42 protein-coding genes, 1 tRNA gene and 1 pseudogene are annotated in these 53,570 nt (G+C 72.9%); 23 read left to right on the forward strand and 21 right to left on the reverse strand.

Annotated elements, in window-relative coordinates; all coding sequences use genetic code 11:
* Positions 1-154 precede the first annotated feature (154 nt).
* The 10 genes and pseudogenes from AC07BF_RS31165 to AC07BF_RS31210 form a co-directional block, all read left to right on the forward strand.
* Positions 155-1,468 (forward strand): annotated as a pseudogene (locus AC07BF_RS31165) (L-aspartate oxidase); the annotation flags it as partial.
* Between the two features lie 4 nt (positions 1,469-1,472).
* Complete coding sequence (nadC, locus tag AC07BF_RS31170; RefSeq protein ID WP_063348830.1) at positions 1,473-2,444, forward strand: carboxylating nicotinate-nucleotide diphosphorylase; 972 nt, start codon at positions 1,473-1,475, stop codon at positions 2,442-2,444.
* A 30-nt stretch (positions 2,445-2,474) separates the two neighbouring features.
* Positions 2,475-3,260, forward strand: coding sequence for a type III pantothenate kinase (locus AC07BF_RS31175; RefSeq protein WP_363589006.1), 786 nt, complete (start codon positions 2,475-2,477; stop codon positions 3,258-3,260).
* A gap of 156 nt (positions 3,261-3,416) precedes the next feature.
* Positions 3,417-4,157: a hypothetical protein gene (locus AC07BF_RS31180; RefSeq protein WP_363589008.1), complete on the forward strand. Its 741-nt coding sequence runs from the start codon at positions 3,417-3,419 to the stop codon at positions 4,155-4,157.
* Positions 4,158-4,251: 94 nt separating this feature from the next.
* Entirely contained in the window at positions 4,252-5,808 is a 1,557-nt protein-coding gene (gene lysX / locus AC07BF_RS31185) for a bifunctional lysylphosphatidylglycerol synthetase/lysine--tRNA ligase LysX (protein WP_478334227.1), read from the forward strand.
* A gap of 262 nt (positions 5,809-6,070) precedes the next feature.
* Entirely contained in the window at positions 6,071-6,508 is a 438-nt protein-coding gene (locus AC07BF_RS31190) for a BlaI/MecI/CopY family transcriptional regulator (RefSeq protein ID WP_363589010.1), read from the forward strand.
* A 10-nt stretch (positions 6,509-6,518) separates the two neighbouring features.
* The gene (locus AC07BF_RS31195; RefSeq protein WP_350878402.1) at positions 6,519-7,055 is read left to right on the forward strand and encodes an amino-acid N-acetyltransferase; all 537 of its coding nucleotides are present in this window, start codon (positions 6,519-6,521) and stop codon (positions 7,053-7,055) included.
* Positions 7,056-7,146: 91 nt separating this feature from the next.
* Positions 7,147-7,497 (forward strand): histone-like nucleoid-structuring protein Lsr2, encoded by a 351-nt coding sequence (locus tag AC07BF_RS31200; RefSeq protein ID WP_350878401.1) that lies wholly within the window; start codon positions 7,147-7,149, stop codon positions 7,495-7,497.
* Positions 7,498-8,147: 650 nt separating this feature from the next.
* Positions 8,148-10,667 carry an ATP-dependent Clp protease ATP-binding subunit gene (locus tag AC07BF_RS31205; RefSeq protein WP_350878400.1) on the forward strand — a complete coding sequence of 840 codons (2,520 nt, stop codon included), beginning with the start codon at positions 8,148-8,150 and terminating at the stop codon, positions 10,665-10,667.
* Between the two features lie 341 nt (positions 10,668-11,008).
* The gene (locus tag AC07BF_RS31210; protein ID WP_400809974.1) at positions 11,009-13,366 is read left to right on the forward strand and encodes an immune inhibitor A domain-containing protein; all 2,358 of its coding nucleotides are present in this window, start codon (positions 11,009-11,011) and stop codon (positions 13,364-13,366) included.
* A 99-nt stretch (positions 13,367-13,465) separates the two neighbouring features.
* Here the strand turns inward: AC07BF_RS31210 and AC07BF_RS31215 are convergent, their stop codons facing one another.
* Complete coding sequence (locus AC07BF_RS31215) at positions 13,466-14,659, reverse strand: threonine aldolase family protein (RefSeq protein ID WP_478334228.1); 1,194 nt, start codon at positions 14,657-14,659, stop codon at positions 13,466-13,468.
* 373 nt (positions 14,660-15,032) lie between these two features.
* On the opposite strand from AC07BF_RS31215, the gene AC07BF_RS31220 reads away from it, so the two are divergent.
* Positions 15,033-15,965 (forward strand): M23 family metallopeptidase, encoded by a 933-nt coding sequence (locus tag AC07BF_RS31220; RefSeq protein WP_478334229.1) that lies wholly within the window; start codon positions 15,033-15,035, stop codon positions 15,963-15,965.
* Between the two features lie 36 nt (positions 15,966-16,001).
* On the opposite strand, the gene AC07BF_RS31225 is transcribed toward AC07BF_RS31220, so the two are convergent.
* Entirely contained in the window at positions 16,002-16,637 is a 636-nt protein-coding gene (locus AC07BF_RS31225; RefSeq protein WP_363589019.1) for a TetR/AcrR family transcriptional regulator, read from the reverse strand.
* Between the two features lie 219 nt (positions 16,638-16,856).
* Here AC07BF_RS31225 and AC07BF_RS31230 point away from each other — a divergent pair, with 219 nt between their 5' ends.
* The gene (locus AC07BF_RS31230) at positions 16,857-18,458 is read left to right on the forward strand and encodes an MDR family MFS transporter (protein WP_363589021.1); all 1,602 of its coding nucleotides are present in this window, start codon (positions 16,857-16,859) and stop codon (positions 18,456-18,458) included.
* A gap of 71 nt (positions 18,459-18,529) precedes the next feature.
* On the opposite strand, the gene AC07BF_RS31235 is transcribed toward AC07BF_RS31230, so the two are convergent.
* Complete coding sequence (locus AC07BF_RS31235; RefSeq protein ID WP_400809970.1) at positions 18,530-19,477, reverse strand: HhH-GPD family protein; 948 nt, start codon at positions 19,475-19,477, stop codon at positions 18,530-18,532.
* 194 nt (positions 19,478-19,671) lie between these two features.
* On the opposite strand from AC07BF_RS31235, the gene AC07BF_RS31240 reads away from it, so the two are divergent.
* Positions 19,672-20,544 (forward strand): hypothetical protein, encoded by an 873-nt coding sequence (locus AC07BF_RS31240; protein WP_478334230.1) that lies wholly within the window; start codon positions 19,672-19,674, stop codon positions 20,542-20,544.
* A 219-nt stretch (positions 20,545-20,763) separates the two neighbouring features.
* Here AC07BF_RS31240 and disA read toward each other — a convergent pair whose 3' ends face one another.
* Complete coding sequence (gene disA / locus AC07BF_RS31245; RefSeq protein WP_063351299.1) at positions 20,764-21,822, reverse strand: DNA integrity scanning diadenylate cyclase DisA; 1,059 nt, start codon at positions 21,820-21,822, stop codon at positions 20,764-20,766.
* A 201-nt stretch (positions 21,823-22,023) separates the two neighbouring features.
* Positions 22,024-23,523: a DNA repair protein RadA gene (gene radA, locus AC07BF_RS31250; RefSeq protein ID WP_363617780.1), complete on the reverse strand. Its 1,500-nt coding sequence runs from the start codon at positions 23,521-23,523 to the stop codon at positions 22,024-22,026.
* 150 nt (positions 23,524-23,673) lie between these two features.
* Here radA and AC07BF_RS31255 point away from each other — a divergent pair, with 150 nt between their 5' ends.
* Positions 23,674-25,548 (forward strand): BACON domain-containing protein, encoded by a 1,875-nt coding sequence (locus tag AC07BF_RS31255; protein WP_478334231.1) that lies wholly within the window; start codon positions 23,674-23,676, stop codon positions 25,546-25,548.
* A 45-nt stretch (positions 25,549-25,593) separates the two neighbouring features.
* Here AC07BF_RS31255 and AC07BF_RS31260 read toward each other — a convergent pair whose 3' ends face one another.
* The 4 genes from AC07BF_RS31260 to AC07BF_RS31275 all read right to left on the reverse strand — a co-directional run bounded on the left by AC07BF_RS31260 (position 25,594) and on the right by AC07BF_RS31275 (position 31,374).
* Complete coding sequence (locus AC07BF_RS31260) at positions 25,594-26,928, reverse strand: DUF1254 domain-containing protein (protein WP_400842945.1); 1,335 nt, start codon at positions 26,926-26,928, stop codon at positions 25,594-25,596.
* Positions 26,929-26,996: 68 nt separating this feature from the next.
* Positions 26,997-28,343 (reverse strand): DUF1254 domain-containing protein, encoded by a 1,347-nt coding sequence (locus tag AC07BF_RS31265; RefSeq protein WP_400842948.1) that lies wholly within the window; start codon positions 28,341-28,343, stop codon positions 26,997-26,999.
* Between the two features lie 271 nt (positions 28,344-28,614).
* Positions 28,615-29,664, reverse strand: a complete 1,050-nt coding sequence (locus AC07BF_RS31270; protein ID WP_363631739.1) for a family 2 encapsulin nanocompartment cargo protein polyprenyl transferase — start codon at positions 29,662-29,664, stop codon at positions 28,615-28,617.
* 288 nt (positions 29,665-29,952) lie between these two features.
* A complete protein-coding gene (locus AC07BF_RS31275; RefSeq protein WP_363631741.1) occupies positions 29,953-31,374 on the reverse strand; it encodes a family 2B encapsulin nanocompartment shell protein in 1,422 nt (473 codons plus the stop codon).
* Positions 31,375-31,752: 378 nt separating this feature from the next.
* Here AC07BF_RS31275 and AC07BF_RS31280 point away from each other — a divergent pair, with 378 nt between their 5' ends.
* Entirely contained in the window at positions 31,753-32,841 is a 1,089-nt protein-coding gene (locus tag AC07BF_RS31280) for an ATP-grasp domain-containing protein (protein ID WP_400986251.1), read from the forward strand.
* Between the two features lie 83 nt (positions 32,842-32,924).
* Here the strand turns inward: AC07BF_RS31280 and AC07BF_RS31285 are convergent, their stop codons facing one another.
* The 3 genes from AC07BF_RS31285 to AC07BF_RS31295 form a co-directional block, all read right to left on the reverse strand.
* Positions 32,925-33,470, reverse strand: coding sequence for a methylated-DNA--[protein]-cysteine S-methyltransferase (locus AC07BF_RS31285; protein WP_363582181.1), 546 nt, complete (start codon positions 33,468-33,470; stop codon positions 32,925-32,927).
* Positions 33,471-33,632: 162 nt separating this feature from the next.
* On the reverse strand, positions 33,633-33,866 hold the full coding sequence (locus tag AC07BF_RS31290) for a hypothetical protein (RefSeq protein WP_363582182.1): 234 nt from the start codon (positions 33,864-33,866) through the stop codon (positions 33,633-33,635).
* Positions 33,867-34,077: 211 nt separating this feature from the next.
* Positions 34,078-35,406: an MFS transporter gene (locus tag AC07BF_RS31295; RefSeq protein WP_478334232.1), complete on the reverse strand. Its 1,329-nt coding sequence runs from the start codon at positions 35,404-35,406 to the stop codon at positions 34,078-34,080.
* Positions 35,407-35,608: 202 nt separating this feature from the next.
* On the opposite strand from AC07BF_RS31295, the gene AC07BF_RS31300 reads away from it, so the two are divergent.
* Genes AC07BF_RS31300 through AC07BF_RS31310 form a run of 3 tightly spaced genes read left to right on the forward strand, consistent with a single transcriptional unit; the run spans position 35,609 to position 40,303 of the window.
* A complete protein-coding gene (locus AC07BF_RS31300) occupies positions 35,609-36,481 on the forward strand; it encodes a hypothetical protein (RefSeq protein WP_363631745.1) in 873 nt (290 codons plus the stop codon).
* Positions 36,478-39,666 carry a trypsin-like peptidase domain-containing protein gene (locus AC07BF_RS31305; protein WP_478334233.1) on the forward strand — a complete coding sequence of 1,063 codons (3,189 nt, stop codon included), beginning with the start codon at positions 36,478-36,480 and terminating at the stop codon, positions 39,664-39,666. Before AC07BF_RS31300 ends, AC07BF_RS31305 begins: the two co-directional genes overlap by 4 nt.
* Positions 39,667-39,709: 43 nt before the next feature.
* The gene (locus AC07BF_RS31310; RefSeq protein WP_363631749.1) at positions 39,710-40,303 is read left to right on the forward strand and encodes an NUDIX hydrolase; all 594 of its coding nucleotides are present in this window, start codon (positions 39,710-39,712) and stop codon (positions 40,301-40,303) included.
* Here the strand turns inward: AC07BF_RS31310 and AC07BF_RS31315 are convergent.
* Positions 40,293-41,516, reverse strand: coding sequence for a hypothetical protein (locus AC07BF_RS31315; RefSeq protein ID WP_363631751.1), 1,224 nt, complete (start codon positions 41,514-41,516; stop codon positions 40,293-40,295). The two genes, AC07BF_RS31310 and AC07BF_RS31315, sit on opposite strands and share 11 nt — an antisense overlap.
* Before the next feature lie 124 nt (positions 41,517-41,640).
* On the opposite strand from AC07BF_RS31315, the gene AC07BF_RS31320 reads away from it, so the two are divergent.
* Complete coding sequence (locus AC07BF_RS31320) at positions 41,641-42,054, forward strand: CU044_2847 family protein (RefSeq protein ID WP_478317650.1); 414 nt, start codon at positions 41,641-41,643, stop codon at positions 42,052-42,054.
* Positions 42,055-42,174: 120 nt separating this feature from the next.
* Here AC07BF_RS31320 and AC07BF_RS31325 read toward each other — a convergent pair.
* Positions 42,175-42,248, reverse strand: a tRNA-Thr gene (locus AC07BF_RS31325).
* Between the two features lie 283 nt (positions 42,249-42,531).
* Between AC07BF_RS31325 and AC07BF_RS31330 the strand changes: the two genes are divergently transcribed.
* From AC07BF_RS31330 to AC07BF_RS31340, 3 genes are all read left to right on the forward strand, one after another.
* Entirely contained in the window at positions 42,532-43,623 is a 1,092-nt protein-coding gene (locus AC07BF_RS31330; protein ID WP_363582337.1) for an ABC transporter ATP-binding protein, read from the forward strand.
* A gap of 195 nt (positions 43,624-43,818) precedes the next feature.
* Entirely contained in the window at positions 43,819-44,268 is a 450-nt protein-coding gene (locus AC07BF_RS31335) for a hypothetical protein (RefSeq protein WP_363582339.1), read from the forward strand.
* Between the two features lie 108 nt (positions 44,269-44,376).
* Positions 44,377-45,168 carry a nucleotidyltransferase family protein gene (locus AC07BF_RS31340; protein WP_400809953.1) on the forward strand — a complete coding sequence of 264 codons (792 nt, stop codon included), beginning with the start codon at positions 44,377-44,379 and terminating at the stop codon, positions 45,166-45,168.
* Between the two features lie 118 nt (positions 45,169-45,286).
* On the opposite strand, the gene AC07BF_RS31345 is transcribed toward AC07BF_RS31340, so the two are convergent.
* From AC07BF_RS31345 to AC07BF_RS31375, 7 genes are all read right to left on the reverse strand, one after another.
* Positions 45,287-46,969, reverse strand: a complete 1,683-nt coding sequence (locus AC07BF_RS31345; protein ID WP_478334234.1) for a DoxX family membrane protein — start codon at positions 46,967-46,969, stop codon at positions 45,287-45,289.
* A gap of 168 nt (positions 46,970-47,137) precedes the next feature.
* On the reverse strand, positions 47,138-48,130 hold the full coding sequence (rlmB, locus tag AC07BF_RS31350; protein ID WP_363582345.1) for a 23S rRNA (guanosine(2251)-2'-O)-methyltransferase RlmB: 993 nt from the start codon (positions 48,128-48,130) through the stop codon (positions 47,138-47,140).
* 135 nt (positions 48,131-48,265) lie between these two features.
* On the reverse strand, positions 48,266-49,675 hold the full coding sequence (cysS, locus tag AC07BF_RS31355) for a cysteine--tRNA ligase (protein WP_363582347.1): 1,410 nt from the start codon (positions 49,673-49,675) through the stop codon (positions 48,266-48,268).
* Positions 49,676-49,769: 94 nt separating this feature from the next.
* Positions 49,770-50,162, reverse strand: a complete 393-nt coding sequence (locus AC07BF_RS31360) for a PPOX class F420-dependent oxidoreductase (protein WP_063348796.1) — start codon at positions 50,160-50,162, stop codon at positions 49,770-49,772.
* A 146-nt stretch (positions 50,163-50,308) separates the two neighbouring features.
* On the reverse strand, positions 50,309-50,830 hold the full coding sequence (gene ispF, locus AC07BF_RS31365) for a 2-C-methyl-D-erythritol 2,4-cyclodiphosphate synthase (protein WP_363582349.1): 522 nt from the start codon (positions 50,828-50,830) through the stop codon (positions 50,309-50,311).
* Complete coding sequence (gene ispD / locus AC07BF_RS31370) at positions 50,820-51,575, reverse strand: 2-C-methyl-D-erythritol 4-phosphate cytidylyltransferase (RefSeq protein WP_363631814.1); 756 nt, start codon at positions 51,573-51,575, stop codon at positions 50,820-50,822. Before ispD ends, ispF begins: the two co-directional genes overlap by 11 nt.
* 281 nt (positions 51,576-51,856) lie before the next feature.
* Positions 51,857-52,339 (reverse strand): CarD family transcriptional regulator, encoded by a 483-nt coding sequence (locus tag AC07BF_RS31375; protein ID WP_030244332.1) that lies wholly within the window; start codon positions 52,337-52,339, stop codon positions 51,857-51,859.
* Positions 52,340-52,767: 428 nt separating this feature from the next.
* Between AC07BF_RS31375 and AC07BF_RS31380 the strand changes: the two genes are divergently transcribed.
* Positions 52,768-53,436 (forward strand): DUF461 domain-containing protein, encoded by a 669-nt coding sequence (locus tag AC07BF_RS31380; protein WP_363582351.1) that lies wholly within the window; start codon positions 52,768-52,770, stop codon positions 53,434-53,436.
* Positions 53,437-53,570: the final 134 nt, after the last annotated feature.

Raw genomic sequence — 53,570 nt, forward strand, 5'->3', positions numbered from 1 at the left:
GCCTGCGAGACGCAGGCGGTGTCCTGGGGGCTCGGCATCGCGGCGCTGATCATCATCGGCGCGGGGGGGGGGGGGGGGGGGGGGCCACACCCCCCCCCCTCCCCCCCCCCCCTCCCCCCCCCCCCCCCCCCCCCCCCCCCCCCCCCCCCCCCCCGAGATCCTGCTCACCCGCGAGGGCGGCCACCACCGCCGCCGGATCGCGCACGCCGGCGGGGACGCCACCGGCGCCGAGATATCGCGCGCCCTGGTGGAAGCCGTCCGCAACGACCCCGGCGTCGAGCTGATCGAGCACGCCCTCGTCCTCGACCTGCTCACCGACGCCGACGGGCACGCCGCCGGCCTCACCCTGCACGTGATGGGCGAGGGCCAGCGCGACGGCGTCGGCGCCGTCCGGGCCCGCGCGGTGGTCCTCGCCACCGGCGGCATGGGCCAGGTCTTCTCCGCCACCACCAACCCGGCGGTCTCCACCGGTGACGGCGTGGCGCTCGCCCTGCGGGCCGGCGCCGCCGTCACCGACCTGGAGTTCGTCCAGTTCCACCCGACCGTGCTCTGGCTCGGCCCGGAGGCCGAGGGCCAGCAGCCGCTGGTCTCCGAGGCGGTCCGCGGCGAGGGCGCCCACCTGGTGGACGCGCACGGCACCCGCTTCATGCTCGGGCAGCACGAGCTGGCCGAACTGGCCCCGCGCGACATCGTCGCCAAGGCGATCACCCGGCGCATGCAGGAGCAGGGCGCCGAGCACATGTACCTGGACGGGCGGCACTTCGGCGCCGAGATGTGGCAGCAGCGCTTCCCGACCATCTTCGCCTCCTGCCGCGCGCACGGCATCGACCCGGTCACCGAGCCGATCCCGGTCGCCCCGGCCGCGCACTACGCCTCCGGCGGCATCCGCACCGACCGGCACGGCCGCACCAGCGTCCCCGGCCTGTACGCCTGCGGCGAGGTCGCCTGCACCGGGGTGCACGGCGCCAACCGGCTGGCCTCCAACTCGCTGCTGGAGGGCCTGGTCTTCGCCGAGCGGATCGCCGCCGACCTCGCCGACCGCCACCGCCGCGGCGCACTGCCCGAGCGCGCCGTGGACGTCGCCGCCGCCCGCGCCGCACGGCCGGTGCCGCTGCCCGCCCCCGAGTCGCGCGCCGAGATCCAGCGGCTGATGTCGCGCGGCGCGGGCGTGCTGCGCTCGGCCGCCACGATGGCCGGCACCGCCGCCGGGCTGGCCCTGCTCACCGAGCAGGCCCACGCGCACGTCGCCGAGGAGAAGCCCGCCGACCCGCGGGTGGAGACCTGGGAGGCCGCCAACCTGCTGCTGGTCGCCACCGCGCTGGTCGCGGCCGCCGCGCAGCGCGAGGAGACCCGCGGCTGCCACTGGCGCGAGGACTTCCCCGAGCGCGACGACGCCCACTGGCGGCGCCACCTGATCACCACCCTCACCGCCTCCGGCGGCCCCGTCAGCACCCCTGAGGAGCAGTAGAACCATGACCCACTCCCACGAGGAACTCCCCCTGGCCGACGCCCAGGGCGGCTGCGGCGACGGCTGCGCCTGCGGGGACGGCGAGGGCTACGAGACCGGCCTGGACCCGCAGCTGGCCGAGCTCCTGGAGCAGGCCGGACTGGACCCGATCGAGGTCGAGGACATCGCCACCCTGGCACTGGCCGAGGACCTGGCCGGCGGCGAGGACGTCACCTCGGTGGCCACCGTGCCCGCCGAGGCCGTCGCCACCGCCGACTTCACCGCCCGCCAGGCCGGCGTGGTGGCCGGCCTGCGGATCGCCGAGGCGGTCGTCTCGCTGATCTGCGAGGAGGAGTTCGAGGTCGAGCGGCACGTCCAGGACGGCGACCGGGTCGAGGCCGGCCAGGTCCTGCTGTCGGTCCGCTCCCGCACCCGCGACCTGCTCACCGCCGAGCGCAGCGCGCTCAACCTGCTCTGCCACCTGTCCGGCATCGCCACCGCGACCCGCGCCTGGGCCGACGCCCTGGAGGGCACCGGCGCCGTCGTCCGGGACACCCGCAAGACCACCCCGGGCCTGCGCGCGCTGGAGAAGTTCGCGGTGCGCTGCGGCGGCGGCGCCAACCACCGGATGGCCCTGTCCGACGCCGCCCTGGTCAAGGACAACCACGTGGTCGCGGCCGGCGGCGTCGCCGAGGCCTTCCGGGCCGTCAAGGCCGCCTACCCCGACCTGCCGGTCGAGATCGAGGTCGACACCCTGGAGCAGATCCCGCCGGTACTGGCGGCCGGGGCCGACCTGATCCTGCTGGACAACTTCACCGTCCCGCAGCTGAAGGAGGCCGTCGAGCTGGTGGCCGGCCGGGCGAAGCTGGAGGCCTCCGGCGGCCTGACCCTGGCCACCGCGCGCGAGGTCGCCCAGACTGGTGTCGACTACCTGGCGGTGGGCGCGCTCACCCACTCCTCGCCGATCCTGGACATCGGCCTCGACCTGCGCGCCTGACCTCTCGTCCCGACTCGCAGAAAGCGCCCCATGCTCCTCACCATCGACGTCGGCAACACCCAGACCACGCTCGGCCTGTTCGACGGCGAGGACGTGGTGGAACATTGGCGGATCTCGACCGATTCGCGCCGCACGGCCGATGAACTGGCAGTGCTGCTACAGGGGTTGATGGGCAACCACACCGCGGTCCGGGAGGCCACGGTGGAGGGCCTGGCGATCTGCTCGTCCGTTCCCGCCGTGCTCCACGAGCTCCGTGAGGTGACCCGCCGCTACTACGGCGACGTCCCCGCGGTGATCGTGGAGCCCGGCGTGAAGACCGGGGTGCACGTCCTGATGGACAACCCCAAGGAGGTCGGCGCCGACCGGATCGTCAACGCCCTGGCCGCCAACCACCTGTACGGCGGCCCGTGCATCGTGGTCGACTTCGGCACCGCCACCACCTTCGACGCCGTCAACGCCCGCGGCGACTACGTGGGCGGCGCGATCGCCCCCGGCATCGAGATCTCGGTGGAGGCGCTCGGTGTCCGCGGCGCCCAGCTGCGCAAGATCGAGCTGGCCCGGCCCCGCAACGTGATCGGCAAGAACACCGTCGAGGGCATGCAGTCCGGCATCCTGTACGGCTTCGCGGGCCAGGTCGACGGCCTGGTCGACCGGATGGCCAAGGAGCTGTCCAAGGACCCGGACGACGTCCAGGTGATCGCCACCGGCGGCCTGGCCCCCCTGGTCCTCGGCGAGGCCTCCACCATCGACGTCCACGAGCCCTGGCTCACCCTGATCGGCCTGCGCCTGGTCTTCGAGCGCAACCGCCCGGCCTGACCGGCCCCCGGGGCCCACCGTCGGGGCCCCCCGGTCCGTCCGGGGGGCGCCGACGCGCGTCCTCCCCCACTCCCGCGGCCGATTCCGCCGGGCCGAACGTGGGGCGTCGGCGCGACGCTACCGACAAATCGGATATTCCTCACGTAGTGTCAGCCCATGCCTACGCCACACGGATCGCGCGGCGGCATGGCCTTCAGCGCCGACGAAGTCCGCGTGCTGCGCCGCGCCCTCGCCCAAGCCCTGCACCCCGCCGTCCCCGTCCACCTCCAGCTCCCCGACCGTCCGGTGTTCGCCGGCCCGGGCGCCGAGCTGTGGGCGGAGGACGTCCAGGACGCGCTGCGTCTGACCGAGGCGATCGACGAGGCCGTCCAGGAGGGCGGCCGGCTGCGCGCCTTCCTGCTCGCCGACCTCGGGCGCTACCGGGCGGCCCTGCCCGGCAGCGCCCCCGGCTACCTGGAACGCCTGGAGGAAGCCGTGACCGACGGCTACCTGCCCGGCCCGGAGGACCTCACCGCGCTGCGCGGGCTGACCCGCCAGCCGTGCGGCCACGGCGAACGCGCCCGCCGCTCCCGGCTGGCCGGCCGCTGCCACGCGCTGGCCGAGGCCGCCGTCCGCGAGCGGCTCGCCCTCACCACCGGGCAGCCCCGCCACCTCGTCGTCGTACCGAGCCCCGCCGCACCCCCGAGCAGTCTCCCCACCCCTGTTGGAGGACGGATCACGATGAGCAGCACCGACTCCCCCGCCGAGCGGCCCACCGCCCCCCAGAACCCGCCCCGCCCGCACCGGATGCCCACCCCGGCCGAACTCTTCGGGCGCCGCCCCAAGCCCCCCGCCCACCCCGCGCCCCCGGCCGCGCCGGACCCGGACGAGATCGAACTCGCCACCGGCACCGGCTGAGCCGCCCGCACCCGAGGAGGGGGACCGCCGACGCGGCCCCCCTCCTGCGTTATCCCGTGGCGGAGCACGGTGTGTGGCTGGCTACCCTTGTGGGGTGAGCGATCAGAGCCCCATCCCCGCGACCGACGACCTTCCCGAGCAGATGCGCGTCCGGCGCGAGAAGCTGGACCGGCTCCGGGCGGCCGGTGTCGACCCCTACCCGGTCGGCTTCCCCCGCACCAGCACCATCGCGGACCTGCGCGCCAAGCATCCGGACCTGGAACCCGACACCGCGACCGGTGAGCGGGCCGGCGTCACCGGCCGGGTGATCCTCTCCCGCACCGGCGGCAAGCTCTGCTTCGCCACGCTGCGCGACGGCACCGGCGACCTCCAGGTGATGTTCTCCCTGGACAAGCTGGGAGCGGAGCGGCTGGCGGCCTGGAAGACGGACATCGACCTGGGCGACCAGGTCGGCGTCGAGGGCGAGGTGATCACCTCCAAGCGCGGCGAGCTGTCCGTGATGGTGGACCGCTGGGAGCTCACCGCCAAGTGCCTGCGCCCGCTGCCGGACAAGCACAAGGGCCTGACCGACCCGGAGGCCCGGGTCCGCCAGCGGTACGTCGACCTGATCGTCAACCCCGAGGCCCGCGAGATCCTGCACCTGCGCAGCAAGGTGGTCCGCTCGATCCGCCGCACCTACGAGGACCGCGGCTACATCGAGGTCGAGACCCCGATGCTGCAGCCGGTGCACGGCGGCGCCAACGCCCGCCCGTTCAAGACGCACATCAACGCGTACGACATCGACCTCTACATGCGCATCGCCCCCGAGCTGTACCTCAAGCGGCTGGTGGTCGGCGGCGCCGAGAAGGTCTTCGAGATCAACCGCAACTTCCGCAACGAGGGCGCGGACTCCACCCACAACCCGGAGTTCACCTCGCTGGAGTCGTACGAGGCGTACGGCGACTACGACACCCAGGCCGAGCTGATCCGCGAGACGATCGTCAACGCGGCCCGGGACGCGCTGGGCACCACGGTGATCAAGGGCCTGGACGCGCACGACGTGGAGCACGAGATCGACCTGGCCGAGCCGTGGGAGGAGGTCTCCGTCTACCCGGGCATCTCCGCCCGCCTGGGCGTCGAGGTCACCCCGGAGACCGGCGTCGAGGAGCTGCGCAAGCTGGCCTTCGACCACGGCATCCCGTTCGACAAGGACTGGGGCCACGGTCAGATCGTGCTGGAGATGGTCGAGCGCCTGCTGGAGGAGAACGCCGTCCGGCCGACCTTCATCAAGGACTACCCGACCGAGGTCTCCCCGCTGACCCGCCAGCACCGCTCGGTGCCGGGCGTGGCCGAGAAGTGGGACCTGGTGATCTTCGGTACCGAGATCGGCACCGCCTACTCCGAGCTGGTCGACCCGGTCGAGCAGCGCGCCCGCCTGACCGCGCAGTCCCTACTGGCGGCCGGCGGCGACGTCGAGGCGATGCAGATCGACGAGGACTTCCTGCGGGCCCTGGAGTACGCGATGCCGCCGACCGGCGGCCTCGGCCTCGGGGTGGACCGCCTGATCATGCTGCTGACCGGCAAGAACATCCGGGAGACCGTGCTCTTCCCGTTGGTGAAGCCGGAGGCGAAGGCTTCCGCCGCGACGGCGGAGAAGACCGAGGAGGAGTGACTGATGGACTACGTCAGCGCGATCGTGCCGCCGCTGGTCATGGCGATCGGCTTCGGATTCCTGGTGCGGGCCATCATCCGCAGCCAGGGCGGAGCCCAGAAGGCCAAGGAAGACCTCGACTGACCCGCGAGCGAACCCGCGACTGACACCGTCAGCCGCCGAACCACCGGCGCGCCGCCATTCCCGATTCCGGGGGTGGCGGCGCGCCGGTTTGGCGCACTTCACAAGATTTGCCCCATTCACTCCCTATCCTGGCCGCACTATGGTCCGGCAACTCGGTGAACTTGAGAACGCCATCATGACCCGGGTGTGGCAGTGGAACCGGCCGGTGACGGTTCGCGAGGTTCTCCTGGATCTGCAGTCGGAACGCGAAATCGCGTACACCACGGTGATGACCGTCCTGGACAAGCTCCACAGAAAGGGCTGGCTGCGCCGCGAGCGGGTCGGCCGGGCCTATCGATATGAACCGGTCTCGTCCCGCGAGGCGTACACCGCGGCGCTGATGAACGACGCGTGGGCCACCAGTGACAATCCGGCCGCGGCCCTGGTGCACTTCTTCGGCCTGATGTCGCCCGGGCAGCGCGAGGCGCTGCGGGACGCCTTGCGGGTCACCGCTCTGTTCCCGCCGGATCCGCCCCCCGCCGAATCCGCGGAGCCGGGACCGGATACCGGGGAGACCCCGCCGGGCGCGACACGATAACGTCCCGGCCATGGAGGTCACCATCCGCCGTGCGCGGACCACGGACGTGCGGACCGTACGCGGGCTCATCGACGCCTACTCGCGCGACGGCATTCTGCTCGACAAGCCCACAGTCACACTGTTCGAATCCGTCCAGGAGTTCTGGGTCGCCGAACGCGACGACACCGGTGCGGTGGTGGCCTGCGGCGCCCTGCACGTGATGTGGGAGGACCTGGCCGAGGTCCGCACGCTCGCCGTCGATCCGTCCTGCCGGGGCTTCGGGGTCGGACATCTGCTGCTGGAGAAGCTGCTGCAGACCGCGCGCTGGCTCGGCGTCCGTCGGATTTTCTGCTTGACGTTCGAGGTTCCGTTCTTCGCGAAACACGGTTTCGTCGAGATCGGAGAGCTTCAGGAAACCGATGATGGTACGACAGACCCGGCGGCGATCGCTACGGATGTCTATGAAGAACTTCTCCGCTCGTACGATGAAGGTGTCGCGGAGTTCCTTGACCTGGAGCGGGTGAAGCCCAACACACTGGGCAACTCGCGCATGCTGCTGCACCTCTGAGCGGCTCCGCGCCGGTCAAGGGTTTGTGTTTTCCGGAGAAAGGCGCTTTCCTTTCCTTAGGCAATGGGTCGTTTAGCGGAAAGGGAAGCCCGTGGCACAGAGGGTGCAGGTCATTCTTGAAGACGATCTCGACGGTGGTTCGGCGGACGAGACGGTGACGTTCGCGCTCGACGGCGTTGCCTACGAGATCGACCTGAAGAGCGTCAACGCGGACAAGCTGCGCGGTCTGCTGGCGCCGTACGTGGAGAAGGGCCGCAAGCAGAGCGGCCGGCTCGCCGGCCCGCGGCGCCCGGGTCGCGGCACCGCGCCGCGCCCCTCCGGCAGCGCGCCGGACACCGCGAAGATCCGCGCGTGGGCCAAGGAGCAGGGCATGGAGGTCAACGACCGCGGCCGGGTGCCGAGCACCGTCCGCGAGGCCTACGACAAGGCCAACGCGTCCTGACCCCGGCGCCGCCGGAACGCCGGAGCGGATGCGGGGCCCCGGCGGCCGCACACGGCGCCGACGACACACGCGCGGGGCGCGGAGGACTCTCCTCCGCGCCCCGCGGCGCGCACCCCGGGGGCCGCAGGGCCACCGGTACCGGGGGGCGTCCGGGGCGCGGACTCGGGCGGCGGAACAATCACGAGCTGTGCAACGCTGTAAGGGCGAAGCGGTAACGCCGGCACCACCGGGCGGCGTACCTGCCGCACCGGCCGTGCCGAACCGCCGTCGCCGCGACGCGACTTCTCGCCAGGCGAACACCGCCACCGCGGAAACTGCGCGAGAAGCGCCCCGATACCGGGTATGAATGCAGGTGGACGGGTTCTTCGACCCGTCCAGGGGCAGTATGCGTGACCGGCCGGAGACGGCCCGGCTCCGCCCCGGCGGCTCTTGTTCGCCGATGGCGTAGCGGTATCCGGTGCATCCGGGCTACCTGTGGGAACACCGTTTCCCAGCATCAGGTTGGGATTGGTGTCGGCTGGTCGCGCAGCATCTCGCTCCCGTACCGGGGAGTGAATCCGTGGGCCGCGCCGCTGAGCGGGACTAGCATGCGGAAGGACAGGGCGGGGACCGACCCCGAACTGCCCGACCGCTCTGAGGAGCGATAAACGATGTTCGAGAGGTTCACCGACCGCGCGCGGCGGGTTGTCGTCCTGGCTCAGGAAGAAGCCCGGATGCTCAACCACAACTACATCGGCACCGAGCACATCCTCCTGGGTCTGATCCACGAGGGCGAGGGCGTCGCCGCCAAGGCCCTGGAGAGCCTCGGGATTTCCCTTGAGGCCGTGCGCCAGCAGGTCGAGGAGATCATCGGCCAGGGGCAGCAGGCCCCGTCCGGCCACATTCCCTTCACCCCGCGGGCGAAGAAGGTCCTGGAGCTGTCGCTCCGGGAGGCGCTGCAGCTCGGCCACAACTACATCGGCACCGAGCACATCCTGCTCGGTCTGATCCGCGAGGGCGAGGGCGTCGCCGCCCAGGTCCTGGTCAAGCTGGGCGCCGACCTCAACCGGGTGCGCCAGCAGGTCATCCAGCTGCTCTCCGGCTACCAGACCGGCGGCGGCAAGGAGTCGGCCACGGCCGGCGGGCCCGCCGAGGGCACCCCGTCGACCTCGCTGGTCCTGGACCAGTTCGGCCGCAACCTCACCCAGGCCGCCCGCGAGGCCAAGCTCGACCCGGTCATCGGGCGCGAGAAGGAGATCGAGCGGGTCATGCAGGTGCTGTCCCGCCGCACCAAGAACAACCCGGTCCTGATCGGCGAGCCCGGCGTGGGCAAGACCGCCGTGGTCGAGGGCCTGGCGCAGGCGATCGTCAAGGGCGAGGTCCCGGAGACGCTCAAGGACAAGCAGCTCTACACGCTGGACCTGGGCGCCCTGGTGGCCGGCTCGCGCTACCGCGGTGACTTCGAGGAGCGCCTGAAGAAGGTGCTCAAGGAGATCCGCACCCGCGGCGACATCATCCTGTTCATCGACGAGCTGCACACCCTGGTCGGCGCGGGCGCCGCCGAGGGCGCCATCGACGCCGCCAGCATCCTCAAGCCGATGCTGGCCCGCGGCGAGCTGCAGACCATCGGTGCGACCACCCTGGACGAGTACCGCAAGCACCTGGAGAAGGACGCCGCGCTGGAGCGCCGCTTCCAGCCGATCCAGGTCGCCGAGCCGTCGCTGCCGCACACCATCGAGATCCTCAAGGGTCTGCGCGACCGCTACGAGGCCCACCACCGGGTCTCCATCACGGACTCCGCGCTGGTCGCCGCCGCCACCCTGGCCGACCGCTACATCTCGGACCGCTTCCTGCCGGACAAGGCGATCGACCTGATCGACGAGGCCGGCTCCCGAATGCGCATCCGCCGGATGACCGCGCCGCCGGACCTGCGCGAGTTCGACGAGAAGATCGCCGACGTGCGCCGCGAGAAGGAGAGCGCGATCGACGCGCAGGACTTCGAGAAGGCCGCGTCCCTGCGCGACGACGAGAAGCAGCTCCTTCAGGCCAAGGCCAAGCGCGAGAAGGAGTGGAAGGCCGGCGACATGGACGTCGTCGCGGAGGTCAACGAGGAGCTCATCGCCGAGGTCCTGGCCACCGCCACCGGCATCCCGGTCTTCAAGCTGACCGAGGAGGAGACCTCGCGGCTGCTGCGCATGGAGGACGAGCTGCACAAGCGCGTCATCGGCCAGAAGGACGCCATCAAGGCGCTCTCCCAGGCCATCCGGCGCACCCGTGCGGGCCTCAAGGACCCGAAGCGCCCCGGCGGCTCGTTCATCTTCGCCGGCCCGTCCGGCGTCGGTAAGACCGAGCTGTCCAAGACGCTCGCCGAGTTCCTCTTCGGCGACGAGGACGCGCTGATCGCGCTCGACATGTCCGAGTTCTCCGAGAAGCACACCGTCTCCCGGCTCTTCGGTTCGCCCCCCGGGTACGTGGGCTACGAGGAGGGCGGCCAGCTGACCGAGAAGGTCCGCCGCAAGCCGTTCTCCGTCGTCCTCTTCGACGAGGTCGAGAAGGCCCACCCGGACATCTTCAACTCGCTGCTGCAGATCCTGGAGGACGGTCGCCTGACCGACTCCCAGGGCCGCGTGGTCGACTTCAAGAACACCGTCATCATCATGACGACCAACCTCGGCACCCGGGACATCTCCAAGGGCTTCAACCTGGGCTTCGCGGCCACGGGTGACTCCACGACCGGGTACGAGCGGATGAAGGCGAAGGTCGGCGAGGAGCTCAAGCAGCACTTCCGCCCCGAGTTCCTGAACCGCGTCGACGACATCGTGGTGTTCCACCAGCTGTCCGAGGAAGACATCATCCAGATCGTCGACCTGATGATCGAGAAGGTGGACGGCCGCCTCAAGGACAAGGACATGGGCCTGGAGCTCAGCGTCGAGGCCAAGAAGCTGCTGGCCAAGCGCGGCTACGACCCGATCCTGGGCGCCCGGCCGCTGCGCCGCACCATCCAGCGCGAGATCGAGGACCACCTCTCCGAGAAGATCCTCTTCGGCGAGCTGCGGGCCGGCCACATCGTGGTCGTCGGTGTCGAGGGTGAGGGCAAGGAGGCCAAGTTCACCTTCCGCGGTGAGGAGAAGTCGGCCGTCGCGGACACCCCGGCCGCGGTCGCCTCGTCCGGCCCGGACCTGACGAAGTAGCAACATTTAACAGACAACTTCACAGCTACCGAGCCCCCGGCGTCCGCGCCGGGGGCTCGGCGCGTTCCGGCCGGCCGGACCGGGGGCGCCCGTGGGCGAGGGCGGATGGCCTCGCGGCGGGCTGGTGCGGGTGCGTCCGATTTCTCAGTAAGCTTTAACGGACATACGGTTGACATATGGTCAGCTGATCGGAAGTTGCGCAGGATAGCGCCGTGGCCATGTCATGGTCAAGGGCTATCTTTTCTGTCCACGCTTGTATCAAATGACGTCCACCTGTCTTTCATTTTGGTTTGCCGGGCTTTGGCCAAGAGCTGGCCCCGGTCGGGGAGGACGTCACAACTTTGAAGAACATCAGGAGATCCGCTGCGGCTGCCACGGCCGCAGCGGTCATAGTCGCGCTCGGCGCGGGCCTGTTCCCGGCCACCGCCGTCGCCGCGGGCTCGGCTCCCGCACCCAGGGACCCGGCCGACGCCGTCCAGTCCGCCAACATCGAGCACAACCTGCCGGGCCCGCTGACCGAGAAGGTCGAGGCCGAGCAGAAGGCCGCCACCGAGCAGCTGATCGCGGGCACCGCCCAGGTCGAGCAGCACAACGGCAGCAGCAGCATCAAGCTGGGCAAGGACAAGTACGTGGAGCTCGGTCGCGAGCGCACGGACAAGATCTTCACCATCCTCGTCGACTTCGGCGACCAGGTGGACAACACCACCAAGACCGAAGACGGCAAGGTCATGTACGGCGGTGAGCCCGGCCCGAAGCACAACGAGATCGAGAAGCCGGACCGCGCCAACGACAACTCGACCGCCTGGCAGGCCGACTACAACCAGCAGCACTTCCAGGAGCTGTACTTCTCCAAGGACAAGCCCTCGCTGAAGACCTTCTACGAGAAGCAGTCCTCGGGCCGCTACTCGGTCGACGGCGTGGTCTCGGACTGGGTGCGGGTGCCGTGGAACGAGGCCCGGTACGGCTCGGACTACTGCGGCTCCAACGTCTGCGACAGCGCCCAGGACCTGATCCGCGACGCCGTGGACATCTGGTACAAGGACCAGCTGGCCAAGGGGCAGACCAAGGAGCAGCTCAAGGCCACCCTGGCGTCGTACGACCAGTGGGACCGCTACGGCTCCCACAACGACGGGAACTTCAACCAGCCCGACGGGTACATCGACCACTTCCAGATCGTGCACGCCGGTGAGGACAAGTCGGCCGGCGGCGGCAAGCAGGGCAGCAAGGCCCTGTGGGCCCACCGCGCGTACGCCTACGGCAACCTGAACGGCCAGGCGGGCCCGGCCGACAACAAGCTCGGCGGCGTCCAGGTCGGCGACTCCGGCTTCTGGATCGGCGACTACACGATGCAGCCGGAGAACGGCGGCCTCGGCGTCTTCGCCCACGAGTACGGCCACGACCTCGGTCTGCCGGACCTCTACGACACCGCCGGCACCGGCATCGACAACTCGGTCGGCTTCTGGTCGCTGATGTCCTCCGGTTCCTGGCTCGGCGAGGGCAAGGGCGCCATCGGCGACATGCCGAACGACCTCGACGCCTGGAGCAAGCTCAAGCTCGGCTGGCTGAAGTTCGACAAGGCCAAGGCCGGCACCGAGTCGACCCACCACATCGGCCCGGTCGAGTACAACAGCAGCCTCCCGCAGGCCCTGGTCGTCGAGCTGCCGAAGAAGACCATCCCCACCGACATCAACAAGCCCGCTTCGGGCAAGAGCGAGTGGTGGAGCGGCAGCGACGACAACCTGAACGTCACGCTCACCCGTGACATCGACCTGACCGGCAAGACCAAGGCCAGCCTGAACGCCAAGGCCTGGTACGAGCTGGAGGCGAACTTCGACTACGCCTTCGCCGAGGTCTCCACCGACGGCGGCACCAACTGGACCGCCCTGGACGGCACCTGGAACGGCAAGCCGATCACGAAGGACGCCGGCGGCCGCGCGGCCCTCACCGGTCTCACCGCCGCCTGGGGCGACGTGTCCTTCTCGCTGGACGCCTACGCCGGCAAGGCCGTCAAGGTCCGCTTCCACAACACCACCGACGGTGGCCTGCACTACCGCGGCTTCGCCGTCGACGACATCTCGGTGACCGCCGACGGTTCGACGGTCTTCAGCGACGACGTCGAGAACGGTGACAACGGCTGGGTGGCCAAGGGCTTCACCCGCTTCGCCGGCAGCTACACCAAGGACTACGGGCAGTACTACATCGCGGAGAACCGCCAGTACGTCTCCTTCGACCAGACCCTGAAGACCGGCCCGTACAACTTCGGCTGGGGCAACAGCCGGCCGAAGTGGGTCGAGTACTACCCGTACCAGCCCGGTCTGCTGATCTGGTTCTGGGACGAGTCGCAGCCCAACAACAACGTCAGCGCCCACCCGGGCCACGGTCTGATCCTGCCGATCGACTCGCACCCGACCCCGCTCAAGTGGAGCGACGGCGCCCTGCTGCGTCCGCGCATGCAGGGTTACGACTCGACCTTCGGCTCGCGCAAGACCAGCCAGCTGACCCTGCACAAGAACGGCGTCGAGACGGTCGTCCCGAAGGCCAAGGGCGTCGACGAGTTCTCGGACCTGAAGTCGTGGTGGTCCAAGGACAACCCGTACAGCGGCGTGGACGTCCCGAAGACCGGTACCAGCATCGAGGTCGAGAACGAGTCCTCGAACTACCTGGAGACCTGGATTCGGGTCCGCCCGGTCGACAACTGATCGGTCGAGCAGTAGCGATCAGCCTGTGACCAGGCGGTTCTGACCCACCACGTCCGGCCCGTCCCCGCATCGCGCGGGGGCGGGCCGGACGCTTTCCGGTCAGGCCCCGCTGCGGCTCCCACCGGCCCCGGCGCCCCGGGCCGGCAGCCGGTCCAGGAAGGCGGCGGCCGCCTCGGCGACGTCCGCCGCCGTCCAGTCGAGCGCGGACGCCGACACCGTGACCTCGGTCATCGCCAGGCCCGGCAGGTCCCGCTCGCGCCAGCCGCCGAACAGGGCGACCCCGGTCTCCTCGGCCAGCCCCAGCCCGGCCTCGTCCAACTCCCCGGCGGCGTACGGCAGCCAGAACTGGAACTGGTGGGTGTGCGGCGGGGCCGGGTGCACCCGGGCGCCCGGGACCGCCGCGAAGGCCGCGTCCAGCGCCTCGGCGACCACCTTGGCGTGCGTCACGTACCGCTCCAGCAGCGGGAGTCGGGCGTCCAGCCCGGCCAGCGCGGCGAGAGCCACCGGCCACTGCTGGTAGAGCTGGCCGCCGTACCGGTGCCGCCAGGCCCTGGCGGTGCGGACGAAGCCCCGCGAACCGGCCAGCGCGGCGCCGCTGATGCCGCCGAGCGTCTTGTAGAAGGACACGTAGACCGAGTCGGCCAGCGCGACGATCTCCGGCAGCGGGTGCCCGAGGTGGAACACCGACTCCCAGATCCGGGCACCGTCCAGGTGCAGGGCCGCGCCGCACTCCTCCCGGACGACCCCGGCCAGCGCCGCCAGCGCCGCCCAGTCGGGCAGCACGAAGCCGGCCTCACGCAGCGGCAGCTCCAGGCTGAGCGCGGCGTACGGCTCGTCGAAGGAGCGCAGTTCCTCGACGGTGGGCTGGCGCGGGGCCATGGTCGGCCAGACGCTGCGCAGGCCGGTCAGCACGCCGAGCGCGTGCCGCTCGTGCTGGTCGGTGTGGGCCAGCGGGTGGGTCGCGACGGTGCGCAGCCCGGCCGCCTCGGCGTGGATCCGCAGGGCGACCTGCTGGGCCATGGTGCCGGTGGGGAAGAAGGCCGCGTCCTCGGTGCCGAGCAGGTCGGCGACCGTGCGTTCGAGGGTGCGGACCACGCCGTCGCCGTACTGGTCCGGGCGGTGGTCCAGGTCGTGGCCGCCGCCCTCCCCCGCGAGGGCGGCGAGGCGTTCGCGCATGCTCTGCGGCCGGTCGCCGGACAGGATCCGCTCGCAGCCGCGCAGGGCGGCGAAGCGGCGGTCCGGCAGGCTCGGGCGGTCATTGCCGTCGAGGTCTTCGCTCCTGTTGCCATACATGCGTCGATGGTCCCCCAGCGGGCCCGCCAGGTCAGCGGGGCGGACGGCGGAAAGGGGTGCGCGGCCGACCCAAACCCCGGACGGGCATGGCGCTGGTCACACCGGCCGGGCTCCCGTCGGGCGCGGTACGACCGGCGGTAGTAGCCCGGCCGCGGGCGCGGGCGGCCCGCCACAGGCCGGTGGTAGACGATCGGATCTCATGATCATTACTCCGTCAGCTTGAATCTCCGGCGCGACGCTGACTACACGCCGTAGTACGTCACGCCGTTTGGGACTCCGCTCGGTGACCGTTACACCTGAGTGGTCCCCCGCTCAGCACGCGCCCGAACGGGCACTTCGTGCTGCCCTCGTCCACCGTGAGGTACGGCTACCGATGTCCTCTGTCCCGCCCGTGGGGCCGGTCCTGCGCCGGCTCGCCGCCCGAACGGCGGCCCAGGCGGCGGCCTGGCAGCCCCGGCTCGGCCATGCCGCCCGCACCCATGCCGCGCCGCTGCGCGCGCTCGCCGCGCCCCGGCACCCGCTGCCCGGCGGGCACCCGCAGGCCGAACGGGAGCGCGCGGTGGTCGCCGCCGGGGCGGCCGCGGTGCTGCTCGCCGGCGCACTGCTGGTGGCCGCGCCCGGCAGCGCCTCGGCGCAGACCGTCCGGCCCACCACGCCCGGCAGCTCGGCCTTCACCGCGCCGCAGGCCGCCGTGCCCAGCCCGGGGCTGGTCCAGGTGGCCGGGCCGAGCCCGTACCGGCTGCCGAACGACGGCGACTCGGCGCAGGAGTTCGTGGCGGTGGCCGCCAACCTGCTGCCGGTGGAGCCGCCCGTCGCCGACGCGCCGGCCGAGGCCCCCGCGACGGAGCCCGAGGCCGCGCCCGCACCGGAGCCCGCTCCGGCCCCGGCTCCGGCTCCGGAGTGGTCGGCCCCGGTGCCGGACGCGCCGACCAGCAACCCGTACGGGGTGGCCAACTCCGAGTACGCCGCCGGGTACCACACCGGGGTGGACTTCGCGGTCGACCCGGGCACGCCGCTGCTGGCGGTCGGGAACGCGACCGTGGTGTCGGCCGGCTGGGACGGCTCGTACGGCAAGGAGGTCGTGCTGCGGCTGGAGGACGGGCACTACGCGCAGTACGCGCACCTGTCCTCGCTCGGGGTCTCGCCGGGGGAGCAGGTGTCGGCGGGCGAGCAGATCGGGCGGTCCGGGAGCACCGGCAACTCGACCGGGCCCCACCTGCACTTCGAGATCCGCACCAGCAACCGCTACGGCGCGGTGGTGAACCCGATCGCGTACCTCGCGGGGCACGGCGTCACCGCGTTCTGAGCCCGGCCCCAGCCACCGGTCCGCCCGCCCGTCCGCTTAGGAGTGGGCGGGGGCCGGGTGGCCGATCCGGCCGCCGATCTCCAGCGCGACCTCCCGGGCCGCCCCGATCGCCTCCTCCAGGGTGGCCGCCGGCGGCGAGGACTCGCCCCACACGTTGTCGCCGTGGTCGCAGTCCGCGGCGTCCTGCTTGAGCAGGAACATCGCCGAGTGGACGGTGAACAGCGACATCGTGGCGCGCAGCCGCTCCCGGAAGTCGGCGTCCGGCCCGTGCACCAGCTGGATCATCGTGATCATGCGGTCCTTGAACGCCAGCCCGGCCGCGGACTCGCGCAGCGCGGGCTGGTTCTCGTGGAAGAAGCGCAGCAGCGGCGCCCGCTCGGCCATCCCGTCGGCGAAGCGGCGGATCAGCTCGTCGCGCATCTCCGGGCTCCAGGACTGCTGCCGGCCCCACGCGATGGTCTCGTCGATCGGCGCGGCCATCCGCTCCACGATGCCCAGGACGATGTCGTCCTTGGTCTTGAAGTGGTAGTAGAGCGCGGCCTTGGTGACACCGAGGCGGTCGGCGATCTCGCGCAGCGAGGTCTGCTCGTAGCCCTGCTCGGAGAAGAGCTCCAGGGACACCTCGATGATGCGGGACCGCGTGTCGCTGCGGGGGCTGTGCGGAGTGCCCATGGCCTGCCTCATGAGTGCGTCGGTGACTGCTGCGGACCCCGGTGGCGTCCGCCCCGGGCCCATTCTCCCTGCCCAGGCAGCCGGGCGGGAAACTGGCTTGACGACCGGCTAGTAAACAACTTACCGTGCCGACGGTCCACAAACTAGCCGGGCGTCAAGTAAGTGAATCACTGCGCGGCCTCCGCCCGTCCGAAAAACCCCTCCGGGAGACACCACCTCATGTCACAGTCCAAGACCACCGGCCCGGTACCGGAGGAGAAGTCAGCCGAGGAGGAGCAGCCGCGGTCGCCCCGCGAGATCCGCCTCGTCATGGTCGGCCTGGTCGTCACCATGCTGCTGGCCATGCTCGACAACCTGATCGTCGGCACCGCGATGCCGACCATCGTCGGCGACCTCGGCGGCGCCGAGCACCTGTCCTGGGTCGTCACCTCGTACACCCTGGCCACCGCCGCCTCCACCCCGATCTGGGGCAAGCTCGGCGACCTCTACGGCCGCAAGGGCACCTTCCTCACCTCGATCGTGATCTTCCTGGTGGGCTCGGCGCTGTCCGGCCTGTCGCAGAACATGAACGAGCTGATCGGCTTCCGCGCCCTCCAGGGCCTGGGCGCCGGCGGTCTGATGGTCGGCGTCATGTCGATCATGGGTGCGCTGGTCGCGCCGCGTGACCGCGGCAAGTACCAGGGCATGTTCGCCGCGGTCATGGCCCTCGCCACCATCGGCGGCCCGCTGGTCGGCGGCTTCATCACCGACCACCTGAGCTGGCACTGGACCTTCTACATCAACCTGCCGCTCGGCGTGATCGCGCTCGCCGTGGTCGTCGTCACCCTGAAGCTGCCGAAGGTCCGCAACAACGCCCGGATCGACTACTGGGGCGCCATCCTGCTCACGACGGGCATCACCTCGCTCGTCCTGATCACCACCTGGGGCGGCCAGCAGTACGACTGGGGCTCCAAGCAGATCCTGGGCCTCGCCGCGCTCGCCGCCGCGACGCTGATCGCCTTCTGCTACGTCGAGCAGCGGGTGCAGGAGCCGATGCTGCCGCTGAGCCTGTTCAAGAACCTGAACTTCACCCTGGTCTCGATCATCGGCTTCATCGTCGGCTTCGTGATGTTCGGCTCGACCGTCTTCCTGCCGCTCTACCAGCAGATCGTCCAGGGCGCCTCGGCCACCAACTCCGGCCTGCTGCTGATGCCGATGATGTTCGGCATGCTGGTCGTCTCGCTGGTGGTCGGCCAGGCCGTCACCAAGACCGGCAAGTACCGGATATTCCCGATCATCGGCACCATCGTGATGACCGTCGGCATGGTGCTGCTCTCCACCATGGGCACCACGACCAGCAGCTTCACCTCCGCCTGCTGGATGGTCGTGCTCGGCGCCGGCATGGGCTTCCTGATGCAGATCACCATGCTGGTCGCGCAGAACAGCGTCGAGCTCAAGGACATGGGCGTGGCCAGCTCCACCGCCACCCTGTTCCGCACCATCGGCGGTTCCTTCGGTGTCGCGCTGTTCGGCGCCCTGTTCAACAACCGGGTCACCGACACCATGAAGGAGCGGCTGGGCGACCACGCGGCGGCCGGCGGCGGCGTGAAGGACCCGGGCCAGATGAGCCCGGCGGACCTGCGCAAGCTCCCCGAGAACATCCAGGACGCCTACCACCACGCGGTATCCAACGGCATGCACACCGTCTTCCTGTGGGGTGCCGGGGTGGCCGTGGTCGCGATCGCCGCCGCGGTGTTCATGCGCGAGGTGCCGCTGCGCGGCACCGGCACGGGCAAGGCGGACAAGTCCGCCGAGGCCTCGCTGGAGGCGGCGGCCGTCTGACCGCCCTCCCGCCGACACGACGGCGCCCCCGGAGGACTCCTCCGGGGGCGCCGTCCCGCGTTCGTGGCCGACTACTGGGGAAGCCGGTAGACGCCCTGCTCGACGGGCTCCACCAGGCCGTCCGCGACCAGGCCGTCCAGCGCCCGGGCCCGCTGCACCGCGTCCGGCCAGACCGCGTCCAGCCGGGCCTGCGGCACCGAGCCGTGCGACTCCCGCAGCACCGCGAGCAGCTTGCCGCGCACCTGCCGGTCCGTCCCCTCGTAGGTCTGGCCGCGCCGGGCCGGGCCCTCGTACGGCGGGCGGCCGGCCCGCTGCCAGGCGCAGTGGGCGAACAGCGGGCAGCCCCCGCACTCCGGGCCGCGCGCGGTGCAGACCAGCGCGCCCAGCTCCATCACGCCGACCGCCCAGGTGGCCGCGGTCTCGGCGTCGTCGGGCAGCAGCGCCGTCGCCGTCCGGCGCTCGGCGGCCGTGGTGGCCTGGGCCGGGTACTCGACGCCGGACACCGCGCGGGCGAACACCCGGCGGACGTTGGTGTCCAGCACCACGTGCCGCTGGCGGAAGGCGAAGGAGGCGACCGCGGCGGCCGTGTACTCCCCCACCCCGGGCAGCGAGAGCAGGGTGGCATGGTCGTCCGGCACCTCGCCGCCGTGCTCCTCGGTGATCGCCACCGCGGCCGCGTGCAGCCGCAGCGCGCGGCGCGGGTAGCCGAGCCGGCCCCACATCCGGACCGCCTCGCCGGGCGCCTCGGCCGCGAGGTCGGCCGGGGTGGGCCAGCGGGTCAGCCACGCCTCCCAGGCGGGCAGCACCCGCTTCACCGGAGTCTGCTGGAGCATGAACTCGCTCACCATGATCGCCCAGGGCGTCGCCTCGGGCGTCCGCCAGGGAAGGTCGCGCTTGTCGGCCTCGTACCAGTCGAGGACGGTCGCGTGCAGCAGCGGCAGGGGCATCGAAAGCCGGACGGCGTCCGGCGCGGCGCCTGCCGGGGGGACGGGGGCGGGGGTGACAGTGATGGCAGCCATGGCCCTTCGATCCTCCCATGTCGACGGGCGCGACCGAAGCGGAGAAAAGAACTCCGGATATCCCTGCGGATCTCCCGGAGAACCACCGCTTCGAAGCTCCCTCGAACGGCGCAAATGGCGGATCATGTGAAGGAAGGGGCGACTGTGCGGTGTTGGTGCGTCAAGCGGCACACACAGTCTCGTAGAGTTTGGGCGTGCCCTCTCTGCGTCAACCCGTGGGACCGCTGCCGGCCTCGATCTACTGGCGTCGGCGCGTCGTCGTGCTCGTCGCCGTCGCGGCGGTCGCCGCCCTGATCGCCTGGCTGATGATCGATCAGGACGGGGGCGGTGACGGCAGCTCATCGAGCAAGGCCGCGCAGGCCGTTCCGTCCCAGAGCCAGACCCCCGCCCAGTCCATCACACCCGGCGCGTCCCCGAGCGGCCCCGCGGCGCGCCCCGGCGGCGGCAGCGGCGGCAACGCGAGCGGCGGCCCGGTGGCCGGCTCCGGCGGCGGCGAGGTCAGCCTCAGCACCGGCGGCACCGGCGGCGGCGCCAACCCGGCTCCTGCCACCGGCGGGGGCACGGGTGGCGGTGCGGCGGCGGGCGGCGCCGCGGCCGGCGGTTCCGGCGGCTCGGGCGGCGGCGCCCCGGTGGTGAACACGCCCGAGGTGATGGCGCTTCCGGTCTGCGTCTCCTCGCAGGTCACCCTAGAGCTGGCCAGCGCGCAGAACTCGTACCAGCCCAAGGACAAGCCGCGGCTCTCGCTCACCGTGAAGAACGCCTCCGGCGCCAACTGCCGGGTGGACCTGGGCCGGACGGCCTCCGCGATCACCGTGACCGCCAGCAACGGCGACCGGGTCTGGTCCTCCGGCGACTGCCCGTCCGACCGCGGCAGCAGCTGGGTGCAGATCCCGGCCAACAACGGCCTGACCGAGACCTTCACCTGGGACCGCAGCCGCAGCAAGCCGCAGTGCGCCACCGCCGACCCGGCGCCCCCCGCGGCGGGCACCTACCTGGTGGTCGCCGACCTCACCGGGCTCTCCGGCGGCCAGGTCTCGGCGCGCTCCTCGATCCGCCTGGACAGCTGAGCCCCCTCGACTCGACTCGACTCGAAGCCCCCGGCCGACGCGGCCGGGGGCTTCGGCGTCTCACGGGCCGGCCAGCGTGCGCTGGTCGAGGTGCGCTGGTCGAGGTGCGTCGGTCGGGATGGCTCGGCGGGGGTGGACTCGGCGGGGGTGCGCGACGGCCCCCGGGGCGTTCCCCGGGGGCCGTGCGCGGCGGTGCGTCAGGCCGGACGTGGCGCCGGGTCAGACGTAGCGCTCCAGGATGGACGATTCGGCGAGCCGGGACAGGCCCTCGCGGACCGAGCGGGCCCGGGTCTCGCCGACGCCCTCGACCGTCTGCAGGTCGTCGATGCTGGCGGCGAGCAGCTTCTGCAGGCCGCCGAAGTGCTCGACCAGGCGCTCTATCACTGTGTTGGGCAGGCGCGGGATCTTCGCCAGCAGCCGGTAGCCGCGCGGCGAGACCGCCGAGTCCAGCGACTCCGGGGAGCCCGAGTAGCCGAGCGCCTTGGCGACCGTCTGAAGGTCCAGCAGCTCGGCGTGGGTGAGCGCCTCCAGGTCGGCCAGCACCTCGTTGACCGTCCGGCCCTTCTTGGCGGCCCGCTCCGGGAAGTAGTCCCGGGCGACCAGTTCGCGCTCCGGCTCCACGCCCGCGATCAGCTCGTCCAGCTGGAGCGAGAGCAGCCGGCCGTCGATGCCGAGCTCCAGCACGTAGCCGGCGATCTCGGTGGCGATCAGCCGGACCATCTCCAGCCGCTGGGCGACGGCGGTGACGTCCCGGACCGTCACCAGGTCCTCGATCTCCAGCGCGGACAGCGTGCCGGCCACCTCGTCCAGCCGCAGCTTGTAGCGCTCCAGGGTGGCCAGCGCCTGGTTGGCGCGGGACAGGACGGTGGTGGAGTCCTCCAGCACCCGGCGGGTGCCGTTGACGTACATCGCGATCAGCCGCATCGAGTGCGAGACCGCCACCACCGGGAAGCCGGTCTGCCGGTTGACCCGCTCCGCGGTGCGGTGGCGGGTGCCGGTCTCGTCGGTGGGGATGGTGGAGTCCGGCATCAGGTGCACGCCGGCCCGGACGATCTTGGTGATGTCCTTGTCCAGCACCACCGCGCCGTCCAGCTTGCACAGCTCGCGCAGCCGGGTCGCGGTGAACTCGACGTCCAGGACGAAGCCGCCGGTGCAGATCGACTCGACCGTCTTGTCGAAACCGAGCACGATCAGGCCGCCGGTGTTGGCCCGGAGCACCCGCTCCAGGCCGTCGCGCAGCCCCGTGCCGGGTGCGATGGCACTGAGGGAGGCCCGCAGCAGGGCCTCCTCACGGGAGGCCTTGTCCGCCCCCCGGTCGCTGGCTGCCACGTGACTCCTCCGGTCGACCCCGTGCCGCGCGCCTCGCGCCGTGCGCCGGTCCGCGGTCTGTTGCTCTGTCGCTCAGTACCGCTCGGTACTGCCTTCTGGCCAATGAGACTGGGGAAAGTCTAACTGCGTGCGGCATCGACAGGGCTTGGGTCAGCGCAGTTCGTCGGAGTCGAGCGGCTCCCAGCCCTCCATCAGCTCCTCCGGGTGCGCGACGACCCGGGCCGCGCGCGGGGCCGGCGGCGCCGACGGTGCCTCAGCACGCGGCTTGGCGGCGGCCCGGCGGCGGCCCGGGATGGCCCGCAGCGCCTCGCCGATGTCGGCCACCTCGACCACCTTCATGCCCGGCGGCACCTTGCCCGGATCCGGCGGGACGAGGGCGTGCGTGAAGCCCAGCCGGTGCGCCTCGGCCAGCCGCCGCTGCACCCCCGTCACCCGCCGTACCTCGCCCGCCAGGCCGACCTCACCGATCGCCACCAGGTTGCTGGGCAGCGGGGTGTCCGAGGAGGAGCTGGCCACCGCGAGCGCGATCGCGAGGTCGGCGGACGGCTCGCTCAGCTTCACCCCGCCCACCGTCGCGGTGTAGATGTCCTGCTTGCCGAGCTTCACCCCGCCGTGCCGCTCCACCACGGCCAGGATCATCGCGATCCGGGGCGACTCCAGGCCCGAGGTGGTGCGCCGCGGGGACGGGATCTGCGAATCCACCATCAGCGCCTGCACCTCCGCCACCAGCGGGCGCTTGCCCTCCAGGGTGACGGTGAGGCAGGTGCCCGGGACGGGCTTGTCACGCCTGGTCAGGAAGAGGCCGGACGGATCGGCCAGGCCGACGATGCCCTCGTCGTGCAGCTCGAAGCAGCCCACCTCGTCGGTGGCGCCGTAGCGGTTCTTGATCCCGCGGATGAGCCGCAGCCGGGCGTGCCGGTCCCCCTCGAAGCTGAGCACCACGTCCACCAGGTGCTCCAGCAGGCGCGGGCCGGCGATCTGGCCGTCCTTGGTGACGTGGCCGACCAGCAGCGTCGCCATGCCGCGCTCCTTGGACACCCGGATCAGCGCGCCCGCCACCTCGCGGACCTGGGCCGGACCGCCGGGGGCGCCGTCCAGCTCGGCGGAGGCGATGGTCTGCACCGAGTCCAGGATCAGCAGACCGGGGTTGACCGCGTCGATGTGCCCGAGCACCGCACCGAGGTCGGACTCGGCGGCGAGGTAGAGGTGCTCGGAGAGCGCGTTGATCCGGTCGGCGCGCAGCCGGACCTGACCGGCCGACTCCTCGCCGGTGACGTAGAGCGTGCGGTGCCGGTCGGTGGCGGCCTTGGCCGCCACGTCCAGCAGCAGGGTGGACTTGCCGACGCCGGGCTCGCCGGCCAGCAGGACGACCGCGCCGGGGACCAGCCCGCCCCCGAGCACCCTGTCCAGTTCCGGCACGCCCGTCGAGCGGGCCGTCGCGACCTGGCCGTCCACCTGGCCGATCGGACGGGCCGGCGAGCTGACCGGGCCCGCGGCGGTCGTCCGGATCGGCACCGCGCCGTACTCCTCGACCGTGCCCCAGGCGTTGCACTCCGGGCAGCGGCCGACCCACTTGGGCAGCTGGTTGCCGCACTCGGTGCAGCGGTACGCCGGGCGCGGCTTGGCGGTGGTCTTGGTACGGGCAGCCATGCGGCCCACCGTAGCGCCTGGGTCCGACAACGCCTTGCTCCACCGGAGCCGGGCCCAAACCCACACAGATGGGCGATGTTGTTACCCGAAAGAAGTACATACACGGCGAACGGCCGGGGTGCGCCGCCCGCCGTCTCTACCGTCGGACGGGTGACAACGCGTACTGAAGGGCCGCCGGCCGCCGTGCTGGCGGCGTACGACCGGCAGGTGGACGGCCTGTTCACCTACTGCCTCTCGGTGCTGTGCGAGCACGACGCGGCCACCGGCGCCCTGCGCGAGGCCCGCGAACTGGCACGGCGGCACGGCGCCCGGCTGACCGAGCCCGGGCTGGTCCGGGCCTGGCTGTTCTCGCTGGCCCGGTACTGCTGCCTGCGGCGGCTCGCGGGCGGCGCCGGACGGGACGCCACGGCGGAGCCGACCGAGGCCGAGGCGGCCCGGCGGCGGCGCGAGCTGGCCTCGCTCGCCTGGCCGGAGGCGGCCGGCACCGACCCGGAGCAGCGCGAGGCGCTGGAGCTGTCCGTCCGGCACCGGCTGACCCCGCACGAGGTGGCGGCGGTGCTGGGCCTGCCGTTCGAGCGGACCCGCGCGCTGCTCGCCGCCGCCGAGGCGGAGGTGGCCAGGACCAGGGCGGCGTTGCTGGTGCTCGGGGTGGGCAGCTGCCCGGAACTGGACCGGCTCGGCGGGGCCGGGGCGGAGTCCTGGCGGGACTGGGTGCTCGGCCCGGCGCTGCGCCGGGAGCTGGTGCAGCACGTGGTGGACTGCCCGACCTGCCGGGGGACGGCGGGGCGGGTGGCCGGTGCGGCGACGGAGGGCGCGGCGGGGATGTCCGGGCTGCCGCTGCTGGCGGCTCCCGCCCCCGCTCCGGCGCCCCCGGGCGCCGGAGCGGCCCACCTGCCGTCGGTGATCGGCCACCTGCCGTCGGCGGTCGGTGCGGTGCGGCGGGCGGGGGCGGTGCCGGCGGCCGAGTCGGGGCTGCGGTTCGACCAGGGCGGCTTCCCCCGGCACCGGGCGCCGGACGCGGGCCGGGCACTGGCGGTGCGTCGGCGGGTGGTGACCACCGGGGTGCTCGCGGCCGTCCTGGCGGCGCCGGTGGTCGCCCTGTGGGCGGGGCACCGGAGCGGCGGGTCGGGGACGGCGTCCGCGGTGTCCACGGTGCGGGTCGAGGAGGCCGGGCGGACGGGCGGGCAGCAGCCGTCGAAGCCGTGGCCGACGGCGGGCGCACCGGCGGGCACGGGGCTGCCGGGGGTGCCGGGGATGGAGCTGGCGGGTGCGGGGGCGGTGGGTGCCGGGGTGATCGGTGCAGAAACGTTGCCCCTTGCCTTTCCACGGCTGACCCTCCAGGGCCCGGCGGTCCCGGTACCGGCCCGCGGGGCGACCCCGATCGGCAGTCCGGCCCTGGTCGCCGCCCCCGCCCCCGCCGTCGGACAGGCGCCGACCGGGGGCGGCCCGGGCGGAGCCGAACCGGCCCCGGTCGGACTCCTCACCGTCGAGGCCGCCGAGTACGGCAGCCGGACCATCCTCACCCTCACCGACTCCGGCACCACCGAGATCCACTGGCACGCCGTGACGGACGCCGCCTGGCTGCGGCTCAGCCGCGACTCCGGCACCCTCGCACCGGGCCAGCGGATCACCGTGACCGTCACCGTGGACGAGGACCTCGCGCCCACGGCGCACTGGACCGCCCGGATCGCGCTGCCGCCCTCGCAGGCGGTCGTCACCCTGGAGGGCGGACCGCACAACCGGGGCGGCTCGGCCTCCTCCCCCGCCGCACCGGAGGCGTCGGCGTCGGCCACGGCGGACCCGCAGCCGAGCAGTTCCCCGCAGCCGTCGGTGACGGCCACGGCGGCTCCGTCCCCGTCGGGGTCGCCGTCGGCCGGCGCTCCCTCGTCGTCGGCGTCGTCCTCGGCGTCGCCTTCGCCTTCGGCGTCGGCGTCGGCGTCGGCGTCGGCGTCGGCGTCCGCGCACCCGTCCTCGCCACCGCCCTCGGGCACCGCGACGGGCACCGCGACCCCGGCTCCGCACTGAGCGTCCGGTGTCCCCCTCGACGTCCGCGCCCGGCGGCGACGGCGGTCAGCTCCGGTCGATCGGCGGCACCCGGTAACTGCCGTCCAGCACGGCCGGCTTCGGCTGGTAGAGCCGGATGATCGGCCGGAACTCGCCGACCGGGGCGGGCAACCAGTTGGCCGCCTCCACCTCGTCCTCGGGCTGCTCGTGCTGGAGCGTCAGGGTGAGCGAGCCGTCCGCGCCGTACACCAGGCCCGGGGTGCGGTCGCCGATCGCGTAGCGCTCGATCGGGTTGTCCACCAGGTAGTAGTCCGGCAGCGCGTACATCGTGACGGACCAGAACGCCTCGGCGGGCGGTGGCTGGTCGAACCGCAGTGTGTAGCGGTGCGCGCCGCTGAGCGGGCGGCCGCCGGAGTCGTCGTAGGTCATCGCGAACGAGGCCTCGTAGGCGTGGTTGCCCCAGAGGCCGGCCCGGGCGGCGGCGGCCCGGCTGAGGTAGCCGGCGCGGCGGTCGGGGATGCGCCACTCGGGGTCGTCGAGGGTGCCGGGGCCCAGGTGGTCGATGTTGTAGTCGAACAGGTGGAGCGCCGAGCGCCACTCGCCGGGCGGGTGGTCCTCGGGCGGGCGGGTGGCGTCCTCGACCCGTTCGCGGCCGGCGGCCAGGCCCTTGGCCAGCGCGAGGGTCCAGTCCGCGGCGGCCGCGCGGTACGGCGAGGTGCCCTCGTCGAGCAGGCCGAGCGGGGCGAAGCGCTGCTGGTACTCGACGTCCGGACCGGCCGGCGGGAAGGCCTGCATCCAGACCCGAAGCCGCTCGAAGAAGGCCAGCCGCTCGGGCACCTCCGGATCGGGCTCGGGCAGTCCGGCGACCAGCCCGCCGGGCTCCAGCGGCTCCAGGGTGAGGGCCTTCTGGAGGGCCCTGACCCGGGGGAGGTCGTCCGGCCCGGTGCAGGCGAAGCGGCCGACGACGGTCGCCACCCTGGTCGGCGCCTCGATCACCCGGGCCGGGTCGGACGGGGTGCCGTGCCAGCCGGGAGGGACGATCAGCCAGGTCTGCTCTCCGGTGCCGGTGGCGCGGCTGCCGACATAGGCGACGTTGTCCGTCCACGCGCCGACGACCTGCAGCACGTAGTAGGCGCCCGCGGTGTCCGGGACGCGCAGCACCTGCGGGCCTTCGGAGAGGTCGAGCTGGGCGATCGAGTAGAGGGTGTCGTTGTTGACCGAGACGAAGTGGTCCTTGGGCCCCGCCAGCCGGGTGGCGTGGCTGAAGTGGTTGAACGACGCCGCCGGCAGAGTGCCCAGGCCGCCCCTGGAGAAGCGCTCGACCATGGTGAGGTCGGCGACGAGCGGGTAGCCGTAGACGTAGGCGTCGGCGGCCAGGGCCTCCAGCTCGGGGTGGTTCATCGGGGTGTCCTTCGTCCGGTCGGCGCGGTCTCTGCGGTGCGGATTTCTGCGCTTTTCTGCGCTGCGGGTCAGCTCGGGTCGAGCGGCGGGAGGCGCCAGCGGCCGTCGAGGACGGACCGGTCCGGGCCGTGGAGCCGGACGACGACCGTGAACGGGCCGTCCGGGGCGGGCAGCCAGTTGGCGGATTGCTGGGCGTCGGCGGGCCGCTTGTGCCGGACGTGGAGGGTGAGTCCGCCGTCCGGGTCGCGGACCAGGCCGGGGGTGCGGTCGCCGATCGCGTAGCGGTCCAGGGTGTTGTCGACCAGCAGGCGGTCCGGGAGCGCGTACATGGTGGCGGACCAGAAGTACCGGGCCGGCGGCAGGTCGTCCGGGCCGAAGCGGACGACGTAGTCGCGGTCGCTGGCGTTCGGCGGCCGGTTGCCCGCGCTGTCCGCCGCCCAACCGCCGCACCAGGTTTCCTCGGTGGGCAGCCCGTAGCGGCCGAGCCTGGCGCCGAGGGCCTGGCGGAGGAAGTCCCCGCCGATCCGCTCACGGGTGCCGAAGAGTGCGGCCGGGCTGGTGGGTTCGGATTCGGCGGCGCGCTCCAGCCGTGCGCGGCCGTCCGCGATGCCGCGCTCGATCTCGGCCCGGACCTCGATCGGCAGCGTGGCGGGCTCGAACTCGCCGCGCCCGTCGATGCCGAGGTCGGTGAGGCGGCCGCGCAGGTCGACCTCGGCGGGCGGCAGCTCGACGGGCCCGCGGAGCGGGAAGAAGCCGAGCAGGAAGTCGAGGAAGCTGAGGAACTCGACGGTGTCCAGCACCTCCTCGCGCCAGACCGGCCAGACCGGCTCCGGCGCGGGGGCGGGCGCCGGGGTGCCGGCGTACTCGTGCAGCGGGCGCAGCCGGTACTGCTGCTGGACGGCCTTCAGTTCGGCGACGTCCGCGGGGGTGTCGCCGGTGAGGTGGGTGCGGCCGAGGATGCCGACCAGGCGGGTGGCGGTGCGGAGCACGCCCCGGACGCCGGGCGGGGGCTCGCCCTGCCAGTCGGGGCCGGCCACCAGGTAGTCGCCGGCCTCCTGGCCGGTGCTCCGGGAACCGACGAACCCGGCGTACACGGTGTCGAGTTCGTGCAGCGGGAGGACGTAGTAGCGGTCCGCGGCCGGGACGGACACCACCCACGGCTCGGCGCGCAGGTCGAGCCAGGCCCAGGAGTGCAGTGTGTCGTTGTCGGGGGAGGCGACGTCGGTGTCGGCCGGGGTGAACGGCTGCGAGCGGTGGCGGAAGACGCCGAAGCCGCCGACGTACCCCGGGTCCGCGTCGTCCAGTGCCTGTGCGTACAGGGTGCGGTAGTTCCGCAGGATCGGGTAGCCACGGATCCAGGCCTCGGCGGCGGTCGCGCGGATCGTGGCCGGGTCCACGAGTGCCGGGTTGGCCATGCTCGTCGCTCTCCCCAGTACACGGAAGGCCGGCGGCGCAGGCGCGCACCGGAATTCTGGACATACGAGTACATAGGGGATGCTATGCGGGGCGGGACGGGTCAGCATGTCGGGTGGCCCGACGCTTCCCGGGCGCCCGGCAGCCACCGGCCACCGGCCACCGGCGCTGAGCCTCCGGGCCCGGAGCGGGAAGTCGGGCCGGCCGACTTCCCGCTCCCGACGAGTCCGGTCAGCCGAGTCCGGTCGGACCAGCCCGGTCGGACGAGACCGGTCAGTGGCTGCGGCGGGTGACCAGTTCGGCCAGCACCAGCAGTTCGTCGGCCGCCGACGGCTCCGGGACGGCCGTGGCCAGCTGCGCCATCGCCGCCGCCATCCGCTCGCAGGACTCGCCCTGCGCCCAGCCGCGGCCGCCGGCGCCTTCGACGGACGCCGCGCACTGTGCCAACTCCTCAGGGCTGAGCTGGCGTTCGAGGGCGTACAGCCCGGCGAGCCGGGCCCCCTCGGGGGTGCCGGAGCCCAGCGCCGCGACCACCGGCAGCGACTTCTTCCGGGCGACCAGGTCCGCGCCCACCGGTTTGCCGGTCACCGCCGGATCGCCCCAGATGCCGATCAGGTCGTCGATCAGCTGGAACGCCAGGCCGATCTCCCGGCCGAAGCCGTCCATCGCCTGCACGGCCTCCTCCGACCCACCGCCGTACAGGGCGCCCATCGCGCAGGCGGCGCCGAGCAGGGCTCCGGTCTTGGCCTCCGCCATCGCCAGGCACTCGGCGAGCGAGACGTCGCTGCGCTGCTCGAAGGCGCAGTCGATCTGCTGGCCCTCGCACAGCTCGACCACGCAGTCGGTGAGCCGGCGGACCGAACTGCGGGCGGCCGGGTGGGCGTCCTCGGCGAGCAGGCGCAGTGCCAGCGAGTGCATGGCGTCCCCGGCCAGGATGGCCTCGGTGGTGCCGAACACCCGCCAGGCGGTGGGCCGGTGGCGGCGCGTCTCGTCCCGGTCGATGACGTCGTCGTGGAGCAGCGTGAAGTTGTGCACCAGCTCGACGGCGGCGGCCGCGGCGGTGGCCTCGGCGGCCGTGCCGCCGAGCGCCTGGGCGGCGGCGAGGACCATGGCGGGCCGGATCGCCTTGCCGGAGGGGGCCTCGACGGGCGAGCCGTCCGCCTCCCACCAGCCGAAGTGGTAGCCGGCGACCTTGCGCATCGCGCCGGGCAGTGAGTCGACGGCGGCCCGCAGGACCGGATCGACCAGGTTGCGGGCCCGGGCGAGGACGTCCGCCGCCTCGTTCCCCTCTTTGTGGTCCCGCTCCAGTGTGGAGCTCGTCATGGGTTTCTCCCCCTGTCGGCCTGCGGTGAGGCGGCCTGGTGTGAGGTGCCGGTCGTGGGTCGGCCGACCCGGTCGGCGGCCGGGCCAGTCGGCGGCCGGGCCAGTCGGCGGCCGGCCCGCTTTCCGGACGTGCCGCGGCGCACCGCCCGGCCGGGGTGTGGGTGCCCCGACCGGGCGGCGTGGAATTCCGACCGGCTCCGGTCGGTCGGTGCCCGGCCCCGGGGCCTGGGCGCGTGCCCGGATATCGCGCGCCCGGCCGGAATGACGGAGCCGCGCCCCGGACAGCGCCTAGCGCTGCGCGACGTCCACGTTCTCCAGGACGCCGACCGCGTCCGGGACGAGAATCGCGGCGGAGTAATAGGCGCTGACCAGGTAGGAAATGATGGCCTTGTCGTCGATTCCCATGAACCGCACCGAAAGGCTCGGCTGGTACTCGTCCGGAATTCCGGTCTGATGCAGGCCGACGACGCCCTGGTTGTCCTCGCCGACGCGCAGCGCCATGATCGAGCTGGTGTGCCCGCCGACGATCGGGATCTTGTTGCACGGGAAGACCGGCACCCCGCGCCAGGCCGTGACGTGCTTGCCCTCGACCTCGACCGTGCCGGGGACGAGGCCGCGCTTGTTGCACTCGCGGCCGAAGGCGGCGATGGCCTTGGGGTGGGCGAGGAACATCTTGGTGCCGCGTCGGCGGCTGAGCAGCTCGTCCATGTCGTCCGGGGTGGGCGGGCCGGAGTGGGTCTGGATCCGCTGGTCGTACGCGGCGTTCTCCAGCAGGCCGAACTCGGGGTTGTTGACGAGCTCGTGCTCCTGGCGCTCGCGCAGCGCCTCGATGGTCAGCCGGAGCTGGTGCTCGGTCTGGTTCATCGGCTGGTTGTAGAGGTCCGCGACGCGGGAGTGCACCTTGAGGATGGTCTGCGCGACGCTCAGCTCGTACTCGCGGGGCTTGAGCTCGTAGTCCACGAAGGCGCCGGGCAGCTCGTACTCGCCCCGGTGGCCGGCGGAGAGGTCGATCGCGGCCTCGCCGTGCTTGTTCTGCGCCTGCTGGAAGCCGTTCAGGTACTCGATGACCTGCAGTTGCAGGGCTTCGGAGCGGTCGTGGAGCTCCTGGAAGGCGGGCCAGGAGAGCGCCATCACGGTGCCGGAGGTGGCGGCCCGGACGGTGTACGGCCAGGTGCCCTCCTCCTGCTGGAGGGCCTCGTCGCCGAGGTGGTCGCCGTCGGCGAGGGTGCCGACCACCGTCTCCTCGCCGTACTTGCCGGTGCCGAGCCGTTCGAGCTTGCCGTGCGCGATGAGGAAGACCTCGTTGATCGTCGCACCGGCGGAGACCAGTACGTCGCCGGCGGCGAACTCCCGCTGGACGAAGCGCCCGGCCAGCTCCGTCAGGACGGCCTCGTCCTGGAAGCCGCGCAGCACCGGCACCTCGGCCAGCGTCGGCGGGACGATCCGCACCTCGGAGCCGGTCTTGACGAAGCTCACCCGACCGCGGCCGACCGAGTAGCGCAGGCGGCGGTTGACCCGGTAGGCACCGCCGGACACCTGCACCCAGGGCAGCGTCCTGAGCAGCCAGCGCGGGCTGATGCCCTGCATCTGCGGCGCGGACTTGGTGGTCGTGGCGAGGTTCCGCGCACCCGCCGTGCTCAGACTCTGCTGCTGCCGGATCTCAGGTTGCGCGCTGGGCGCGGGAACACCGGCATTGGTTTCGGTCGACATAGGGGGAGCCCTTCGCATGCCCGATGAAGTGTCGCCTTGCGCATTCATGTTGCAGCTTCATGGTGGGCCCATTCGGGTGCATGCCGCAATCACTCATTCGAGTGGTTCGGGATAACCGAACAAATAGTACGACTGGATCACTCGATCGATATCTGTTCGACAGATTATTCGAACTTATCGGGAATACCGCCTCCCATCTTCCCCCATCGACACCCCCTCCGTCGCCACCCCTTGACGCCCGCACACACGACGCCCCTCCCGTCCGGGCCCGGGGAGCCGGCCGCTAGGGTGCCACCTCACAGGGCCGCCAGGCCAGTTGACGAGCACGGCCGACCACGAGCCCTGACCCTTCGTCACCCCATGCCCTGGGAGGCAGTCTTGACAGCCCCCGTCCGTGTCTGGCTCAACCGCACCTACGCCGAGAACGTCTTCTTCATCGAACAACTCCGCACCGCCCCTCGCCCGGTGGCGGTGCACGCGACCCACGCCGACCCCGACTCCCCGGTGCTCGCCGCCGCCGACCACGGCACCCTGGAACCCGCCGACCTGCCCGCCGACGCCTACGTCGGCTACGCGCTCGACTACTGCGCCCGGCACTCCATAACCGTCTTCCTCCCGCAGCTGCACCAGCTCGCCATCGCCCTCGCCCGGCCGGAGTTCGAGGCGATCGGCACCACCCTGCTCTGCCCGCCGGCCACCGCCATCGCCACCTACACCAGCAAGGCCGACGGCTACCGGGCGATCGCCGCCGCCGGACTGCCCACCCCGCCCTGGTGGCGGGTGCGCACCGCCGACGAACTGCTCGACGCCGTCGACCGGATCGAGGCCGCCGGGCACACCGCCTGCCTCAAACCCACCACCGGCGCGGGCGGCGCGGGCTTCCGGGTGCTCACCCGGGAGCCGTACGGGCCGCGGCGGCTTCACGGCTGGGACCACCGGGTCCAGGTCGAGCAGGTGGCCGCCGCCCTGTCCGCCCGACCGGGCGCGGGGGACGAGGAGGACGAGCGGGACGAGCCCGTCGACCTGCTGGTGATGCCCTACCTGGACGGGCCGGAGGTCTCGGTGGACTGCCTCGCCGACCGGGCCGGCCACCCGCTCACCGTGGTCGGCCGCACCAAGGCGGGCCGCCGCCGCGGCTTCACCACCGATCCGCGGTACCTGGAGCCGGTCCGGCGCCTGGTCGGGGCGAGCCGGATGGCCTACCTGTCCAACATCCAGTTCCGCGAACTGGCCGGGCGACCGGTGGTGATCGACGTCAACACCCGGCCCGCCGCCGGGCTCCACCAGCTGCGGCTGTGCGGCCTCAATCTGCCCTGGGACGCCGTCCGGCTGGCGCTCGGCGAACGGCCGGAGCCCACCGGGGTGGATCCGGACGTGCACGGCGTCGAGTACACGCTGGTCTCCGGCATCCAGCCGGTGCTACAGCGCCGGGCGCCCGCCCCGGTCTCCCTCGTCCGACAGCGGTAGCCCGGACGCGACGGTGGGCGGCTCGTGCGGGGCTCACCCGCGACACGCGGCTCGGCGCGGCCAAACCGGCGGCAACCCCGGTGCTACAGCGGGCCGTTCCAGTCGAGCGTCGGCTCCAGCACGCCCTCCAGGGTGAGCAGCCAGCGCTTCACGTCGATCCCCACCCGGCCGCCGCCGAAGCCGCCGATCCCGTCCGCCGCCACCACCCGGTGGCAGGGCACCAGCAGGGCGACGGGATTGGCGGCCATCATCTGGCCGACCGTCCGCGCCGCCAGACCGGGCTCGGCCACGTCCTCGAACACCCCGCTGAGGGCCGCCAGTTCGCCGTAGGTGATGGTCCGGCCGTACGGCACCTCCTGCCAGAGCGTGCGCAGCACGGTGCGGTGCGGGCCGGAGCTCAGGCTCCAGTCGATCGGCAGGCCCAACTCACGGCTGCGGCCCGCCAGATAGGCGCCGATCCGGTCCCGGACGGCGGCGGTCTTCGACGCGTCGGTGCACGGCGGCAGTTCGCCTTCCCGCCCGCCGTACCCGGCCGCCGCCACGCCCAGCGGCGTCACGGCGATGTGCATCGGGCCGCTGGGCAGCGGCGTCTCCACGGTCAGCCAGGACATCGACCAGGACTGCGGCACGCTCGGGCCCCCACCCTCCGCCGGACCGGCCGCCGGCCACCCCGGCGCCCGCGGGGCGCACGACGTCCGCCCGCCCCGCACGCCATCGTACGGCGGGCGGGGCGGCGCGCCTCCGGCGTCGGCGGGCACCGGAACCGTCGGCTGCGGCGGGCACCGGGGCCGTCAGCGCCGCCCCTTCAGCTCGGCCGCGAGCGCCCGGGACCAGTGCGACAGCTCGGCGCGGTCCGGCGCCCGGCCCTCGCACAGCAGGGTGAGCTGCGCGTCGTTGATCCGGTTCGGCCCCGGGATCTCCAGCAGGTACGCCAGCTCCGCCAGTACGGTGGCGAGCCGATCGGCGTCCGTGCGGTCCAGGGTGGCCGCGGACTCGTGGTGGCTGATGGTGAGCGAACCGGGCATGGTCAAACCTCCTCCGTCCACCCCCACTCCCTCCACGGTACGACCGGCCCGGCCGCGGCGCCCGCCGCGGGCGGCGGGGGTGCGGCGGCCGGACCTGGTCGCGCTCCGGAGCCGGCCGGGCGCGGTGGGCCGCACCGGGGCCGGGGGTGCGCCCCGGAGCCGTTCGGGGGCGGGTGGTCGGCGGATCCCGGGAAGGTCGGACCAGCGCGGGTCAGGGCGCGCCCTCCTGGTCGCCGTGACGCCCGTCCCCGCCCTGACGCCCGCCCTCGCCGTGCCGGCTCCCCTCCCACCGGCGGTTCCGGACCGCCGGAACCGCCAACACCACCGTACCGGCCGCAAGTTGCCAGACCGCACCGAGCAGCAGCACCTTGTCCACGCCGATCCGGTCCGCCGCCGGTCCGGCCGCCGCCAGCCCGAGCGGCCCCAGCACGAACGCGCCGAGCGCCCCGAAGGAGTTGACCCGGCCGAGCACCTCCGGCGGCACCCAGCTCTGCATCGTCGTGCTGAGCAGCGTCCCGCTGACCGCCGAGCCGACCCCCGCCACCAGCGCGCCGGCCACCACCCACGGCAGCGGCGCACCGGCCGCGAGCGCGGCGGAGGGCAGCGCCCAGGCCAGCGTGGCCACGGTGGCCACCGCGAGCGGCCGCTCGGGCCGGCGCCCGAGCATCACCAGCCCGCCCAGCACCGCGCCGACGCCGTACACCCCCATCACCAGACCCCAGGCCCGGGCACCGCCGAGGTCCCGCTGCGCGGTGAGCGGGCCGAGCACCAGGAACGGCGCCCAGACCAGCAGGTTGAACAGGCCCATCTGGACGGTGGTGATCCAGAACCACGGCCGGGAGGCGAACTCCGACCAGCCGGCCCGCAGTTCGGCGAGCATCGACTGCTCGCCTCCGGCCGCGTTCGCCGCCCGGTCGGGCAGCCGGAGCCTGGCCAGGGCGAACGCGCCGACGCCGTACGTCACCGCGTCGGCCAGCAGGACCACCGCCGGGCCCTGCGTCGCCGTCACCAGGCCGGCCGTCGCGGGCCCGGCCACCGTGGCCACCGAACGGGCCAGCCCCAGCAGGGTGTTCGCGTCGGCCAGGAGCTCCTTCCGGCGCACCAGGCCGGGCACGATCGCCCCGAGCGCCGGCAGGAACAGCCCCTCCCCGACCCCCCACACCGCCACCAGCGCGACCATCGCCCAGACCGGCGCCCGCCCGGCCGTCAGCAGCGCGGCGAACACCGCCTGGACGAGCCCGCGCAGGACGTCCGCGCCCAGCATCACCCGGCGGCTGCCGAACCGGTCCGCGATCACCCCGCCGGCCAGCAGCACCAGCACCACCGGCAGGATCCGGGCCGCCATCACCCACCCCAGGTCGGTTCCGCTGCCGCCGCCGTCGAGCACCGCGAAGGCCACCGCCACCGGCGCCATCGAGGAGCCGAGGAGGGAGGTCGAGTAGCCGACGAAGAACCACGCGAAATCGCGCTCGCCCAGCACGGCGAGCCGGTCTCCCAGCCGCCGGCGGCGGGCCGGGATCCGTTCCGCATCCACTGCCATGGGCGGCAGTCTGCCTCCGGACGGGAACGGCGTTCAAGGGTTTCCGGGGAAAAGTTGAGTCTTTTGGCCTCAATATTTCACGCTCTGCCGACTGCCGCAGTAAACGGCCTCAAAAACGGCCGTTCATCTGCGATTTACTGCGCTTCGCAGATAGCCTTCAGGGGTCCGACCCGAGTTGATTTACTGCGGAAGAGGCCCCGCCATGGCAGAGCTCCCCCCGGTCGAGTACGCCGTCGCCGTCGAGCGCTACCTGGCCGCCTCCGGGCTCGCCGAAGGCTCCCGGCGGATCTACCGGATCGCCCTGAACACCTGGGCCTGGGCCCTCGCCGACCGCCCCGCCCCCACCGGCCCCGAACGGCGGCGCGCCCGGCCGCCCGTCCTCCCGCTCGCCCTGCTCGACCACCCGGACGCCGCCCGCCGCCTGCGCACCGCCGCCGACCGCCGCCGCGCCGACACCGACCCGCGCACACTCAACCGCGAACTCTCCACCCTGCGCGCCGCCGTGGCCTGGTGGCGGGCCCAGCGCTGGCTCGACGACGACCCCACCACCGACCTGCACCCCGACCCGCGGCCCGAACCGACCGTCACTCCCCTGACACCCGACGACCTGCGCGCCCTCTTCACCCTCCGCGCGCCCCTGCGCGAACAGTCGCTCTGGCACCTGCTCCACGAGTCAGGCGCCGCCATCGACACCGTCCTCGCCCTCGACACCGACGACCTCGACCTGTCCCGGCACCGCACCCTCCACCGGCCCGGCCGCACCCCCGTCCACTGGCGGAGCGGCACCGCCCGGCTGCTCCCCCTCCTCGTCGCCGGCCGCACCGCCGGCCCGCTCTTCCTCACCGACCGCCGCGCCCCCGCCGGCACCCCCGCCCCCGACCGCTGCCCCCACACCGGCCGCGCCCGCCTCTCCTACCGCCGCGCCGCCGAACTCCTCACCGCCCACACCACCCCCTTGACCCCCGGCGCCCACGGCTGGACCCTGCGTCAACTACGTCCCGGTGCACCTCCCTCACTGGATTCCGACGGCCGGGCACGACACCCTGGCACCCCCGATCGAAGGGACCCCGAGTGATCCCCGACAACGAGACCCGGCGGCGCCGGGAGGCCGTCAGCCGACTCGCCACGGAACAAGCGGTGCTGATCGAGACCGCGGAGAGCTCCGGCACCGGCTTCCTGGTCGCCCCCGACACCGTGCTGACCTGCGCCCACGTCGTCCGCTCCGACCCGCACCCGGCGGTGACGGTGCACGGGCGCACGCTCCGGGCCGAGGTGGTCGCCCGGGAACCGCGGCAGGACCCGGACGGCGGCATCTACGCGTACCCGGACCTCGCGGTGCTCCGGCTCCCCGAACCGCTGGACACCGCAGGCGTCTGGCTCGCCGATCAGGTGCCCCCCGGCGGCTCGGACGTGATCGTCCACGGATTCAGCGACGCGACCCTGGACGCCGGCACCCACCGGGACACCCTGTACCTCTCCGTCGTCGGCCGCTCCGGCGAAGCGGGCCACTTCGTCCGGCTCAAGAGCGACCAGGTCGTCCAGGGGTTCAGCGGCAGCCTCGTGCTCGACCCCGCCACCGGGCGGGTGTGCGGAGTGCTCAAGACCTCCCGCGACGAGACGGCCGTCCTGGGCGGCTGGATGGTCCCCGTCGACGCGGTGCGGACCTGCTTCCCCGAACTGGCCCGGCGCAACGGACTCGGCCACCGGCCCGGCACGGCCTGGTACGACCTGGCGATGGACCGGGCCGGGCGCCAGGTCCGGCTCTTCGGGGCGTACGGACACCACCGGCCCCGCCAGACGCCCCGGCCGACCCCCGCCCAGCTGCTGACGCAGGGCGCGATGCCCTTCGTGGACCGCCCGGAACTCACCGAACTGCGGGCCTGGTGCGCCGACGGGACCCCGCTGCTGCTGCGCCTGCTCCACGCGCCTGGCGGCTCCGGCAAGACCAGGCTCGCCGCCGAACTGTGCCGGCTGATGGCCGAGGACGGCTGGCTCGCGGGCTTCGTACAGCGCAGCAGCCTCGCGGGGGCGGGGTGGCTGGACGAGCTGACCACCGCCCTCGACGACGGTCTGGCGGTCCTCGCCGTCTTCGACTACGCCCAGGCCCGGCTGGAGGACATCCGCACCCTGGTGGACCACGTCTCGCGGTTCGGACCCGAGCAGCCCCGGCTGCGCCTGCTGCTGCTCGCCCGCACGGCCGAGCCCTTCTGGCGGGCGCTGCAGAGCGGCGTCGACGACTGGGCACTGGCCGACGCCAGCGTCGTGGAACTCCCCAGGACGATCCCCTCCGTCCCCTCCGTCCCCTCCGCCGCCGCCGCCACCGCCACCGCCACCGCCACCGCCACCGGGGACGCCTCACCCGCCGCGCTGGTCGTCTCGGCCTTCGAGGTCTTCGCCCGACGACTCGGCCACGACCGCCTGCCCGTACCGAGGAGCCTTCCGTCGCGCGCCGGGCGGGAGGACTCGCTGCTCGGCGTGCTGGCACTCGCGCTGGACGCCGTCCTCACCCTCGCCCGGGGAAGCAGCTGGTCCGGGCACGGCGATCCGCTCGAACGGCTCTGCGACCACGAGGTCCGGGTCTGGCACGCGCAGCTCACGGCGTGGCTGCCCGCGGAGCCGGCCCTGGCCGGCGAGGCCGGCCGGCTCCTGGCGGAAGGGCTCCTCCTCGTCCCGGTGCTCGCCCCCGGGCGACGCTCGGACCGGCTGATCGCCCTGCTGGAACGGGTCCGGGCCGAGGCGTTCCCCCACCATCCGCCCCTCAACATGAACGTCGTCAACGCCCTCCTGCGCATGCTCTACCCGGCCGAGGACGGCCTGGTCGCCCCCGTCGGCCCGAGCCGGATCGGCGAGATCCTGGTCCGACGGGTGCTGAGTACGCCGGAGAGCTCGGGACGCTCCGAGGAGTACCTGCTCGCCCTGCTGGACCCGCCGCACCCCGCCTCGCCGCAGCAGCGGATCGCGGCGGCCACCGAGACCGTGGAGATCCTCGCCCGTGCCCGCGGCTGCACCGGGGTGGGGCGGGTCGTGGACCACCCCGCCCACCCGGCCCTGGACGCCGCACTGGCCCGGAGCATCGCCGAGCGGCCCGACGCGCTCCTGCCGGCCCTGGCCGCCAACGGCGCCGTACTGCCGCACGCCGAACCGCTGGCGGCCCTCATGCTGCCCGCCGTACGGGCGTGCGGACCGGACGTCCTCGCCGCCGTCGAGAGCCGGCTGCCCGGCTACCCCTCCAGCATGTCGCCGGTGGCGGCGCTGGTCCTGAAGCGCCTGCTGGACCAGCCGGACCCCGAATTCGGCGAGGAGGACCAGCTGCGCAGGCTGCGCCGCCTCATCAGCTACAGCCTCCGGCTCGACGAGACCGCCCCGGACGGACCCGCCGCGGACGGACTGGCCCCGGGCGGACTGGCCCCCGGCGGACCGGCCCCGGGCGGACCGGCCCCGGGCGGACCGGCCTCGGACGGACTGGCCCCCGGCGGACTCGGCGCGGACGGCGTCCGCCCCGGCGACTCGGCGCTGACCGCCGCCCAGCAGGCCGTCCGCCTCAGCCGGGACCTCGTCCGGCAGACCGGACGCCACCTCCCCGAGTACGCGAGGGCGCTCCACAACGTGAGCCTCCTGCTGCACCGCGCCCACCGGACCGAACCGGCGCTCGAACACGCCAGGTCGGCCGTCGCCCACTACGAGGAACTCCTCGCCGGGGCGGACGGGGACGACACCCTGCGCCAGACGTACCTCCTGGACACCGCGACGGCGCTGAGCACCCTGGCCCTGGTGCGGATGGAGGACGGCCAGGTGAGCGCCGCCCTCGACGCGGCCGCGCACGGCGTCGAGCTGTGCGAGGAGGCCGAACCGGGGGCCCGGCAGGACGACACCCTGCTGACCTGCCTCCAACTCCTCGCCCGGTGCGGGCAACTGGCCGGCCGACCCGTCGAAGCGGTGGCGGCCGGCTACCGGGCGCTCGCGCTGCTGCGCGAGCTCGCCGACCAGCAGCCCGGCCGCTACCTGGCCAGGCTCCCGGAGGCGTTGCACCGGCAGGCGATCGGCCTCGTCCGGGCCGGACGGGACGACGAGGCGTACCGCGCGCTGCGGGAAGCCGCACAGCTGCGCGCCGCCCTTCCGCCCGGCGACCGGCAACGGCTCGCCGCACAACGGTCCTCGCTCCGGATGCTTGTCCAACTCTCCTCGGAGATAACCGAGTTCACCGACGAGCGCGCACACTGGGTGGAGCAGCTGGCGACCATGGGCAATCATGGCAGGTGAGGCCGTCGCCACCTGCGGCCCTACGACGGCAGGTAGGAGCATGATGCCCACGGACTCTCAGGACCTCGCCGCGCCCGCCCCGATCCGACGCCGCCAGGCCGTCGAGGTCTTCGGGAACCGCTTCGGCCGGCTCTACAACGACGAGGTCGTCGCCCCGGGCGGCACGGCCGGCAACTACCTCCGGTGGCAGTGGTCGCAGACCGGCGTCGTCGTGGTGGCGACCGGCCCCGACGGCATCGCGCTGGTGCCCTCCTACCGCTACCCGGTCGGCGCCGCCTCGCTGGAGTTCCCGCGCGGCGGCTGCGAGCCCGGCGAACCCCCGGAGGAGGCCGCCGCGCGCGAGCTCAGGGAGGAGACCGGCCTCATCGCCTCCACCGTGGAGAGCCTCGGCCTGATCCACGCGGACACCGGCCTGATCGAGAACGGCATCCACGTCTGCCGCGCCACCGTGCTCCCCGGGGGCACCGCCACCGCCCGTCCGGAGGCCATGGAATCGGTGACCGACCCGGTCTGGGTCTCCCCCGACCTGATGGCGCGCTGGCTGCGGCAGGGCCGGATCACCTGCGGCGTCACCCTGGCCGCCTTCGCCCTCCTCCAGGCCCACCCCGACCCGCAGACCGGGGCGGTCAGAGGGTGACCACCCGCTCGAAGGGATCGAGCTCGCACAACGGCCGCGGCTGCGCCCGGCGCTGCGGGTCCGGGCCCGCCGCACCCGGGCCGTTCACCACGTGGAGCGACAGGTCGCGAACGCCGTCGGTCGCCGGGGAGACCACCTCCAGGCCGGCCCCCAGCCGACCGGCGACCGGGTCCTCGTCCAGCCCGAAGCGCATCAGCCGGACCTCACCCCGCAAGTGCTCCCACGCCAGACCCCCGACACGGCGGAAGGTGCGCTCGAACGCCTCCAGCGTCCACGAGCTGAACTCGTCGACCGCCGAACGCAGCACCGCCGTGTCCGGCTGGATCCCCCGGCGCAGCCGCCCCAACTCCGCGACCAGGGCCACCCGGGAGGGCTGCTCGATCGCCTCGAACACCACCTCCACCGGAAGTTGGGACAGCAGCAGGTTGTCGAGCATCACCGCCGGGAACCCCGCGTACTCGACGAGTCGCCGGCTCCGGAAGACCGGGATGGTGCCCTCGCCGTCGCGCGGGCCGGCCATGCCGACGCCCAGGGCCTGCGGCAGCGCCCGCCGGTAGGACTCGCCGGCCCAGTCGTCCACCGACTGGAGCACGAGGACGAGTTCGGCGCTGCCCCCCGGGCGCGCGCTCCGGTAGCCGGCCAGCCAGTCCCGGAGTTGCTTGTAGAGCAGCGGATCCTGCTCGGAGACCCAGGCGCGAGCGGCTTCGAGGGCCTCCCGCGCGCTCCCGGCGAAGTCCCGCTCGGCGGCCTCGATCCGCGTCAGGACACCGGACTTGAACGCGGCGGCGACGGCCGACCCGTCGTACGGCACCGTGTGCGCGGACGACACCCCGGTCAACCGCTCCACGTAGGGGACGTCGGGCGCGTTCTCCACGCCCTCGGCCCGGTGGCCGTCGCTGATCCGGTGCAGGGTCCCGCCCGCCCGCAGCGCGACCCGCAGCCGGCCCGCCTCCAGGAGGGCGCCGAAGTCCGAGAGCGCCGCCGTACCCGGGGACCAGCGGACCTTCCGCGCCTCCTCGGCGTCGACGAGCGCTCGGAAGTACCTGTTGTTGAGGCCCTGCGAGTCGCCGATCAGCAGGGTGTCGGCGAAGAGGACATGCAGCAGGACCCGCGACCGCAGGTCCGAGGCCCGGTCGATCGGCGCCGCCGCGTGCGGCTCCACATCGGAGAGGTAGATGCGTTCAGTACCCGCCGCCCGCTGTCCCATATCCATGGCCTGCCACCCCTCGGCGCCCGATACAGTTCCCCTCGCGAAGAAGAAGGATAGGCCCACGGCCCGGGCCGGTCACCGGTTTTCCGGCAATTCGACCCCGGCAACGGCACCCCTTGGAGGAGAAATGTCGGAGCTTGTCCAAGTAGTGACGCCCGAGGGGACATTCTGGGCCCGCATCGAGGAGCAGCGCGGGCCCAGGGACGTCGCCCTGCGCCGCCCCAGCTACCAGCTGGACGACCTCGCGAGCACCCTCCAGACCGTGGTCGGCAACGTGCGATCCGGCCTGCGGGCGGCCGCCCCCGACGAATTCACGCTCGAATTCGGAATCGAGCTCTCCGTCAAGACGGGAGTCCTCGTGAGCGCGGTGACGGGAGTCGACGGAAAGGCCAGCCTGAAGGTGACGGCAACCTGGCGGAAAAGCGGCGAGACCGCCCTTTCCGGCCCGCCGAACGAACCGGAGGAATCGGAGGAATCCGATGACTCGAACGAACCCGCCGAATCCGGCGAACCGGGCGAATCCACACCCGAACCCACCTGATCGACCGCCACGCACCACCCCACGGCCTGCGGCACGCCCCGGCAACGACGAAGGGCCGGCTCCGCCGGATCACTCCGGCGAGCCGGCCCTTCGGGCACCGGTCGCATTGCTTCCTACGCGAGCCCCCTGTCGGGTTCGAACCGACGACCCCCGCTTTACAAGAGCGGTGCTCTGGCCAGCTGAGCTAAGGAGGCACGGTGACCGTCCGCGAGGGATCACGGCGGCACCGGGGGCAGTCTACCGGGCCCGGCAGGTGGGGTGGGGGGATATCCGGGGGTTGGCGGGCTGGGTGGGCGTGATGGAACCGATGCCGAAATCGGGCGGGCTGGGGGCTGACAAGCGGCGGAGGCGCAGGTAGCGTCGCCCGGAGTCGGTTCGTGAGGTGGTTCAGACCACTGGGCGGGCTGACGGAGGCGAACGAACGCCCCTTTACTCGGATCGTCCGGCACGTTCCTGCCGGTGAAGGAGAGAACAACCATGGCTTCTGTCACGTACGACCAGGCGACCCGCGTCTACCCCGGGGCGGACAAGCCCTCGGTGGACGCGCTGGACCTGGAGATCGCGGACGGCGAGTTCCTCGTGCTGGTCGGCCCCTCGGGCTGCGGCAAGTCGACCAGCCTGCGCATGCTGGCCGGTCTGGAGGACGTCAACAGCGGCTCCATCCGGATCGGTGACCGGGACGTCACGCACCTGCCGCCGAAGGACCGGGACATCGCCATGGTGTTCCAGAACTACGCGCTGTACCCGCACATGACCGTCGCCGAGAACATGGGCTTCGCGCTCAAGATCGCTGGCGTGAACAAGGCGGAGATCCGCACCAAGGTCGAGGAGGCCGCGAAGATCCTCGACCTGACGGAGTACCTGGACCGCAAGCCGAAGGCGCTGTCGGGTGGTCAGCGGCAGCGTGTCGCGATGGGCCGCGCGATCGTGCGCCAGCCGCAGGTCTTCCTGATGGACGAGCCGCTGTCGAACCTGGACGCGAAGCTGCGCGTCTCGACCCGTACCCAGATCGCCGGCCTCCAGCGCCGCCTGGGCATCACGACGGTGTACGTCACCCACGACCAGACCGAGGCGCTCACCATGGGCGACCGGGTCGCGGTGCTCAAGGGCGGCGTGCTCCAGCAGGTCGACACCCCGCGCAACATGTACGACCGGCCCTCCAACCTGTTCGTGGCCGGCTTCATCGGCTCGCCCGCGATGAACCTGGTCGAGGTCCCGCTGGTGGACGGCGGCGTGAAGTTCGGCGGCTCGGTGGTCAACGTCTCGCGCGACGACCTGGCCGGCGCCGGCACCGACAAGTCGGTGACGGTCGGCATCCGCCCGGAGCACTTCGAGATCGTCCCGGCGGGCGGCATCGAGGGTGTCGCGGTGACGGTGAACGTCGTCGAGGAGCTCGGCTCCGACGGCTTCGTGTACGGCACCACCAAGATCGGCGGCGAGGACAAGGAGCTGGTCGTCCGCGTGCACGGCCGGCAGATCCCGGCCCGTGGCGAGACGATCCACGTCGTGCCGATCGCCAACGAGACCCACGTGTTCTCGACCAGCTCGGGCGCCCGTCTGAGCAGCTGAGCACGGCGCGCCCTGCCGGTCGGTCGACCGGCAGGGCAAGCCGGCACGACGGAGCCCGTCGGATCATTCCTGGTCCGGCGGGCTCCGTCCGTACACCCCCACGTCAACACGGTGGGGGGACGAACCCGGACACGGTGTCACTCGATGGTGTCACGGAGGGCGATCCGGCCCGTACCCACCGCTACTCTCCTGAGGGTGAAGCAGCTTGTACGCCGTATCGGCCAGACCGTCGCCCTGACCCTGCCGGTCGTCCTGGTGACCACCGGCACCCTCGCCGTGACCCGGGTGCCATGGGCCCCGCCGACCAACCTCGACCAGCAGGTCGTGGCGGCGTCCAGTGGTGACGGCACCGGGATCGGGCGTTCCGCCACCGCCACCGCGGGCACGTCCCCGGACGGGCTCGCCCCGCAGGAGTCGCTGCGGGTGGTGCTGCTGGACGAGCTGCGGGCCAAGAACCCGTCCGCCGCGCTGGACCTGCTGGAGCGCTCGATGCGCGAACAGCCGTCGCTGACGCCGTACTGCACCTCGCTCGCCGGAGAGCTGGGCAAGGCGGCGGTGCGCAAGTACCAGGGCGACGTCCAGCGGGCCCGGTCCTTCGCCCGCCCGGTCTGCGACGGGTCGTTCGCGGCGGGCATCGCCGGCTGACCCCCTCGGCCGCGGGCCGACGAGGCCGTCGGGCCCACCGGCAGCCGCGGGCCGACGGCGCCCGCGGCCTCGGGTTCCCACCCCCGGTGGGCGCCCTATTCTTCAGGCATGACCGCTGACTCCGGCCCCACCGCCGACCTCGCGTCCCCGCCGACCCACCCGTCCCGGCCGACCACGACGCCCGTCACCCAGGCCGTGATCCTGGCCGGCGGCCAGGGCTCGCGGCTGCGGCCCTACACGGACGACCGCCCGAAGCCGCTGGTCGAGATCCCCGGGACGGGCACGCCGATCCTCGGCCACCAGCTGGCCTGGCTGGCCTCCGAGGGCGTCACCGACGTGGTGGTCTCCTGCGGGCACCTCGCCGCCGTGCTGGAGGAGTGGCTCGACAAGGCGGATCTGCCGCTGCGCGTGCGCACGGTGGTCGAGGAGGAGCCGCTCGGACGCGGCGGCGGCCTCAAGTACGCGGCCAAGGCGCTGCCCCGCCCGGACGAGCCCTGGTACGCCACCAACGGCGACATCTGGACCCGGTTCAGCCTGCGCGACATGGCCGCCTTCCACCACGAGCGGGACGCCGTCGCGACGCTCGCGCTGGCCCGACCGCGGATCCCGTGGGGGGCGGTGGAGACCGACCAGTTCGGCAACGTGCTGGACTTCATCGAGGCGCCGCCCTCGCCGTTCCTGATCAACGCCGGGCTGTACGTGTTCAGCCCGGAGTTCGCCGAGCTGCTGCCGGACGTGGGCGACCACGAGCGCACCACGTTCCCGCAGCTGGCGCGCAGCAAGCGGCTGGCGGGCTACCAGCTGCCGCAGGGCGTGTACTGGCGCGCCATCGACACCGCGAAGGACCTCACCGAGGCGGCCAAGGAGCTCGCCTCCGGGGCCGGCCGCACACCGCAGTAACCGCCGCTCCCCCAGCCTCGCGCCCCAGCACCTCAGCCCCAGCACCTCAGCCCCCTGCGCACGACGATCGGCCGGGTGCTCCGCCAAGGAGCACCCGGCCGATCGCGTCCACGGGCCGTCAGGTGGACGTGGGCGCCCCCGGGTGGGAGGAGCGGGCGCCGCCGGACAGGTCGGCGAGCGGGCCGCTGCCCAGCACCCCGCCGAGCAGCCCGGGGCTCGCCCCCGAGCTCGGGCTGGGCTTGGACGCCGCCCCCGAGCCGGCGGGGGCCGGGGTGCTGCGCTGGGCGGGCGAGGAACCGGCCGACGGCGCGGCGGCGGCCGGCGCGGCGGGGGTCGGGGTCGTGCCGGCCCCGGTCTCCGCCTTGGTGGAGTGCCCCTTGCCGCTCGGCGTCGGGCTGCCCGGGCGGGTTGCCGGGGCGGAGGAGGGCGGGGTGGTCGGGCTCGGCGTGGGGGTGGCCGGGCGCGGGGCGGGCGAGGGCGAGGTGGACGAGCCCTGGCCGCCCGGGGTGCCGGTCGGGGCGCCGCTGGGCCAGACCGGCGTGCCGTAGTCGGTGGCCGGACGGGCCGGTGCCTGGTGCGTCCGGGCCCCGGTCCGCACCGCCGCGCCGAGCATCGAGCCGAGCAGCAGGGTCGCCCCGACCACGACCGTGGTGACCACCGTGCCGCGGCGCAGCACCCGGCGGCGCAGCGCGGCGGGCGCGTCGGCGCCGTAGCGCCGCCAGGCCTCCAGGTTGAGCCGCCCGTCCAGGGAGGCGAACGGCGCTCCGGCGATCAGCAGCGGGCTCCAGGCCGCCAGGAAGATCAGGTCGGGGGTGTCGTAGACCGGCACGGCCCGCCAGCTGACGGTGAACAGCAGCGCGGCGGAGAGGAGCATCGCCGCCCCGGCCGCGAGCCGCTGCCAGAGGCCGAGGACGGTCAGCACGCCGACCACGACCTGGGTGAACGACACCACCAGGCCGGCACCGACCGGGTGCGCCATGGCGAAGGCCAGCAGCGGTTCGGCGACCTTCCAGGGGTGCAGCGAGGCGAGCCAGCGCATCATCGAGCCGCGCTCGCCGCCGTCGAAGTAGACCGGGTCGCAGAGCTTGCTGAACCCGGCGTAGACGGACAGCGAGCCGAGGACGGCGCGCAGCGGCAGCAGGACCAGGCCGAGGTCGACCCGGCGGCCGGGGTACCAGGGCTGCTTGCCCTCGGCGGCCGTCGCGGAGACCTCGGGGAGCTCGCCGCTCGGGGTCCAGCCCTGCGGTGCGCCGACCGGGCCGATGCCCGCGTCGGTGGCGGTGCCGGCACCCTCCCGGGGCTGGCGCGGGACGGTCCGGGCGCCCGAGTAGGACGGGATCACCCGGGTGTCCGACACGCCCGGGCCGCCGCCGTCGGGTCCGGAGCCGGTGAGCCGGACGGCGTCCAGCAGCTGGGTGGCCGCGAGGTCCCCGGGGGGCGCCTGCCCGGTCCAGGTGACGGCGGTGACCCGGCCCTTGCGGCGCGGCGCACCGCCCCCGGCGGCCCCCGCGAGCGCCGGGACGGCGGAGGCGGGCACCACGACCTGCGGGGTGACCAGCGGACGGCGGATCAGGCCCTGGTTGGCGTACGGGTCGCCGAACGCGGCGCCGGTGGACAGCAGTCCGGCCGGGGCCTCGATCAGCGGCGCCACCGGGGCGCCGAGCCGGAGCCGGAAGCTCGCCTGGGTGATGCTGAGGCGCGCGGGGTCGGACGGCACCTTGACCGTGTCAAGGCCGGGGCCCGCGTCTATCCCGGTGCTGCCGCCGCCGAACAGGGGGCGCCGAGGTGTTCTGGTGTCCACGCCCGTCTAACCGGGTGACCACCGCTTAGGACACTCTCCCGAGTGGATGTCCGGCGCATACTTGAAATGATCATGAGAAAAGCGATCGGGCCTGGTCGGGCCCGATCGCTTTTCACTCGGATTGCGGAGAATTCAGAAGTTCCCCTGCGCCCCGCACACCGGCTGTGCTCAGCGCTTGGCGCGCAGTCGCGCGGCCTCGTAGAGCACGATGCCCGCCGCGACACCGGCGTTCAGCGACTCGGTCAGCCCGGACATCGGGATCCGCACCCGCATGTCGCAGGTCTCCGAGACCAGCCGGGACAGACCCTTGCCCTCGCTGCCCGCGACGATCACCACCGGGCCGGTCAGCAGCTCCAGGTCGCCCAGCTCGGCCTCGCCGTCGGCGGCCAGGCCGACCACCATGAGGCCGGCCTTCTGGTAGGCCTCCAGGGTGCGGGTGAGGTTGGTGGCCCGGGCGACGGGCAGACGGGCGGCGGCGCCGGAGGAGGTCTTCCAGGCGCCGGCGGTCATACCGGCCGCGCGGCGCTCGGGGATGACCACGCCGTGCGCGCCGAAGGCGGCGGCGGAGCGGACCACGGCGCCGAGGTTGCGCGAGTCGGTGACGCCGTCCAGCGCGATGATCAGCGCGTCCTGGCCCGAGTCGGAGGCCTCGACCAGCAGGTCGTCGGGGTGCGCGTACTCGTACGGCGGCACCTGGAGCACGAGGCCCTGGTGGTTGAGCCCGCCGGTCATCTGGTCCAGCTGCGGGCGCGGGGCCTCCATCAGCGGGATGCCACGGTCGTTGGCGGCCTGGAAGGCCTCGCGGACGCGGTCGTCGGTGTCGACGAACTGCTGGACGTACAGCGCGGTGGCCGGGACGCCGCCCTGAAGGGCCTCGACGACCGAGTTGCGGCCGAAGACGAGCTCGGCGCTGCCCGCGCCGCCCCGGCCGCCGCGACCGGCGCCGCCGGCGCGGCGCATGCCGGCGCGGGCCTTGGCGTCCCGCTCGCGCTTGACCGCGGCGTTGGCGGCGCGCTGCTTCGGGTGGCCCTTGCGCTCCGCTCCGGGCGGGGTCGGGCCCTTGCCCTGGAGCCCCTTCCGGCTGTGGCCGCCGGTACCGACAGACGCGCCCTTCTTCGACCCGGGGTTGCGGCGGTTCCTGCGCTGGCTGTTGCCGGCCATGGCTGTACTTCCTGTCTGTCCGGCATGCCCGGCCGCCCCGTTCTGTCCGGCGGCGGCCGACTGCATGCGCTACGTCATGCGGGAGGGCCGCACCGGTCCGGTACGGCCCACCCTCACCCCGATCGTCAGATGGGGTTACTGGCTGTTGATCGTCCAGCGCGGGCCGGACGGGGTGTCCTCGATCACCAGCCCGGCCAGGCCGAGCTGGTCGCGGATGGCGTCCGCGGTGGCGAAGTCCTTGCGCTGACGCGCCGCCTGCCGCTGGTCCAGGACCAGGCGGACCAGCGAGTCGACCACACCGTGCATGCTCTTCATTGTCCCAGGCTCGCCGCGCTCCGACCCGGCCCACTGCGGGGCGAGCGGGTCGAGACCCAGCACTCCGAGCATCGCACGGACCTCGGCCAGACGCGCCACCGCGTTCTCCTTGTCGTCCGCGTTCAGGGCGCTGTTGCCCTGGCGGACGGCGGTGTGCACGACGGCGAGCGCCTGCGGAACGCCCAGGTCGTCGTCCATCGCCTCGGCGAAGGCCGGCGGCACCTCGGGGGCGGCGTCGACCGCCCCGCAGCGCTCGACGGTGCGCTGGATGAAGCCCTCGATCCGGCCGAACCCGGCCTCGGCCTCACGCAGGGCGTCCTCGCTGTACTCGATCATCGAGCGGTAGTGCGGGGTGCCCAGGTAGTAGCGGAGCACGATCGGACGCCAGCGCTGGACCATCTCGGAGACCAGCACCGAGTTGCCCAGCGACTTGCTCATCTTCTCGCCGGCCATGGTGACCCAGGCGTTGTGCACCCAGAAGCTGGCGAAGGCGTCGCCGTAGGCCTTGGACTGGGCGATCTCGTTCTCGTGGTGCGGGAAGATCAGGTCCAGCCCGCCGCCGTGGATGTCGAAGGCCGGGCCGAGGTACTTGTGGACCATCGCCGAGCACTCCAGGTGCCAGCCCGGCCGGCCGCGGCCCCACGGGGTCTCCCAGCTCGGCTCGCCCGGCTTGGCGGCCTTCCACATCGCGAAGTCGCGCTGGTCCCGCTTGCCGGTCTCGCCCTCGCCCTCGGGCTGGCGCAGGTCGGCCAGCTTCTGGTTGGAGAGCGCGAGGTAGTCCGGGTACGACTTCACGTCGAAGTAGACGTTGCCGTCGGCCGCGTAGGCGTGGCCCTTCTCGATGAGCCCCCGCATCATCTCGACCATCTCGGGGATGTGCCCGGTGGCCCGCGGCTCGACGGTCGGCGGCAGGCAGCCGAGCGCGGTGTAACCGTCGTTGAACGCCCGCTCGTTCTCGTAGGCGATCTGCCACCACGGGATGCCGAACTCGCGCTCCTTGGCGATCACCTTGTCGTCGATGTCGGTGACGTTCCGGGCGAAGGTGACCTGGTAGCCGCGGTAGGCGAACCACCGCTGCATGATGTCGAAGTTGAGACCGGACCGGATGTGCCCGATATGAGGCGCCGACTGGACGGTAGCGCCGCACAGGTAGATCGAGACACAACCCGGTACAAGCGGGACGAAGTCGCGTACCTGGCGGGTGCTGGTGTCGTACAGGCGAATGCTCACAGCGTCAAGCGTAGTGGGCAGGAGGGGGTGCCCCGCGACATTCCCCGGGAATGATATGCCGCACTCCCGGGGAACCACGGGCCGCGCGGGCCGGTCAGATGTTGCCGACCACCTTGCGCGGGCTGAGCCGGACGACCACCCGGACGTCGTCCGGGCCGTCGAACCCGTACTCCTCGCCGCGGTACTTGCGGGACAGTTCGTTGATCAGCTCCCGGCCGCCCTCGGTGGTCATCGTCGCCGAGCCGCGCACCTCGACGTACTCGTACGGGTTCTCCGGCGGGTTGACCACGAGCGAGATGCGCGGGTCCCGCACCAGATTGAGGTGCTTGCGGCGGCCCTGGACGGTGGAGAACAGGATGTCGTCGCCGTCCCGCGTGACCCAGACGACCGAGGACTGGGGGCTGCCGTCGGGCTGGATCGTGGACACCACGGCGAAACTCTTGCGGTCGAGCAATTCCTTGGCGGGGCCAGAGAGTTCGACGCCCATCGAGAACCTCTTCTCATCGTCGGCGGTACGGCCCGAGGGGAAGCCCCGCCCGGGCCCGGAACCGCACACTACCGACCGATCCACCGCCACGCCGGGTGAACACTCGTCAGGACCCGCCTATTCCGGCCCTGCTGACCGCGCCCGGCTCAACGCCGTTCGTACACCAGGGCCGTGGCGATCGCGGCCAGCCCCTCGGCCCGACCGGTCAGGCCCAGGCCGTCCGTTGTGGTGCCGGACACCGACACCGGCGCACCGGCCGCGGCCGACAGCGCGGCCTGCGCCTCGGCCCGCCGCTTGCCGATCTTCGGCCGGACGCCGACCACCTGGACCGCGATGTTGCCGATCTCGAAGCCCTCGGCGCGCACCAGCCGGGCCGCCTCACCGAGCAGCTTCACCCCGGAGGCGCCGGCCCACTCCGGCCGGTCGGTGCCGAAGTGCGCGCCCAGGTCGCCGATCCCAGCGGCCGAGAACAGCGCGTCGCAGGCCGCGTGCGCGGCGACGTCGGCGTCCGAGTGCCCGGAGAGCCCGACCCCGGCGTCCGGCCACTCCAGTCCGGCCACCCAGAGCGGGCGGCCGGCCTCGAAGGCGTGCACGTCGGTGCCGATGCCCACGCGCGGCAGCACGGGGGCCGGGGCCTGGGCGGCGGGCGTCAGCGGGTCAGTAGGCATCGGCGGCCCTCCGGCGGGCGAGTACGGCCTCGGCGAGCACGAGGTCCAGTGGACGGGTGACCTTGAACGCCTCCTCGTGGCCGGGCACCACGACGACCTGGCCGCCGTAGCGCTCCACCAGGCCCGCGTCGTCGGTGACCGGCGGCGCGCCGTCGGCGCCCGCGGCCTCCTCGGCCAGCGCCTTGGCGTGCACCCCGACCAGGGTGGCCCGGTCGAAGCCCTGCGGGGTCTGGACCGCGCGCAGGGTGGCCCGGTCGGGCGTGTCGAGCACCGGCTCGGGGCGGCCCGGGCTCGACTCGACCCGCTTCACCGTGTCGGCCAGCGGCACCGCGGGCACCACCGCCCCGGCCCCGGCCCGGACGGCGGCCGCCACCGCGTCCACCACCTCGACCGGGACGAGCGGGCGGGCCGCGTCGTGCACCAGGACGATCTCCACCTCGGCCGGGATCGCGGCCAGGCCGAGCCGGACCGATTCCTGGCGGGTGGCGCCACCGGCGACCACCCGGATGTCCTTGCCGTCCAGCCCGTGGCTGTCCAGCAGGGCGACCACCTCGGCCACCCCGTCGGCGGGCGCGGCGACCACGACCAGGCCGACCGCCCGACTGCGGGCCAGCGCCCGCACGGCGTGCACCAGGAGCGGCACGCCGCCCAGTTCCCGCAGGGCCTTCGGGGCACCGGGCCCCAGCCGCTCACCGCGTCCGGCGGCGGGCACCACTGCTGCTGCGACTGCTGCTGAGGCGTTCAGGTTTCACTCCTTCGGAGAAGTGGGTATGGCCTTGGCGTGCCCGGCGGGCGCTACGGGCCCCTTCCGAAGAATTACGGTCCAACCGTCCGCCGCACAATCCCGCAGAATCGGTCTTGCAGGACGGAAAACGGTCTTGCCGGGCCTGGACCGGCTCGGGGCGGGGGCGTCGTCCGGACACGCCTCAGCGCCCGAAGTGCCACTGCACCACCCCGGGACGCTTGGTCCTGGGAGCGGCGCGCCGACACCGGGCGCTGTGAGCGGTGGGCGGCAGCCCGACTGCGCTACGAGGCCAGCACCTCGTCGAGCAGCGTCTCCGCCTTGTCCTCGTTGGTGTTCTCCGCCAGCGCGAGCTCGCTGACGAGGATCTGGCGCGCCTTCGCGAGCATCCGCTTCTCGCCGGCCGAGAGGCCGCGCTCGCGCTCACGGCGCCAGAGGTCGCGCACAACCTCGGCGACCTTGATAACGTCGCCAGAGGCGAGCTTCTCCAGGTTCGCCTTGTAGCGACGGGACCAGTTGGTCGGCTCTTCGGTGTACGGTGCGCGCAGCACCTCGAAGACCCGGTCCAGACCCTCCTGGCCGACTACATCGCGCACGCCGACGAACTCCGCGTTCTCAGCGGGCACGCGGAGCGTCAGGTCTCCCTGCTGCACCTTGAGCACCAGGTAGGTCTTGTCCACACCTTTGATCTGGCGAATTTCGATGGCCTCGATCAGCGCGGCCCCGTGATGGGGGTAGACCACCGTGTCGCCAACCTTGAACGTCATGTGACAGGACCCCTTCCGTGGCTTTCCAGAATAACACGCTTTTCAGCGCACCCGAAGGGCGTTTTCGCAGGTCAGGGCCGGTCTCGGGGCTTGACAAGGACCCCCATGACGTGCTGCGACCGGTGTTCGAGGGAGGCTTCCCGCAGGTCGGAGGCGGTTCCGGCGTTCGGCGAAACCTTGCGCAACACCCTGGAAACCATGATTGGATCTTGGGTTTTCACCGTTTATCGGGCCGTATCCACATCGTTATTCGATCTTGGTCGAAGCTTGTCCCGAGGGTGACCCGGACACGCCACAAGTGCGGCCGGACGGCCGCCCCGCGAACCCCGGGAGTGCGACACGGGGACCACCCCGTGAGGAGCGCATAAGTGAGGTCGATAATCTGAGGCCTGACCTATCGACACGTTGACTTAGGAGAAGCCGCCGCCGTGAGCCGCAGCCTTCGACGCGGCAGCATCGCCGCCATCGCCGCCATCGCCATCGCCTCGCTGTCGTCCTGCGCCGCCGGCAACACGCCGGACACGCTGCAGGTCAAGCCCGACAACGCGGCGGCAACCCTCGGAACGAACCTTCGGCTGAACAACATCGTGGTCGTCACCGGGGACGAGTCCTCGGGCGAGCACAACGGTCCCGCCAACGTGACCGTCAACATCGCCAACACGGGCAGCACCCCGGCGGAGCTGCAGTCCGTCACCGTCGGCAACGGTGCCACCGCCGCGTTCTCCGACGCCGCGGGCGCCCCGCTGTCCACCATCGTCGTCCCGGCCGGCGGCGCCGTGGCGATCGGTGGCGAGGGCAACCCGTCCGCCAAGGTCGCCTCGGTCGGCGTCCAGGTCGGCGGCTTCGTCCCCACCTCGTTCACCTTCAAGGACGGCCAGAAGGTCGACGCCCAGGCCGGCGTGAGCCCGAACAAGGGCCTCTACAAGGGCTTCGGCCCGACGTCGGCCCCGGCGGCCGCGCCCACCAAGGGCGCCACCACCGCCGCGACCACCCCGGCCGCCGGCACCACCACCCCGGCCGCCCCGGCCACCACCGGTGCGGCCACGCCGTCCGGTGCCGCCACCCCGGGTGCCACCCAGTCCGCCGGCGCCCACTGACGCACCACCCGGTGTCCGGGGGGGCTCCCCTCGGCCAGCGGAAGCCCACACTAAGGGCCCCCCCCACACACTCCAGGGGGGGGCCTCCTCACCTCTTCTCTCCCTTCGCGTTGTTCTCCTGACTTTAGCCCAAG

It is taken from the genome of Kitasatospora sp. NPDC043950 (assembly GCF_056435345.1).

What these genes read in the sequence shown, in the direction of transcription:
- AC07BF_RS31205 (WP_350878400.1), top strand. Translation starts at nt 8,148, where the DNA reads ATGTTCGAGAGGTTCACCGACCGCGCGCGGCGGGTTGTCGTCCTGGCT.
- ispF (WP_363582349.1), bottom strand. Translation starts at nt 50,830, where the DNA reads ATGCCTACTGACCCGCTGACGCCCGCCGCCCAGGCCCCGGCCCCCGTG.
- radA (WP_363617780.1), bottom strand. Translation starts at nt 23,523, where the DNA reads ATGGCTGCCCGTACCAAGACCACCGCCAAGCCGCGCCCGGCGTACCGC.
- AC07BF_RS31175 (WP_363589006.1), top strand. Translation starts at nt 2,475, where the DNA reads ATGCTCCTCACCATCGACGTCGGCAACACCCAGACCACGCTCGGCCTG.
- AC07BF_RS31265 (WP_400842948.1), bottom strand. Translation starts at nt 28,343, where the DNA reads ATGGCCAACCCGGCACTCGTGGACCCGGCCACGATCCGCGCGACCGCC.
- AC07BF_RS31260 (WP_400842945.1), bottom strand. Translation starts at nt 26,928, where the DNA reads ATGAACCACCCCGAGCTGGAGGCCCTGGCCGCCGACGCCTACGTCTAC.
- AC07BF_RS31235 (WP_400809970.1), bottom strand. Translation starts at nt 19,477, where the DNA reads ATGGCTGCCATCACTGTCACCCCCGCCCCCGTCCCCCCGGCAGGCGCC.
- AC07BF_RS31330 (WP_363582337.1), top strand. Translation starts at nt 42,532, where the DNA reads ATGGCTTCTGTCACGTACGACCAGGCGACCCGCGTCTACCCCGGGGCG.
- AC07BF_RS31225 (WP_363589019.1), bottom strand. Translation starts at nt 16,637, where the DNA reads ATGGGCACTCCGCACAGCCCCCGCAGCGACACGCGGTCCCGCATCATC.
- AC07BF_RS31190 (WP_363589010.1), top strand. Translation starts at nt 6,071, where the DNA reads ATGGTCCGGCAACTCGGTGAACTTGAGAACGCCATCATGACCCGGGTG.
- AC07BF_RS31180 (WP_363589008.1), top strand. Translation starts at nt 3,417, where the DNA reads ATGCCTACGCCACACGGATCGCGCGGCGGCATGGCCTTCAGCGCCGAC.
- rlmB (WP_363582345.1), bottom strand. Translation starts at nt 48,130, where the DNA reads ATGGCCGGCAACAGCCAGCGCAGGAACCGCCGCAACCCCGGGTCGAAG.
- AC07BF_RS31295 (WP_478334232.1), bottom strand. Translation starts at nt 35,406, where the DNA reads ATGGCAGTGGATGCGGAACGGATCCCGGCCCGCCGCCGGCGGCTGGGA.
- AC07BF_RS31320 (WP_478317650.1), top strand. Translation starts at nt 41,641, where the DNA reads ATGTCGGAGCTTGTCCAAGTAGTGACGCCCGAGGGGACATTCTGGGCC.
- AC07BF_RS31340 (WP_400809953.1), top strand. Translation starts at nt 44,377, where the DNA reads ATGACCGCTGACTCCGGCCCCACCGCCGACCTCGCGTCCCCGCCGACC.
- AC07BF_RS31270 (WP_363631739.1), bottom strand. Translation starts at nt 29,664, where the DNA reads ATGACGAGCTCCACACTGGAGCGGGACCACAAAGAGGGGAACGAGGCG.
- nadC (WP_063348830.1), top strand. Translation starts at nt 1,473, where the DNA reads ATGACCCACTCCCACGAGGAACTCCCCCTGGCCGACGCCCAGGGCGGC.
- AC07BF_RS31310 (WP_363631749.1), top strand. Translation starts at nt 39,710, where the DNA reads ATGCCCACGGACTCTCAGGACCTCGCCGCGCCCGCCCCGATCCGACGC.
- AC07BF_RS31315 (WP_363631751.1), bottom strand. Translation starts at nt 41,516, where the DNA reads ATGGATATGGGACAGCGGGCGGCGGGTACTGAACGCATCTACCTCTCC.
- AC07BF_RS31275 (WP_363631741.1), bottom strand. Translation starts at nt 31,374, where the DNA reads ATGTCGACCGAAACCAATGCCGGTGTTCCCGCGCCCAGCGCGCAACCT.
- AC07BF_RS31215 (WP_478334228.1), bottom strand. Translation starts at nt 14,659, where the DNA reads ATGTATGGCAACAGGAGCGAAGACCTCGACGGCAATGACCGCCCGAGC.
- AC07BF_RS31360 (WP_063348796.1), bottom strand. Translation starts at nt 50,162, where the DNA reads ATGGGCGTCGAACTCTCTGGCCCCGCCAAGGAATTGCTCGACCGCAAG.
- AC07BF_RS31230 (WP_363589021.1), top strand. Translation starts at nt 16,857, where the DNA reads ATGTCACAGTCCAAGACCACCGGCCCGGTACCGGAGGAGAAGTCAGCC.
- AC07BF_RS31195 (WP_350878402.1), top strand. Translation starts at nt 6,519, where the DNA reads ATGGAGGTCACCATCCGCCGTGCGCGGACCACGGACGTGCGGACCGTA.
- AC07BF_RS31300 (WP_363631745.1), top strand. Translation starts at nt 35,609, where the DNA reads ATGGCAGAGCTCCCCCCGGTCGAGTACGCCGTCGCCGTCGAGCGCTAC.
- AC07BF_RS31290 (WP_363582182.1), bottom strand. Translation starts at nt 33,866, where the DNA reads ATGCCCGGTTCGCTCACCATCAGCCACCACGAGTCCGCGGCCACCCTG.
- AC07BF_RS31375 (WP_030244332.1), bottom strand. Translation starts at nt 52,339, where the DNA reads ATGACGTTCAAGGTTGGCGACACGGTGGTCTACCCCCATCACGGGGCC.
- AC07BF_RS31220 (WP_478334229.1), top strand. Translation starts at nt 15,033, where the DNA reads ATGTCCTCTGTCCCGCCCGTGGGGCCGGTCCTGCGCCGGCTCGCCGCC.